Origin of the sequence: Streptococcus cristatus (genome assembly GCF_001578775.1) — a bacterium.
Classification (GTDB): Bacteria; Bacillota; Bacilli; order Lactobacillales; family Streptococcaceae; genus Streptococcus; species Streptococcus cristatus_A.
In genome coordinates this window covers 822,203-879,873 of record NZ_KQ969062.1, presented here as the reverse complement: position 1 = coordinate 879,873, position 57,671 = coordinate 822,203, and the positions used below count along the sequence as shown (strand labels likewise).

Sequence of the window (57,671 nt, the reverse complement as noted above, 5' to 3'; positions counted from 1 at the left end):
TTCGGCATTCTGCTGATAAGGTAGGGTCTCCATGGAAATACGGATCTGCTTGGGCGCATGAGGATCCTGAGCCTCAACGGCCACATCGGCTACATATTTGATTCCAATACCCTTTTGTCGGCTGAGGATAATTGCAGAGCTGCTATCCTGACGGTTGAAGGCCTTGTCCATATTGAGTAGAAAGACATACTTAAACTCCAGCCCCTTACTCTTATGGATGGTCATTAGCTGGACCGCATTTTTTGGAGCAGCCAGAGGTACACTGGCCAAATCGTGCTCATTTTTCAAAATCCGGTCAATCATGCTGATAAAGCGGGACAGACCCTTGAAACTCGACTTTTCATAGTCGTTGGCCCTCAAGGACAGGGCATAGAGATTGGCCTGACGCTGCTCACCGTTGGGCAGAGCCCCCACCATATCGTAGTAAAAACGATCCTGATAAATCTTCCAGATTAAATCATAGAGAGAATGGGTCTTGGAATAGCTGCGCCAGTCATTCAGCGTTATCTGAAAGTGCTGCAGTTTCTTACGCAATTCATCATGGATGAGCTGAGGTTCCAGACCTTGATCAGCCAGAGCATTCCTCAGCTTTTCGTAGAGATTTTCCATAGACTTGGTACTGGAGGCTTGCAAGGCTAGCCGAGCCAATTCGTCCTCATCAAAGTCAAACATTGGCGACTTTAGGAGAGCGGTTAGGGCATAGTCATTGAGAGGATTGTTAATGGTCCGCAGGGTATCCAGCATCACCATAACCTCTACCGACTGGAGGTAATTGGTCTCGCCATCATCAGGCACAATCGGGATATGATGCCGGTCAAACTCTGCCAAAATCAGATCATTGCGGGTCCTCGAAGCTGTCAGCAAGGTAATATCCTTGAAATCCACCCCTTCTTGATTATGGAGGCGGATGATTTCCTTGATTACCAAGGCGACTTCACCAGCTGAAATACTAGGTAGGCCTTGGTCAGAATCCTCTTCTTCGCTATCGGCGCTACCATCATAAATCAGGAACTCCGCCTGATTGGCTGGATTTGGCTCCCGTTTGGCTGGATTTCCCGCCACCAAGTAGTGGGTCTCATTGTAATCAATCTCGCCGATTTCCTCGTCCATGAGTCGTTTAAAGACATCATTGGTCGCTTCCAGCACCTCGATGTGACTGCGGAAATTTTCCTTGAGGATAATCAGCTTGCCCTGACTAGGATCGGCCTGATAGAGTTTAAATTTATCGTTAAAAATCTGCGGATCTGCCTGACGAAATCGATAGATGGACTGCTTAATATCGCCAACCATGAAGCGATTATTTCCTCGAGCAAGCAATTCCAACATCCGCTCCTGAGTATGGTTGGTGTCTTGATATTCATCGACCATGACCTCATGGTACTTATCCTGGTAAAAACGCCGCACTTCTGGATAATTTTCTAAAATCTCAATAGCAAAATGGCTGATATCACCAAATTCAAAGGCATTTTCTGCTACCTTGCGTTCCAAATAAGCTTGCGAGAAATCTCGGACAAAATCGCGTAACAAATCCAGTAGAGGAAGAGCTTCCGATTGATGCTGCTCCATAAAGTTCAGATGGTAGAGGCGGATATCCAGCTCTTTAATTCGCTCTATCAAGGGCTTACGGGCTTCATTATAGGCTTGGGCTATCTCTTTTTTGAGCTCGTCTGCATTTTTACCAACTCGGGCAGTAAAAGCCTGATGGTTAGAGGTCTTGGCCAATTCTAAAAAGCGCTGAATCAAGTCTAGCAACTGTTCCGATTCGGTCTGCTCTGTCAGCTCAGCCAAGATATCTAAGGCCGCCTGAACATTTTCCTGATATTTAGCCCCAGCAAAGGCCTGACCTTCATGAGCCAAATGGCTCTGGAAAAAATCTTCCAAATCCAGCAAAGACTGCCTAGCTCCAGACAGGATTCGCTCCCGCTCTGCTCCAAAATCACTGGTTTCATAGCCTAGAAGAAAGGTTTCCTCCAACCACTTCCGCGGATTGCTGGTAGACTGGAGAAAGCTATAAATACTATAAATCTGCTGGCGGAAACCAGCAATGTCCTTACGCTTGCCAGTGAAATTTTTAACCAAGCGACTGAATAATTCCTGCTGATCACTCTCATAGTAGGTATCGAAAAGCTGATCAAAGACTTCATTTTGCAGAATGAGCTGCTCACTGGCCGACTGTAAAATCCGAAAATGCGGTGCCAGCCCCAGCAAATAGCCGTACTTATTGACTACTTTCTGGGTAAAAGCGTCCATGGTGCCAATATCCGCATTGGCAATCTCAGCCAACTGCTGGGCCAGATGCTGGCGGAGTTCCTGATCTGAAGTCTCCTTGAGCACCAGACTCAGCTCCTTCTCCAGCCGTTCCTTGAGCTCACCTGCCGCCTTGACAGTAAAGGTGGAGATGAAGAGTTGGCCGACCTCCACACCCCTGAGAATCTGGTCAATAATCCGCTGAACCATAACATAGGTCTTACCAGAGCCAGCCGAAGCTGAGACGAGAATATTCTGACCAGAGGAGTAGATGGCCTGGATCTGCTCTGGTGTACGCTTTTGTGGCTTGTCAGAGGCAGCTTCCTCAGCCTGCTTGACTAGGATATCCTGCTCGTTTAAAAAGGGAATCCGTCTCATTTATCCAACTCCTCCTTGATTTTTTCTAGCCAGGCTTGACGCAACTTCTCGCCTGTCGGTCGTTTTTCGTACTGCTCTAGATTTAACTTGGTCAGCTGTCTAGCCTGCCCCAGATGGAGATTGGCTTCAAATCCTGTAATGGCCTTAAACTGGTCCACGTAAGGGGCGATACTACGGCCATTTTCTGTATAAGGATTGATGGCAAAACGACCAGCTAAAATGCCTTCTGCAGCTTGCTGATAGAGATAAGCATTATAAGCCAAAATCACTTCTAATTCTTCCTTTGTCAGCAGATTAACCTTGCTTTTCTCATAGTTAGCGCCCAAGTCCTTGGCCTGGTCAGCCAGAAAGAGGCCTTTATAGACCTGACTTTTCATGACTTGTTTCACAGCCTCGTCCAGTGCCTTGGTGTCCTTGAGGCTGGCTAGGGGCTCCGTCATCTGTAGGTACATAGCGCCGAAAATTCCCTTGTCTTCCTGGTATTCTGGCATTTCTCGGATAGCTGCTAGGTAGGTCGGCAGCTGAGAATTAAGCCCATTAAAGAACTTCTCAAAGCTGAATTTGGTATCGCCAGATTTGTAATCCACGACTCCCAGACTCCCCGTCTCTGTCAGACGATCAATACGGTCCACCTTGCCGCTCACCTGAAGAGCTCTGCCATTGTCCAAAAGCAAGAAAGGCCGATCATGACCAAAGTCAGTCTCCTCACCGATGACCTCCAGCCCATCCGACTGAGCCAAGATACGACCAGTGGCCTGAGCCGTGTCCAATAGCAAACGGCGGGCAAACTGGGTCTCCCCATTTTCACCATAGATAGACTCAAACTCAGCCTCCCAGCTAGTCTCCTCCATAGCCCGCTGCAAGCGAGTGTTGAAATCCTGCTCCAAGTGCTCCTGCATAACCTTTTCAAAGATTCGGTGGAGGAAAATCCCGTGACTGCGCGCATCCGGCTGAATGGTCCACTCCTCCTGCAACCTCAGGACATACTTAAGAAAATAGGCATACTGGTTTTTAAAGTATTCATTGAGAGCAGAGGCTGATAGTCTCAATGGCTGTTCTGAAGGATACAGAGCCTGAAGGGTTTCCGACTTGAGAGGCTCCGTTTTCAACTCCTTGCTGATCTGGGGAATAGAAATCCCTTTAGCTACCAATTTCTTACGCAAAACTCGGATGGCCACTGCCCAGAAGGTCTGCTCCTCCGGTGTCCATTCGCGGTCAATATCCTCCTGATAGAGGTCAATCACGCGCGCCAACAGAGCCCGATAAGTCCCAATATCGTCGCTACTAGCCTGTGGCCGCTTGCTGATAATGGGCAGGGAAATAGGCGCTATTTCCAACTCCGTCAAATAGGAAGACATGGCATCTTCTACTTCATTGGTCAAGACAGGAGCAGACAGGACCAAATCTTCTGTCGCTGAATTAAGCAAAGATAGCGCTGCAAAGCGATTTTTCTTGAGATTTTCACTGCTGGATATCTGCAACTCAGCCTCGTCCCCAGTCGCTTGATTTAATTTCTGACGTTCTTCGTCACTGAGCAGACTTTTATTTTGCGCTAACTTGGGCAAGCGCTCCTGCGTCAATCCGATAGCATAGACATAAGGCGCAGCCATGGGCTCAATCAAATCGTAAGACTGAACGGTCACCACATCCACTGTCGCTGGTACAACTCGGTACTTGGCCAGAAGCATGCCAGACAGAATCAGAGCCAGAAAATCATCGATCTTGAGCTTGCTACCATCAAACACCTGAGCAAGCTGCTCTAAGACATGACAAAAGGTCTTCCAGACTTCCTCCTGCCGCTCTACTTCTTGCTGGCTTGCATCTTCCAGCAGACCAGTCAGATTGGCATCCAAGCGAACTTCTTTGATAAAGTTGGTAAATTTAGCCAAGAGACCAGTCGCTGTCTGACTGCGTGATTTGAAAAAGTCTAACAGAGGCGTGATAAGGCTCCGACGCATAGCATTGATACGCTTCAGGTCAAATTTCTCCTGACGGTTAATAGTGAAATCTCTCCCCAGCTTGGCTGCTCCTTTAATTTCCGCAAAGCGAAGGTACTGCTCAAAACTATCCAGATCCTCCTGACCCAAGCCGCCATACAGGCCGGTTTTTAAAAGATTGAGTAAATCTTCTGTCTGAAAATTATAGCGTTTCAGCCGTTCCAATGACTCTAAAAACTGGACCAAAGGATGCTGAGCCATGGACTCAGACCGCCCCAAATAAAAGGGAATCTGATACTGGTCAAAAATGGTCTTCAGCTGGAGCTGGTAGGCCTCCACATCACCCAAAAGCAGCCGGATATCCTTGTAGCGGGCGCCATCATGGAGCCGCTGACGAATGGACTTGGCCACATACTCTAGTTCTTCTTTTTGATTACGAACCGACCAAATCTCTAAGTGAGAGCGGTCATCTTCGGTCAATTCCACATGGGTTTCAGAAAAATCATAGCGACTCTCTAAAATCTTGGAAATCTTGCCAAAGGCATCATCCGACTGAATCGAATCTCCCGCTAGATACTCTGGCTTGATCTCATAAGTTTGAGCCAGCTTGAGCAAAAATTCCACGCTAGCCTGGTAAAGATTGCCCTCACGAAAGGCTGCCCGGTAGGCTTTTTGACTGGCATAAACTCCAATAACAATCTCCACTCCCTTGCGATGCAGCAAATCTACTAGATATTCCTCTTCTGCTGAGAAGCGGGTAAAGCCGTCGATAACCAGTGCAAGATTAGCCAATTCCCCATCCAAATCTCCAGCCAGAATATGCTGGGCAAAAATCGTGAGTTTAGAGGTCGCATCATAATTTCCTGCCTGCAGGGCAGCTGAAAAGGCCGTGAAAATCTTGAGTAAATCCTCGCGCTTCTCTGCCTCTTCTAGATAGTTCAAATCCGCAAAAGTCATCTGAGCTGTCTGAAGCTCATGATAAAGGTCTAGCAGTTGCTGGATAAATTGTGCATCCTTCTTGATCCGCCCATAAACCTTTAGTTCTCGGTCATCCATTTCCGATAAAATCCGATAAAATAGCATACCTAGACCAATGTCGTCCAAGGGCTGTCCATCTTGAACATCATTAAGGACAAAATAGCGAGCCATCTGAGCAAAACGGGTCACCGTAATAGCAAAGGAAGCGTGATTTTCTAATGCTTCCAAAACTGCTCGCTCCTTTTCAAAAGAAAGGGAGTTGGGCGCTATATAAAAGACCCGCTTGCCGGCCGCTGCTAAGTCCTGAGCTTGCTTAGCCAAATGCGCCGTCAAAGGACTGCGGATATCCGTATAAAGTAATTTCATACCGTCTCTTTTCAACAACAAAATTATAGAATTATTATATCATGTTTGCGAGAAAAAGGCTTTGTCTAAAAGAAAAAGCCCCGCCGAAGCGAGACTTTTTGTGTCTGATTTTATAATTGTTATCTGGGAACGAAATCGAATTAAGCTTCGATTTCAGTAACCATACCTGAACCAACAGTACGTCCACCTTCACGGATAGAGAAAGTAGTACCTTGTTCAACGGCGATTGGGTGGATCAACTCAACGTCGATAGTTACGTTATCACCAGGCATTACCATTTCAGTACCTGCTGGAAGTTCGATTGAACCTGTAACGTCAGTTGTACGGAAGTAGAACTGTGGACGGTAGTTGTTGAAGAATGGAGTGTGACGTCCACCTTCTTCTTTAGTAAGGATGTAAACTTCACCCTTGAATTTAGTGTGTGGGTTGATTGAACCTGGTTTAGCGATAACTTGACCACGTTCGATTTCATCACGTTGGATACCACGAAGAAGTACACCTACGTTGTCCCCTGCAAGACCTTCGTCAAGTTGTTTACGGAACATTTCAACACCAGTAACAACTGCTTTTTGGATTTCTTCTTTGATACCAACGATTTCGATTTCATCGTTGACACGAACAGTACCACGGTCGATACGTCCTGAAGCAACTGTACCACGACCAGTGATTGAGAATACGTCTTCGACTGGAAGAAGAAGAGGTTTGTCAGTATCACGTTCTGGTTCTGGGATGTACTCATCAACAGTGTTCATCAATTCCATGATGATGTCTTCGTACTTAGTATCACCTTCAAGAGCTTTAAGAGCTGAACCTTGGATAACTGGAAGATCGTCACCTGGGAAGTCGTATTCTGACAAGAGGTCACGGATTTCCATTTCAACCAATTCAAGCAATTCTTCGTCATCAACCAAGTCGATCTTGTTCATGAAGACGATAAGGTGTTTAACACCAACCTGACGTGAAAGAAGGATGTGCTCACGAGTTTGTGGCATTGGTCCATCAGTTGAAGCTACTACAAGGATAGCTCCGTCCATTTGAGCGGCACCAGTGATCATGTTTTTAACGTAGTCCGCGTGTCCTGGAGCGTCGATGTGAGCGTAGTGACGTTTTTCAGTTTCGTACTCAACGTGCGCAGTGTTGATAGTGATACCGCGTTCGCGTTCTTCTGGAGCAGCATCGATAGACGCATAGTCTTTTGGTTGGTTAACTGATGAAGGCAAGCGACGTGCCAATACAGTTGTGATAGCTGCTGTCAAAGTAGTTTTACCGTGGTCAACGTGTCCGATAGTACCAATGTTAACGTGTGGTTTACTACGATCGTATTTTTCTTTTGCCATTTGAGTAAAAGCCTCCAATAAAATATATTTTATAGATAGACAGTAGGCAATACAGTCTAACTTTCCTTACTATTTTATCAAATTTTACTGAAAATGCAAGCCTTTTACACATTTTTTGTCAATTATTCCTTATCGAGCTTATAGTAAGGCTGATTGGGAACGGAAGCACCGATACTCGAAGCATAAATCCACTCTTTTCCTTCTAATTGAGTGAAATTTTCAGCTTTTCCTGTCAAGATAACACCGGAGAATTTGCAATCTTCTATATTTTTAAATGTATTATTAAGATATTCCAATTCTTTCTTTGTGTTATAAACTTCTCCTTTTGAATTCGTTATACTTGTTAAGCCGTGCTTATCCTTTAGTGAATTTTTCAAATGGGTCTTAAAAAGATCAAAACTATACTCTGCATCATCTTTAGTCAATTTAAAACCAAATATGTTACTGATATTTAAGTTTTCAGTATTATAATTTGAATATGTACCAAGCCAATACCAATTAACTTTCAAATTGGAAGGAAGCATACTTTGTAATTCAGAATAAGTATAAGGTCTATCAAAAGTTAAAGCCACTTCGACTAGTTGTCCTTTCATTTCAGAAACTAACGGTAATTCTTGGGAAGGGTTAGACGTTATGTCAGTTTCGTCCTCATTTTTTATGTTAAAAAATAAAGGAATCTTTACTCGTTGTCCAGCATTAAAAGCCATAATATTTTTATTAACACCACTAGTAGGGATTACAGAATCAGCCACATGATCAATTTTTTCAAGATTTGGTCCAACTGATGCTGTCACAGTATCATAGGGAACGGTAACTCCATCTACATCCTTAAAACGACCTAATTGATACAGATTTGAAAAGGCGGTTGTATTATGAATATTACTGTTGGAATAAATATTTGGATAGGCAATTTGCAATCTATTTTCATAGAAATTTGTGACTTCTGTCATATGATGCTCTGTCATTTTTTCCAATACGGTTCTTGTAGCTATGTAAACACCGATAAAAGACAACACAACTGCTATAGACAATATAAGAATTTTCTTTGTATTTCTTCTTCTACTTTTCTTCGCTAAAATTTCAAATGTTTCCATTTTTATATCCTTTCTTTTCCAATTTATGGCGGAGCTTAATTCGGCTACGCATGAGTTGCACTTTCACTTTACTTACAGAATACGACATGATGTGAGCGATTTCCTTTACTGTGAAATTTTGAAAATAATAAAGATCTAACAGCATTGCTTCCTTGGTAGGGAGCTCTTCTATCGTCGTCCTTAACAGCTCATAATGGTCATTTTCAAATGGTTGAATCACATCTTGTTTAAAAAATTCCTTTTGCAAAATTTCTAGATAATGCTGATCGCGCCTATAACGATCGATATAGCGGCGAATGGACACCCGATACATCCAAGCTCGCATCTTATCTGCAGGGATGACCAGATCAGTCTCTAACATTTTGACAAAAACATCCTGCACCACATCTTCTGCCTCGACCTTAGAAGCTCCTGACTTTTGCAAGTAGAAAACAATCTCTCGGGCAAAGCCAATCAAGATGTTTTCGTATTCATCCAGTTTGATAATCTCACCTCCCTACAACTTCTCTTAAAATCTCTCATTATTTGCACTTCTTTAAAAGGAATAACAAAAAAGCCTTTCTATCCCAAATCTCACAGCTGCTACTTCTCATTTGAAACTGCTTTTCTCTATGCAATACTTTTCTATTCTTCCCCCTTTCTACTAGTATAACGAATAGAAAGTCATTTTGGTTACAAAAGTTTAAAAGACGACAAAGAAACCCCAGATAGATTGAAACTATCTAGGGTCGATATCTTATAGATTTTATTGAGAGATTGACTCTGAGTTATTGATTTGTTCAGAAGCAGTTCCCAGAGCCTGTTCTGCAGTTTCAGCCTGAGACTGATGAGCTTCTACTGAATGAACTGATTCAGCTGGTTCTGAAACTGAGGCTGAGAATGCTGATTGAGTTGATTCTTGAGTTTGGGCTTGGCTAGCAGCAAACGGTTGAGTTGGCTGGTTTACTTGATTTTGCCCAAAAGGTTGCTGAGGCTGACCAAATCCTTGATTTTGAACTGGTGCTTGTTGCTGAGCAAATGGTTGCTCTTGGTTAACAGGCTGACTAAACTGTTGGTTTTGAGCTGGCTGTTGAACTTGACCAAATTGTGGGTTTTGTGTCGGCTGTTGTTGCCCTTGGAATCCAGGCTGAGCAAACTGTTGGTTTTGAACTGGTTGTTGAGCTTGACCAAATTGCTGACCTTGGAATCCTGGTTGACCATAAGGAGCCCCTTTAACTTGCTGAGCTGGTTTGCTAGCTTGGCAAAGCAAGACAATCAGAGCAATACCACATGGCAGAGAAACCAAAGCAGCTAGAATATTCAAAACTGGAATGAAAGAAGCTATTGTTGGCCCTACTCCCAGAAAAATAAATGACCAGTGGAAGCCAGCGTCGCGAAGACGACGAACTGTGATAGCAAGATAGGGAACGATCGTTGCAAGCCAATAGATGGTAAGCAAGAACATGATGAACACAGCTAAACCAGCGCCAGCCATAGCTCCAGATAGATCAGGTTCATAATCGTACAATCCCGCATAATAAATTTCACTAAAAAGTGGAATGAGGAAGCCGAAAAAGGCAATCAACGAAAATGGTAGAGTAATCAAAAAATTACATAGGACAACCCACCAGTAATCTGAACGGCTTGAACGACCACTAAAGTCTGCATAACGAGTCCAAAATTTTTTATAAGCAGAAAACATAGAAATCTCCTCTAAATTTTTATTAACAGAATTCATTGTATCATAATTTTAGCTCGAAATCAAGGTAAGTTAATTCTAGCTTGCTCTCAGAGCAAGGAAACAGAGGTCACTTTACCGTTTCGATTTCCCATGAATCCCAGCCACTGAAGCGAATAGCTCCTTGTTCATCTGTACGAAAAATCTGTGTCTGAATGTTCTCAAATCTGTCCAGAGTTTCCTGATGAGGATGCTTGTAGCGGTTATTCCTACCTGCAGAGATGAGGGCAATTTTGGGCTGAAGCTGATGTAAAAATTCTGGGCTGGAGGAGCCCTTAGAACCGTGGTGTCCTGCTTTTAAAACATCCACCTTGAGTTGCGGAAAACGCCGCATCAAGGTAGCTTCGCCTTTCTCCTCTAAGTCTCCCGTAAACAAAAAACTGGTTCCAAAAAATTGCCCATACAAGACGACAGAGTCGTCATTACTACCGTCGCCCGTCTCCTCAGGATAAAGAACTTGCAGGGCTCCATCAAAAATTGGAAGTCTATCTCCTACTTCTACCGCATGAACTCCCGTCTGCATCCGCTCCAATTTCTCCACAAAATCCGCCTGAGTCAAACTTCCCTTAGATACGTAAATTTCCTTTATAGAAAAATGCTTGGCCACCTCTAACATATCACCCATGTGATCGGTATCGGTGTGGGTCAAAACCAGCACATCCAAACGACTCACTCCCCGACTTTTTAGATAAGGAATCAAGGTCTTTTCTGCATTTGTCGAAGCAGTCCTCTTCTGCCATACTTCTTTTTTGCCAATCTCCACTCGACCACCCACATCAATCAGAACAGATTTCCCCCGCCAATCACGTAAGAAAATGCTATCTCCCTGCCCAATATCAATAACTGTAATTTCATTTTGTAGAGGATGTTTAGTAAGGAAAAATAGCAGAGCAAGAACCAAGCTAAGTAAGGTCACAACTTTCTTCTGTCTGCGAAAATCATAGAGCAAGCCAAGAGTGATAAGCAGGCCTAGCATCATCCAGATAGATGGCTGACCAAAAACCACTGGTCTAGAAGAAATGGAGGCCGTCCAACGGATTAGCCCTTCCAACAGTTCAAATAAGACATTGACCTGAGTGATTTTCAAAAGAGGTGATAGGGCAAAAATAAAGGTCAGGGCTGGAAGCATAAAAAGATCAAAAACAACTGAGAATAGAAAGGTCAGCAGAATAGACCATGGCTGAAATTCGGAAAAATAGAAAATCAGAATCGGTAGAATTCCCAGTGAAATGGTCAGACTTTCTGCCAGCACCTTTCGCACGGGAGGTAAATGCTCAAAATCCATGACAGATATGACAAAAGCATAGGCACAGGAAAGAACACCACCCGTCGTCAAGAGAAAATTGGGCATGAACATGGCTAAGAGCATGATTGTCAAAGCAAAGTTGTCCAGCTTAGTCACACCAAACTGCGAGAGCAGCTTTTGTACTAAACTCCTCACGACTGACACTGAAAAGCCCGTCAAACCCGCATAAATGAAGGAAAAGGGCAACTGTATCCAATCGACGGTTTCTCTTTTCAAACCAGATTTGAGGAGAATCCTGCGAAAACCATCCATGAAATAGCCGACCTGCATGCCAGATAGAGCAAAGAGGTGGATAATCCCCAGACTAGAATAAAGTTCATTCATCTCAGCAAAATCTGTGTCCAAATCACCAAACAAAAGTCCAGTCATATAATGGCTCATGGGGCTAGGAAAGTTTTCTTTGATATAAACCAAGGCTTTTCTCCGCCAAACCGACAGCCAGTCCCAAGGATTAAGACTGCTAAATTGCTGAGTAGACTTGATTTGATTGATTTTCAAAACCCTGTAAATCCCTTGCGTTTTTAGATAAGCCCGATAGTCAAAACCTGAAAAATTGCGTTGGTCTTCTGCTAAACTGAGTTCTCCATCAATCTTCACAAGGAGTTGATCGCTCAGCTTTTGAAAAGCTTGTTTTTCCTTTTCTGACTGGATTTTATAAAAAGCCTGATAGGTTCGACCATTGGAATGACCGCGAAAAGAAAGCGAGTCGCCATTGACTTTAATTGTATCTGGCTTGATCACAATGGTAGAAATGGTTTCCGGTTCATCTCGAAAGGCTTGATTAGCCATTTCTCTCCGAAATAAGAAAAATCCTGCAAAGAGACTCAAGAACACCAAAACAAGCAGACTATTTCTAGTCGAATAAAGCCAAAAGAGCCGAACAAGGAGAACTGCCAAACCTAGATAAGCTGGCAGACTGCCTGTGTAAATCGCAAAGTAGGTCAGCACCAGCAAAAAACAAAAATAGATGGGTTTGATAGGAAATTTATTTATCCACTGTGACATAGTCTTTTAACTTTTCTAAGGTTCTTGCACCGATTCCTGAAACATTTTTCAGCTCATCTACTGACTTAAACTTGCCATTGGCTTCCCGATAAGCGATGATGTCTTGCGCTTTCTTTTGACCGATGCCTGAAACTGTCTGAAGTTCAGCTTCGGTCGCCGTATTGAGATTGACCAAGCCAGACTTCCCTTTTTCTGTTCCCCCATTTCCAGCTGGCGTCTGACTAGTTTGCGTCACATCTGCTCCTTCCTCACCGACTTTAGCTACATAGACAACTGCCTCATCTGTTAATTTTTGAGCCTGGTTGATAGATTTGGACTCAGCATCCGGCAGTAAACCACCCGCTTTTTGTAGAGCATCATGCACACGCGCTCCTGCCTGCAACTGATAAACTCCTGGATTTTTGACAGCTCCTTTGACATCAACTGTTACTTCTTTCTCAGATTCTTCTGAATCCATATCTTTTTCTGAATCGATTTTTTCTTGATTCGCACTTCTTTTTTCTGCATTGGTTTCAGATGAAGCTGATGTAACCACTTCCTGAGCCAGTGTGCTGACCTGATTCTGTGGCTGAGCATTGCCCTTCATCAAGAAAAAGCCAGCCAAGACGACTCCTATCAAAGAAAGTCCAACAAAAATCTTGTATTCCTTTAATTTTTCAACTATTTCTTCAAACATAATTTTTCTCCTTTATCTTTTTATTCGTAAAAGAAAAGGGAAAATATAAAAATCTGAAACAAAGTTCCAAATATAAATAAGAAAAACTAAAACAGCCTTTAGATAAAAATCTAAAAGCTGTTAGCATTATTTTCTATGCTTATCTGGATCCCAGACAAAGCTTGCAAGGAAACTAAAAATGAAAGTTAGAATACCAATCAATGCTGCTGGAATAAAGGCAATTGCTCGTAAAATCCGCCAGAAGATATTTGGTTTTTTACCTGTCTGGTAGGGCGCTACTTCTGCATCCAAGCGGTCAAACTCTGCCTGAATCCGACGAGCCACTTCCTCAACTCCCTCATCATTCATCTTTTTGATATCAGAAATATCAATTGGATTGCCGAAGTTCATATCCACGCGCTCCCCAGCTGCCAAGCCTTTGAGGCTCATGGGACCAGCATAGACTACTGGCATGATACGGACCTTAGCCATCTTAGCAATCACTGCCACTCCTCCCTTGACATCCGTAGAATGGCGGCTGCCGCTTGGGAACATAATCAGAGAACGATTGCTCTTTTTCAGCATATTAACAGGGTACTTGATAGCTGACGGACCAGGATTTTCCCGGTCGATAGGAAAAGCACCACACATGCGAATCCACCAGCCGAACACCCGATTTTCAAAGAGCTGTTTCTTGGCCATGAAAATGAACTGCTTGGGCTTGGTCGCAAAAGCCATGTAAACTGGATCCCACCATGTTCGGTGAGGGGCAACCAAGATATAATTTTCATCTTTTGAAGGAATCTTCTCTTTATTATGGTAATGGGCATTGCCATTCAAAGCCCAGAGGATAAAAATTACCAATCCTCGCAAATAGGTATAAAACATAAACTCTCCTTATTTCAAACTGTGATTGTACTTGAAATTGATTACATCCTTTCCCATTATACCCTATACCCTTATAGTCTGCAATATTTTTCCAAACTTTGGCTGTAACAGCTGATTCCGATAGCTATTTCTATAAAAAAATGGTATCATTATTTTCATGAATAAGAAAGAATTAATTGGTTTAAACCAAACCCAAGTAGATGAAAAGATTTCGCAGGGCTTGACCAACGATTTTACAAGCGACACCAGTACTAGTAACTGGCAAATCGTTAAGCGGAATGTTTTCACCCTTTTTAATACCCTTAACTTTGTGATCGCTCTGGCCTTGGTCTCTGTCCAAGCCTGGAGCAATCTGATCTTCTTCGCCGTCATCAGCTTTAACGCCGTCACTGGTATTATCACGGAGCTGCGGGCCAAGCACATGATTGACAAGCTCAATCTGGTCAGTCGAGAGCTGGTCACAGTCATCCGCGATGGCCAGGAAGTCAAGATTCAGCCAGAAGAAATTGTACTGGGCGATCTGATCAAGCTGTCAGCCGGTGAGCAAATTCCCAGTGATGCCCGTGTGGTAGAGGGGGTTGCCGAGGCCAATGAAGCCATGCTGACAGGGGAGAGCGACTTGGTTCTCAAGGAAGAAGGCGCCGAGCTGCTGTCTGGTAGCTTTCTGGCCAGTGGGCAGATTTATGCTGAGGTGCACCATGTCGGCGCAGATAACTATGCCAACAAGCTCATGACTGAGGCTAAAACACTCAAGCCTATCAACTCGCGCATTCTATACAATCTTGGGAAAATTTCCCGCTTTACCGGAAAAATTATCATTCCTTTCGGAATGGCTCTCTTCTTTGAAGCCCTGATGATAAAGGGACTGCCTATCAAAAACTCTGTCATTACCAGCTCAACAGCCCTTTTGGGTATGCTGCCTAAGGGAATCGCCCTGCTGACAGTCACGTCACTTCTGACAGCTGTCATCAAGCTCGGCATGCGCAAGGTTCTTGTTCAGGAAATGTATTCTGTTGAAACCTTGGCTCGAGTAGACACTCTCTGCCTAGACAAGACCGGGACAATTACCCAAGGTAAGATGACTGTTGAAGCCTTACATAGCCTTTCAGATAAGTTTTCTGATGAGACCGTCAGTCAAATCTTAGCAGCCTACATCCAAACCAGCGAGGATAATAACCCAACAGCCCAGGCTATCCGCAAGGGCTACGGCCATTTAGAGCACACCTATACTAGTGACAATGTTATTCCATTTTCTAGTGACCGAAAATGGGGCGCTATGCATTTATCCAGTGTCGGAACTATCTTTCTAGGAGCGCCTGAAATGCTGCTGGACAGTAATCCTGCAGCTGTTGGAGAGGCCCAAAAACGTGGATCGCGGGTTTTGGTACTGGCTCACAGCGATAAAGTGCTAGACAAACACAGTATCCAACTGCCTGAAGATATGACCGCTTTAGCTATTCTGGAAATCACTGACCCTATTCGTGAGGGAGCGGCTGAGACACTGGACTACCTGCGCTCTCAAGATGTTGATTTGAAAATCATCTCTGGTGACAATCCTGTGACCGTTTCGCATATCGCGAGCCAGGCTGGATTTGCCAACTACGACAGCTACATCGACTGCTCTAAAATCAGCGATCAAGAACTGGTTGAGCAGGCAGAAGGAACAGCCATCTTCGGCCGAGTTTCTCCCCATCAGAAGAAGCTACTCATCCAGACTCTTAAGGCCGCCGGTCGGACAACAGCTATGACGGGAGATGGTGTTAATGATATCTTAGCCTTGCGTGAAGCAGACTGCTCCATCGTCATGGCAGAGGGAGACCCCGCAACTCGGCAGATTGCCAACTTGGTTCTTCTGAACTCCGACTTTAACGATGTCCCTGAGATTCTTTTTGAAGGCCGCCGGGTCGTTAACAATATCGGCCGGATTGCTCCGATTTTCTTCATCAAGACCATTTATTCCTTCATCCTGGCTATCATCTGTATCGCCAGTATCCTGCTAGGCAAGCCAGAATACCTCTTGATTTTCCCATTCATTCCGATTCAAATCACCCTGATTGACCAGTTTGTCGAAGGCTTCCCACCCTTTGTCCTCACCTTTGAGCGCAATATTAAGCCGGTTGAAAAGCACTTCCTCAAACGCTCCCTGCAGCTGGCTCTGCCAAGCTCCCTCATGATTATCTTCAGCGTGCTATTTGTCCGTATCTGGGGCAGCAGCCATGGCTGGAGCGACATAGAAATGTCCACCCTGACCTACTACTTGCTAGGCAGCATCAGCTTCTTGTCAGTCATCCGGGCCTGTCTGCCACTCAACCTCTGGCGCGCTCTTCTGATCATTTTTTCAGTCGCAGGCTTCTATCTATCCGCCTTTGTCCTGCAACACCTTTTGGAAATTGCGACGCTGACAGCCGCAACCTTGCCAGTCTATCTGATTCTCATGGTTTTCTTTATCGGAATTTTCATCGCTTGTACTATCAAGCAAAAATATGAATTCAACTAATATTCGCACCTGACTGTTTCTGTCAGGTGTTTTTTCCTATAAAATTTCTCTTTCTTCTTTGGAATAATACTTAATCATGCTATAATGTTGGTATGACAGAAACAAAATTAAAAGACGGAGAAAGAATCAACCAACTCTTTTCCACTGATATAAAAATCATTCAAAATAGCGAGGTTTTTAGCTATTCAGTCGATAGTGTCCTGCTTTCTCGCTTTCCAAAATTACCCAAACAAGGGCTCATCGTCGATCTCTGCGCTGGAAACGGGGCTGTTGGTCTCTTTGCTAGCACACGGACTCGGGCCCAGATTCTAGCGGTGGAAATTCAGGAACGTTTAGCCGATATGGCCCAGCGTTCCATTGAATTAAATCACCTTACTCAACAGATGCAGGTCATCCATGACGACTTGAAAAATCTAGGCGCCCATATATCTGGCAGTAAGGTTGACATCATTCTCTGCAATCCTCCCTATTTCAAGGTCGATGAACATTCCAATCTCAACGGCAGTGAGCATTATCTACTGGCGCGTCACGAAGTCGCTACGAATTTAGAAGAAATTTGCACGATTGCCCAGCGAGTCCTCAAGTCCAATGGCCGCTTAGCAATGGTTCACCGTCCTGACCGATTTTTGGATATTTTAGAAACTATGAAAAACCATAATCTAGCGCCCAAGCGCATCCAGTTTGTCTATCCCAAGCAGGGGAGAGAAGCAAATATGCTCTTAATCGAGGCTATCAAAGATGGTTCACCAGACGGCCTGAAAATCCTCCCGCCCCTCTTTATCCACGAGCAAGACGGCAGCTATACACCAGAAATTCAAGAGATTTACTATGGAAAATAAAGCCTATATGTACGTCCTTGAATGCGGGGATGGCACCCTCTACACAGGCTATACCACCGATGTAGAAGCTCGTCTAAAAACACATCAGGCTGGAAAAGGAGCCAAGTACACTCGTGCCCGATTACCTGTCACGCTTATCTATCAAGAAGAATACCCCGACAAATCTGCAGCCATGTCGGCTGAAGCCCTCTTCAAAAAGAAGAAACGAGCTGAAAAACTAGCTTATATAGAAGAAAAACGTAGTAAGTCCTGAAACTTACTACGTTTTTTGATTTCTACATTCAAGATTAAATTAGATGCGTTTTTTCCATGAAGTCGCTGTTGTTTGAAGAACCTTGTTGAGTTCGTCAATGTTCTCAAAACCTGTTGTACGTAGCCATTCACGAGCTGCTGCTTCACCGTCTTTGATGTAGGCTTCAACTGATCCTGCCCATGTTGCACGTCCGCAAAGAACACCGTTGAAGTTTGCGCCTGATTCGTGGGCAAAGACAAGGGTTTCTTGGAAGAGTTTCGCTGATACACCTGCACTCAAGTAGATGTAAGGAAGGTTAGTCGCTTCATCTTGTGCTTTGAAGAAGGCTGCTGCTTCTTCACGAGTATGCACGATTTCACCTTCGCCAAAGCCTTCAACGTATTTAACATTGACTGGAACTTCCACTTTCAAGACATCGATGTTGAAGCGTGGGTCTGAGAAGACTTTCATCGCACCGATAACTTTATGTGGTTTTACTTTGGCGTATTCTGCAGAGCCAGCATCAGCGATTTTTTCATCGTAAGCGAGGATTTCAAGGAAGAATGGAATATCTTCCGCCACACACTCAGAACCAATGCGTTCGATATAGGCTTGTTTTTGTTGGTTGAGTTCGTCAGAACTGTCTACATCGTAGTAAAGCAAGAATTTGACTGCATCTGCACCTTGTTCCTTAATGCGTTTTGCAGACCAAACATCCAAGCAGTCAGGCAAGCGTTTGGTGCTTGTTGTGTCGTAACCTGTTTTTTCATAAGCAAGGAGAAGCCCTGCATTTGGTGCAAGTGCTTTTGTAGCTGGAAGTCCGTACTCAGGGTCAAGAAGCATAGATGACGCGTATTTTGTCAATTCATCTGCTACCAAGACTTTGAGTTCCTCCATTTGAGCCACTGTTGGCTCTTCTGTTTGGTATTGAGCCATGAGGCGTTTCAAAGCACCACGTTGGTCAAAGGCAAGAGCTGAGATAATGCCATTCTCGTCAGAGAGTTTTTCTAAGCGTACACGTTTTTGTTCTGTTAAAGCCATTTTATACCTCTTTTACTATTAATTGATCATATAGAGCTTGATAGTTGTCTATATTGACATGACCTGTCATCTTTTCTTGAGCGTTGAGCATACCAAGGACATTGGCCTTGATGAGGAGTTCTGCATCCGATTCCTTATGAAGAAGTCCTGATGAAATGCCTGCAACAGTAGAATCTCCAGATCCAACTGGATTAACCACCTGAATTCTTGGAATATCTACCTTGTAGAAAGTGTCCCCATGTTTGGCAAAGGCACCATTGGCACCAAGTGAAACGATAATCCACTCAATCCCTGCAAATAAAGGCTCTTGAAGAACTTCTTTTAATTCATCCAAATCCTCAGAAACTTCTTTCCCAAGAAGCTGAGACAATTCTTCGTTATTTGGTTTAATAACTGTTGGTTTGTGTGGTGATTCAAGAACCGCCTGAAGAGCTGCACCTGAGCAGTCTAGAACAACTGGTTTGCCTGCGCGATTAGCAAGCTCTACCAAGTTTGCATAGTAATCAACCGGAAGACCTGCTGGAAGACTACCAGAGATAGTAACTACTTCCACAGTATCAAGGAGATTCTCGAAATGAGCCAAGAAATCTTGGCCTTCTTGTTCCAGAACTTCAGGTCCTTTTTCAAGAATTTCTGTTTGGTTGTCTCCGTGTAGAATAGCGATACAGTTACGAGTTTCTCCTTGAATTGTGAAGAAATGTTTACTGACCTTATCATCGATATGTTCTACCAAAAACTCACCAAGTTTGCCCCCAACTAAACCTGTAGCAACAACAGAATCATCAAATTCTGAAAGAACTCGTGTAACATTGAGACCTTTACCACCAGCTGTTTTTGTCACGTCTACCACACGGTTGACAGTGTCAATTTTCAATTCATCCAAAGGATAAGAAATATCAATGGATGGATTCATTGTGACTGTTAAAATCATGCGTCACCTCTTAGTCGTGGTACTCACCGCGATCCCATTTTTCAAGGAATTCTGTAAAGAAGTTTGCATCTGCTTGATGAGCATTGTGACTTTCAACGTGCTCGATTTTAGCAATTAATTTTTTGTTTTCTTCTGATGGTTTGTATTCAGCATTGATGAAAGCTTCGATGATATCGCACATGAGCAATTCACCAGTAATCTTACCACCAAAACCAATAACGTTGGCATTCAACTGTTCTTTAGCGTAAAGAGCTGTTGTCATGTCACGAACCAAGGCAGAACGAACACCCGGAACTTTATTGACAGCGTTGTTGATACCAACGCCGGTACCACAGATACAAACACCAAGATCAGCTTGTCCGCTAGTTACAGCTTCTCCCACTTTTTTACCAAAAATTGGGTAGTGTGTACGAGCATGGTCGTAAGTACCAAAATCAATGACTTCATGTCCTTTTGATTTCAAGAATTCTGAAACCGCCATTTTTTCATCTGTTACGATGTGGTCACATCCAATTGCAATTCTCATTAGTTATTCCCTCCGATTAATTATATAAATCTAATATCATTTATCCTTACTCAAGAAAAATCAAGATTAGCTTAGGAAGCGAGCTGCGAGCATAACTGAAGTTAGCTAAAGTGAGCTGACGACAGATTATCTTGATTTTTGAAGAGTATTAGCACATTTTGTTCAACATATCGACACGAATCTGGTGACGACCACCGTCGTATTTTCCGTTAACAAAACCTTTAGCAATATTTTTAGCCAATTCGTCACCAACTGTTTCTGCTCCCATAGTAATCATACGAGAATTGTTGTGGCCACGAGTCATATAAGCTGAACGTTCGTCAGATACTTCTGCGGCAACCATTCCTTTAATCTTAGTTGCAACCATGAACGGACCAGCACCATAGGCATCAATCACGATACCAAGGTTTTGTTCTTCTTTGTTTACTTCTGCAGCAACGGCAAGAGTCACATCAACAAAATCTTGACCTTCAGCTGTAACATCCACAACCTGGAAGTTTTCTTTTTCCAAGAAGTCTTTCACAACTTCTTTCAATCTCAAACCTGCAGCATCTGCACCAATAACAATAGACATATTAAGTCCTCCTTTAATTTTCTATATAATGAACTAAAATGTTTTAAAACATTAAACGTTATTTAATTTACAAGTTTATAATACAACATTTTATGTTCGTTGTCAACATTATATGTTTGTTTTTAAACATTTTTTAGAATTTTTCTTTAAAAAATAGTAATATCAAATCCAATTTCTTCTTTTTCTCCTGCTGGGAGTAGACGGACATTTTTCTTGCTTTCTAAATAATCTCCCTCTTCTAACGAGGTCGACAAGCCTGACCAAGGTTCTAGGGCTATAAATGGTCCTTTGTTAATAGTTGACCAGATAATTAGATTTGGAAATTCTTGAAAATCCAAACGCAATCCTTTGTCATGATTCCGAGAACGAAGAGCAACAGTCCGCGATTTTAGCTCATCAAGGGTCACTGCGTCTTTAGCAAAGACAGCATAGTCCAAATCTAGTTTTTTTTGACGATCTAGGAAGCTTGAACGTTCGAGAAAGTTCAACATACCAGTTTCAGGATAAGAGAGAGGAACACTGCAGGTTTCTTCCTGTTCAAACTCCAAATAGTAATCCTCATAATTTTCATCATCAAATAAAGGGCAGTTGAAGCCGGGATGGCCTCCGATAAAGTACGGCATAGCGCCACTATCTCCAAGATTTTCTACGATATACTGGGTGCGAAGCTTCTTACCAGTCAAGCTATAGCGAATTGATAAGCGGAAATGATAGGGATAGTTCTGAAACATTTCCTCTGTGTCCTCAATAGCAAAAGTCACACTCGTATCTGTTTGTTCAACCAATTCAAATTCTCTCTTGCGAACGAGACCATGCCGAGGAATGACTCCACTTGCTTCTTGACCATCTTTTAATGCATAGTGAGCAGTGTCATTACGCAAACTCCCACAAATGGGGAAAAGAACTGGAGCTTGACCACTCCAATAGGTCGCATCACCCTGCCAGAGGTATTCTACACTATCCTTATCCTTGATTGAAGAAAGCGCTCCTCCCAATTTCTCAAACTGCACTGCCAATTCATCATTTTCTAACTCGATCACCATTCAAATCTCCTCTCTACTTCAGAGAAAAAGGCAGACTTCTGACTTCTCTCTGCTTAGTATTATCACATATGAAAAGCTAGATTATCAACATTCCCATTTGGAAATGGACAATCTAGCTTCCCTAGTCTTACAATATTTAACAATAGTTAACGGATATTATTTTGCTTTTGCTGCATATTCTGCATTCCGTTTGATCATTTGCTTTCTGTACCAAGCAAAGATTCCAATATAAGCACCAAGGAAGACAATAGCACCAATGATAGCTTTAATATCACCTGTAGTAGTATTACCAATAGTCCAGCCCAAGAGTTTTTCGATTGGTCCCTCAAGTGTTGAATGAGTGATCAATTGAGACTGGCTAACTCCTTCAGGGAAGGCACCTACGCCTTTAGCAAGTTCTGTTGCAAACGGTGCAATCAGGGTACCTGAAAGAAGGAAGAGTGGTAACAAGAGTGTTCCAAAGACAATCATACGAAGCAATTTACCACGAGTAACAACCAGAAGGGCAGGTGTCACACCCATTGCGATGATACCAGCCAATGGCAAGATACCGTTCCCTACATTAGAAAGCAGAACTGCTTCAATCAACATGATTGGGGCAAGTACGTTAGCGCAGGCCCAGATTTCTGCACGACCAGCGATAAATGGCCAGTCAAGACCGATGTTGAATTTACGTCCTTGAAGACGTTTTGTTGCTACGTTAGTAATACCTTGTGAAAGTGGTTCCACGGCTGCGATAAACCATGATCCGATAAGTGAGAAGAGCTCCAAGCAGACACCGGCAGTCAAACCGAGAGACAACCATCCTTTAATAACCAATTGCCATGTGTTACCATCTTCTACACCTGCTACTGGGTGTGGAGTTCCCATGATACCGATAACTACACCGAGAAGGAAACCGATGAAGAATTTAGAACCCCAGAAACCGATTTTCTTATTCAAAGCGGCAGCATCGAAGTCATATTTATCCAACCCAGGGAAGAACTTGTCAAAAATCTTATCCAAAACCATGATAACAGGGTTCATCATATAGTTCATGTGAGTTGAAGTCATTGGTGATGAACTTGGCGCATTCAACAAATCATCAAAGGTTGGTTTCATCAAGTCAGAGTTGATAATCTTCAAGACACCAACCAAGACAACTGCTAAAGTTGCAATCAAAAGTGATACGGCAGGACTTACATGGTTCTTATCTGCATACCATTTGATGAGCAAGCCAGTAATTGACAAGTGCCAAATATCAAAGATATCTACATCCAATGTATCTGTTTTCTTTATAGCTAACATCACAACATTGACAATGAGCATGATGAGCAAGAAGTACAAAGTCCATGGAGAACCCCAAGTGATGGTTGCAAGTGGTGCCCAACCAACGTCAGTGATGTTCAACTGGATACCAGTGTTTTCAACGAATTTAGCAAGTGAAGCTGAGAAAGCTCCGTTAAGCATACCGATGATGGCACCGATACCAGTAAGAGCGATGGCAAGTTTGATACCACCTTCAAGCGCTTTGGAGAATTTTACTCCAAAAAGTAGAGCCAATACTGTCAAAATGATCAGCATGATGATTGGTCCGCCCATATCCAAGATGGGTTTAAAAAATCTTATTGGCTAGTTCGATAATGACATCCATAATAATTCCTCCCTTTTTTGTTATATGAATGTTAACAAGATAAAGAATAAATTAACTTAGTCCATGCTCTTTAATAGCTGCTTCAATATTGTCAAACACTGGAGCACTCATTGCAGGAATACGGAACAAGATTGGTCCAGCTTCGATAACTGGGATTCCTGGTTCAAAACCAAGATCTGTTGCAGCGATTGGTGTGAAGATATCGTAACCTTGCATTAGATCTTCATTGACATCCTTAACCATCACGGCATCACAATGTACATCATAACCGCGGTTTGACAATTCTTCCTCGAGAGCGCTCTTAATTTGGTGACTTGAGTTTACCCCTGCTCCGCAGGCTGCTAAAATTTTAATCATAATAAAATCCTCCGATTTATTTATTTAATAACTTTTGAAATATATTGGAACAACTCTTCTTTTGAGTCCAAAGAAGCTAAACCAGCTAGATTTCCTTCGCTAGTGAAGAAATCCATTAACTGCGCTAAGATATTGGTCTGGCTTGAGCTAGAGTTGTTGATAATAAAGAACAAGAGAGACACTTCAACGGTTTGCGTAGGAGAAATCATATTGTGGAAGGTTACAGGCTGATCTAGCTTAACAACTACCACATTTTCAGTCAAATTATGCGCAATATCCGTATGAGGTATGGCAACATTCGGCAAGTTCTTGCCTAAAAATTCCATATCCAATCCAGTTGGAAACGCCTTTTCTCTTTCAAGTAAAGCGTTTCGATAAGAAGAAGTTACAACTTCTCTTTCTTCTAACAAATCAGCTACTTTATGAAAAAGATCTTCTTGATTTTCTGCATGTAAACAAAACACTAGATTTTCATCAAATAATTGGGCAAGCGCCATTTTATCATCTCTCCTTTTGTTTCTTTTTGTTTGTTTAATTAATTATATCATTATGTGATAGCGCTGTCAATAGTTTGTTTTGTTATTTTTTGTTTATTTGTCTAATAGCTTAAAATTTTAATGTTCATATGAAGATGGGACATTTCGTCATTCTACATGCTGAAGAATAACACGAGTCATAAAAATATCCTTAGCAAGTCTAAGTTGATATACAAGAACTTTTCGCCCACTATTAATGCAAGTCATTTGAAACAAGAAATAAAAGCTACGAAATTCTCAGCTTTCAGAATCTCAAATTAATATTCATGACAACGCGATCAAATCAGAGAACCTTGGTGTAAGAACTATATTTTGCTCTCACTTTCGGAGAGATATGGTCATCCGTTACAATCGCGTCAATATTGTCCAAACGGTAAAAACTATAGAAAGAATAGCTATCAAATTTACTATTATCTGCAACGATGTATTTTTCAATTGCATTGTTGAGAATAATGGCATTTCCATTCCCCTCTTCTTCATTGGCAGTCGTCACATTGTGACCGTCGATTCCGTTCACTCCAATAAAGGCCTTTGATACCTTGATTTCTCGTAAAAGTTTATTGGCAAACTGCCCCACAAAAGTCTGGGTCTTGACCCGATAGCGTCCTCCGATCAAAATCAAATCAAAATTAGGATAATCCTTCAACTTTTCGAAAATAGGGAGAGAATTGGTTACAATGCTGATATTTTTCCCCTCTAAATAATCGCCGATAAAATCCGTTGTAGTACCTGATCCGATAAAAACCGTGTCTCCTTCAGCAATCAAATCAGCACATTTCTTAGCAATCAGCTTTTTTTCTTCGATATTTAACATCGTTTTTTCAGAGTGCGAAGCTTCATTCAAGCTATCTTTCACCTTTTTATGTGCCCCACCATGCACCCGAATCAAAAGTCCTTGCTTCTCAAGATCAATCAAATCCCGCCGAATGGTCATATCTGTTACATTCAGCAATTCCTTCAGGTTCTTTACAGACACAACTCCCGTCTGATCCAGCTCTTGTAAGATCACTTTATGACGACTTTCCTTCATGTACAATCCTCCTTGTTGTTGATGTCTAGAGACGTCTCATCAAAGTTTCCCCTTTGATTCTTAGGTTCCTTGGACACCTCAAATCACTTTAATGTCCATGCACCATCGCTTATATCATTATACTACAATTTTTTCATATAAACAAAAAAATGTATACTTTTTTTCAAAAAAATAGATTATTGTTTGTTTATGCGTTTTCATTGTGCTGTTTTCAAACAAATCTTGAAAGATATTCAAATTATTTTCAATAGAAAAATCCAATGTCAGCTGACATCGGATTTTTTGTTTATTTATCGCCTTTATTACGGATAACAAAGCCGGTTTTCTTTTCGCTGGAAGTGCGTTGTGGGCGTTTATTTCCTCTGCTTTCGAAGTCGCGACTGTTCTTGTTTGACTTCCGTTTAAAGTCACGGCGGCCACCCTCTCGATCTTCGCGTCCACCACGGCGATCGCGATCTTGGTCACCTCGACGACCGTTGCCACGACCACTCTTACCTTTTCCACCAAAACCGCCACCAGACGGTTTAAATGGCAATGGTTTTTCACGGGCAATTTCTACTTCAGGAAGGGTATCTGGATCCTGCACCGTCAAGCTGAGGATATACATAGCCAGCTCTTCTGGGCTGAATTCTGCTGCTAGCTTGCGGGCATCCTTGCTAAATTTCTCAAAGTTAGAACGGATGCTTTCGTCAGCAAAATCGCGTTCAATCTTCTTAAGGGCAACTCTTTTCTTAGCTTGGAAAGCTTCTTCTGCAGTCGCTGGCTTAAGGCCTTTCATACGCTTCTTGGTCAGATTTTCGATAATCTGCAGATAGCCCATTTCATTTGGCGCTACGAACGTGATAGACTGACCTGACTTACCAGCACGACCAGTCCGACCAATCCGGTGAACATAGCTTTCTGGATCCTGCGGAATGTCGTAGTTGTAGACATGGGTCACACCAGAAATATCCAATCCACGCGCTGCCACATCTGTCGCCACCAAGACATCCAAATTTCCGTTTTTAAAGTCGCGCAGAACGCGAAGGCGCTTGCCTTGGTCCAAATCACCATGGATGCCCTCTGCTCGGAAACCGCGGATTTTCAGACCGCGAGTCAGCTCATCCACTCGGCGCTTGGTCCGGCCAAAGACGATTGACAGCTCAGGCTGCTCCACATCCATCAAGCGAGTCATGGTATCAAATTTTTCGTTTTCCTTGACACGGATATAATACTGATCCACCAGCTCCGTTGTCAGCTCTTTTGCCGCAATCTTGACATGCTCAGGCTCCTTCATGAACTTGACACCGATACGCTTGATAGCATCCGGCATAGTCGCTGAAAAGAGCAAGGTTTGACGCTCTTCTGGCACACGGGAAATGATAGACTCAATATCTTCCAAAAAGCCCATGTTAAGCATTTCATCCGCTTCGTCCAAGATTAAGGTTTCAATCTGATTCAGCTTAAGCGCCTTGCGTTTGATCAAATCCAAGAGACGACCAGGTGTTCCTACGACGATATGAGCACCAGATTTGAGGGCCTTGATTTGCTTTTCGATGCTGGAGCCACCGTAGACAGAACGCACCTTGACGCCCTTACTGCGGCCAAAACGGAAAAGCTCTTCCTGACTCTGCACGGCCAATTCACGGGTTGGAGCGATAACCAACGCCTGCACAGCAGGATTATCTGTATCAATCTTCTCCAGAGTTGGGAAGCCAAAGGCTGCTGTCTTTCCTGTCCCAGTCTGGGCCTGACCAATGACATCCTTACCTGCCATAGCAAGTGGAATCGTCTGCTCTTGAATAGGGCTTGCTTCTACAAAACCAGCTTTTTCAATCTCTGCTAGCAATTCAGCAGATAAATGTAATTCATTAAATTTCAATGTTCTTCTTCTTTCTAAAGGCGGTGCGAAGCCACCTTATAAGGCTTTTGATACTCAATTATCGAAACATAGCAAGTGCTTTTCTCTTGCTAAATCTCGATTTTCTGAGAGTATTCGCTCTTCTCTTCATAAATATGGTCTCTCAAGTCTAGGCACTAAAAAAGCGCCGACTCGGTCGCTAGTTCCCACTGAATAGAAAAACTGTATTTCTGCAACTAATCTAGTATACCACAAAAGTACCTAAAAAGATAGGACTTGCTTGTAAAATATTTTATTAGAGATTTCTTTTGTAAAAAATGAAAACTTGAAAATCATTTTCAAAAATAATATAATCTATAAATAAGAAAGGAGACAGGTATGAATAAATTTTTACGAGTGACTTTCATTTTACTGATCTTAGCTATGCTGGGCGCGGCTATGATCCAGATTTTCCAGCCCCAGCTCTTGGGCAATGAGTCCATCTACGGCCTAGCTCCCTACTAGCAGCGGGAAATTGGTTTCTGGAATCTGGCTATTCTGCCTTTAGTCATTGCCGCCAACATAAAGTATGATTGGTTCTATCTGCGTATGACCTTGCTAGCACTGATTCTGGGTGGACTGGGCTTTGGCACCAACCATCTGCTAGGCTATCTGGAAAAAGCAAATCAAGCAAACCTACTGGCCTGGATTGAAAATTATCTGCTCGTCTGCTGCTGGATAATCGGTTGGGGTTTAGAATCTAGAAAAGAAAAAAATTGATATATAGAGTATCTACTAACTAATAGTGTAACGATAATCCATAATTATCATCTTTACACTATTGGTTCTTTGACTCCTTATTAACTGTGGTCGATTGAAAAGTCAAAAATCTGGAGAAGATCATAAGGTTCTTCTCCTTTTTGATATGCAAAATGTTAATATTCTTATTTTGAAGTTTTCACAATTACGAAATCAATTAAAAACTCTAGAACAAAAAATAAACCGATAGAATGGATCTATCGGTTTTTGCATACTATGAAACAAATTAACGTACTGTACGGATACGCATTGTGTTTGTACGAACCGCTTCGCCAAGTGGTACACCTGCAACGATAACGATATCGTCACCAGACTCAACAAGACCTGCTTCAACTGCTTTACGTTCAGCAATTTCAAACATGTCATCAGTTGATGAAGGTGCTTCTGTCAACATTGGGATAACACCCCAGTTCAACATCAAGCCACGTTCTGTCAATTCATCGAATGTCAATGCCAAGATATCAGCATTTGGACGGTATTTAGAAATCAAACGAGCAGTGTGACCAGTCTTAGTCAAAGTAACAACCAATTTGATATTCATTGAATTAGTAGCATCTTTAACGGCTGAAGCCATAACTTCTGTCTTAGAGTTACGTTCGAAAGTATCTGAGTTCAAACGTCCGTATTCGTTAAGAAGAGTTTGAGCGTTCTTATCGATTGTAGCCATTGTAGTTACTGACTCAAGTGGGTATTTACCATTTGCAGACTCACCTGAAAGCATTGTAGCGTCAGTTCCATCGATAACAGCGTTAAATACGTCTGATACTTCTGAACGAGTTGCACGTGGTTTTTCAGTCATTGTTTCAAGCATGTTTGTTGCTGTGATAACAACTTTACCAGCTGCATTGACTTTAGTAATAATCATTTTTTGGTAAACTGGAACCATTTCGAATGGTACTTCGATACCCATGTCACCACGAGCGATCATGATACCGTCAGCAGCTTCAATGATTTCATCCAAGTTGTCGATACCTTGTTGGTTTTCGATTTTAGCGAACAATTGAACATGTCCGTTACCAGTTTCTTCACAGATTGCACGAACTTCGTTGACGTCTTTTGCAGTACGTACGAACGAAATCGCAATGAAGTTGATACCTTGTTCAAGACCGAAGCGGATATCGTCGTTATCGCGCTCAGCAAGAGCTGGGAAAGGAATTTTAGTGTTAGGGATGTTTACACCTTTTTGTTTAGCGATAACACCGTCATTTTCAACTTCAACTACAAATTCACGGTTTGCATCGTCTTTTTCTACAACGCGAAGACCAAGTTTACCATCGTCAACCAATACTTGGCGACCTACTTCAACATCGTCGTAGATATCAAGTCCACCAGCAACGTTCAAAGCAATCACATCGCGAGTTGATTTGATTCCTTGTTTTGTCGCAACGCGGATTTTTTCACCAGTTTTGTATGAGTACTCTTTTGCGTCACCTTCGAACAGTTCTGTACGGATTTCTGGACCTTTAGTGTCAAGAAGGAAACCAACTTTTTTACCTGCAAGTTTTTCAGCAAGCTTAACAGTTGCCATACGCTCACCTTGTTCTTGATGGTCACCATGTGAGAAGTTGAAACGGAAAGTATTTGCTCCTGCTTCAATTAGTTTTGCAATGTTTTTAGCTGAAGCTTCAACGTCCAGTTTTTCACCCCAGTATCCGTCTTCACCGAATTTTTTACCTCCACGGATTTCTACCGCAGGACCTAAAGTTGCAACGATTTTTACGCGTTTGTTCATGATATTAAGAAACTCCTTCTACTATTTGGGGATTTTCCCCTGATTGACCAATTAAATATTAATACTGCGATTGAGCTCTGCTAAGCCGATATCAGCTTTGTGTGGATTATTGACAATGATTTTGCCGTCTGCAGTCAGGCTAAAGAGTGCGCCTTCTTCAGCAGTTCCCAAGATTGGGCTTTCCACCATATTTTCATTACGGATACCTACGGCGACTCCACCGATACCTTCTTTAAGTAGTTTAACGGCATGCGCTCCCATACGAGAAGCCAATACACGGTCGCGAGCAGTTGGTGAACCACCACGTTGAATGTGACCAAGTTCGGTCACGCGGAGGTCGCTAGTATCACCAGCTTCTTTCAGCTTTTTACCAAACTCATCTGCTGACATAACACCTTCAGCAAGAACAATGATATTATGCTTCTTACCTTTTTCATAGCCACGTTTGATGCTGGCAACGATATCTTCAATCTTGAAGCCTTCTTCAGGAATGATAATTTCATCTGCACCAGATGCAATACCTGCCCAAAGTGCGATATCTCCAGCGTTACGTCCCATTACTTCAACAACGAAAGTACGACGGTGACTAGATGATGTATCACGGATCTTGTCAATCGCGTCCATTGCAGTTGTTACAGCAGTATCAAAACCGATAGTGAAATCTGTTCCGACAATGTCATTGTCAATAGTTCCAGGTACACCAACCGCTGGGAAGCCATGCTCTGTTAAGCGCATCGCACCATGGTAAGAACCGTCTCCACCGATAACAACTACACCTTCAATACCGTGTTTCTTCAGCTGTTCGATTCCCTTTAATTGCCCTTCAAGTTTTGCAAACTCAGGGTAGCGCGCTGAATGAAGGAAAGTTCCTCCACGAGAAATAATGTCTCCAACTGAAGTCGCATCAAGTGGATAAATATCACCAGCAACCATTCCAGCGTAGCCGCCATAAATCCCATAAACTTCCATTCCTTCGGAAATTGCTTTACGAACGACTGCACGAATAGCAGCATTCATACCAGGGGCATCTCCACCACTGGTCAAAACAGCAATACGTTTCATTTCGTAATGTGCTCCTTTATCCTTTTTAACATTCTTATAGATTATACCACAATCAGAATAAAAATTCTCTTATTTTCCTGATTTTTTTACCGAAAAACCGTTTTCATGCTGTAATTTTCTAATTCAGCTTGAAGTTGGTCTGATTTTTGAACTTGAAAGCCTGATGCAGGAACCGTTTTCTTGTCATTCTCATAGCGTAGCACCACGGGAATATCCCCTGGGTATCGCTGTAGGATCTCCGCAATCTGCCTGTCGTGACTAGTATCAGCTAATTGGATCCAAAAGCGTTCTGAGCTTGCTTTCTCCACCTCTGTTAGAACCATTTGTAACCGGCCATCTCTCTCCTGAATTTTTCCAGTCAGATAGTAATAGCCTTTTTCTTGGATTAGTTGAGCAAAGCGGCGGTAAACCTCCGGAAATAAAGTGACATCCAACTTTTTCTTCGTATCTGTCACTTGCATAAAGGCCATGTTTTCACCATTTTTTGTGCGAATAACCTTGATAGACTGGACTTCAACTAGAATGGTCGCCTTACTATTATCGGCCAACTCTTCAATCCAGACAAAAGGATGATGGGCTTTCTTAGCTAGGCTAATGAGCGGATGATCACTAAGGCCAATCCCAATCAGGGCTTGCTCCTGCTCAAACTTTTCTGCAGCAGTAAAATCCTCGGCATCCGTCCATGAATAGCTAGTATCAGCAAATAAACTCCCCAACTCATATGCAAAGACAAAAAGATTCGGCAGATTGAGTAAAATCTTCTGCCGATTGGGCTCAAAAACATCAAAGAGTCCCAATTGCACCAATGGGCTTAAAAGTGGCAATTTATGATAACTCTGCGGCAGGCGTAAAATGAAATCTTCCACACTGCTGAAGGGATTTTTTTGACGCTCTTCTATGATCCAAAAAGCAAAATCTCTTGGCAAGCCCTTGATATTTTTCAGGCCAAGATAGATTTTTCGCTCCTGAAACCTATCTTTATAGGGAATGTTATGGATGGTCAAGGGAGCTAGCTCAAAGCCAAATCCAAGTGCATCCGTGATATAGTCCGAGCTCGAGTAATTGAGCATAACATCAAAGAAGATGTCTGGATAATGAGCCTTGAAATAGGCCAGCTGAAAAGCTAGGGCTGAGTAAGCATAGGCATGACTGCGGTTGAAGCCATAACCGGCAAATTTCTCCATAACCGCAAAGACTTCCTTGGCTTTAGTCTCTGAGTGCCCCAGTTTGACAGCTCCCTTAACAAATTCTTCCTCCATTTTATGCATTTCAGCAGCATTTTTCTTGCCCATTGCTCGCCGTAAAATATCGGCCTTCCCCAGACTAAAGCCACCAAAGCGCTGGGCTACCTGCATGACCTGCTCCTGGTAAAGCATGATGCCATAGGTTGGAGCTAAGATATCCTCCAAGCTTGGATCAATCATCTCCACGCGCTCGCGACCATGCTTGCGCTTGACAAAGTTATCAATATAGTCACTAGCTCCAGGACGATTGAGAGAGGTGGTAGCTACTACTTCTTCAAACTTTACAGGTTGGACTCTTTTCAAAAGACTGATAGCACCTGCTTGTTCAAACTGGAAAATACCCTTGGTATTACCCGCTGCAAAGAGGCGAAGAGTTGACACGTCCTCCAGGTCAATACCAGCAATATCAATATTAACTCCGTATTTGTCTAGAGCTGCTTCCTTCATCCGCTGGACAAAGGTTAAATTGCGCAAGCCCAAAAAGTCCATCTTAAGCAGTCCATTGCTTTCGACACCGTGGGCATCGTACTGGGTGAGATACATATCCTCCCCATATTTTAAGGGAATTTGATTGGTCAAATCATCGTCACTCATGACGACACCAGCCGCATGGATTGAGGTCTGACGAGGATTCCCTTCGATTTTCTTAGCAATTTCAAAAGCCTTCTGGTATTCTAGCTTGCTATTGATAATCTGACGAAAGGCTATATTTCGCTCATAAGCAGTGGTTAAATTATCTCGAAAACCGATTTTTTTGGTCATATTGGTCAGCTCGTACTCTAGCAAACCAAAGCGCTTAAAAACATCTCGGATGGCCTGCTTGGCTCCAAAGGTTGAGTAGGTCACAATCTGAGCCGCATGCATGCTACCATAACGATCTCGGACATAGCGAATAAACTCTGGTCGGTACACATCGGGAATATCAATATCAATATCGGGCATGGTATAGCGTTCTAGGTTTAGGAAACGTTCAAACAGCAGATTCTTTTCTACTGGGTCAATGCCTGTAATTTCCAGAGCATAGGCCACCAGACTGCCAACTGCAGAGCCACGGCCCATCCCCATGTAATAACCTTGACTACGGCCAAAGCGCAGCAAATCCCAGACGATGAGGAAATAATCATCAAAACCCATCTGATGAATAACATCCAGCTCCTGATCCAGCCTTACTTGATAGACTTCCCCTGCAAGTCCCCGCTTGGCCAATCCCATCTCAGCCAATTCCCTCAGCTCTTCTACAGCAGGTCGCTCTGGATTGAAGCGCGGAAGCTTCAGCTCGGTATTGATTTCATAGTGGACATCAGCTATCAATTTCTCCAAGTTAGGCAAACTCTCTGGAAAGTTTTCAGCGAAAGCTTCTTCTAAAGAGGATGGCGCTAATAAAAATTCATGGCTTAACAGGTGACCGACCTCTCGCAAGCTAATGTTATCCCGAATCGCCCTCAACATTTGCAAGGTTTCCAAGTCTCCCTGCTCAAAATAACGAACCGTATGTAAGGGAAGGACTGACCTAGTCAATTCCTGCCTTGGCGTATCTGGAAAGACCCCAATATAAAAGTCTAAGCCAAGATCTAGTTGATCCACGCCCTCAAAGATTGGCACAATCAGAGCCAAACCTTTAAAAAGATGTTGAAAATCTTCCCAATTTTGACGATTCATCATTTTTAGAGTCGAAATCTTCATCAAATTGCGATAACCCTGACTATCCAAGGCCAAGAGTCTCAGATTGAGAGGATTTCCATCTTTATAAATTTCCATTTCCAGACCCAGCAAGGGCTGAAGTCCTGCCGCTTTTGCCTCCTCTAGGAAATGATAAGCCCCATAAAGATTGTCCACATCCATCATGCCCAAACTTTTGTAGCCCAAGTCCTTGGCCCGTTGAACATATTTTTTGATAGAGACTAAACTATCCATAAAGCTATAAACAGTCTTGGTATCTAGTTGCGTAATCACAAAATTCTCCTTGATACAGCTACGATAAATGATTCGGCAAGCTATAAACCGCCGCAAATGATCCCTATTAATCAAAAGAAGACAAAAAATTTTCATTTTCACTTCTTTATTTCTACGTTTTACTGAAAATCTATCCCAAGCTCTAACTAGCCTATTTCTTCTTAACCTTCGTCAGTCAAGTAAGTAGAACAAGAACTAATTTCAGCATTCCTACTTCTATTATACCTAAATTTCTGTAAAGAAGAAACTCAGAGTCTCTTATATTCGGCGACTGTGTTTAACTAAAACAAAAAACGAAACAGAACTAAATTCTTTCAAAATTTAATTCTGTCCCATTCCGTATCAATTTTATTATTTACGAGTCGATTTACGTTCATTGATCGTATGAGCTAAGAGAACTTCGCGCTCTTCCAACTCTTCTTTATGCATAATCTTCGTCAGCATCCGCATACTAATTGCACCGATGTCATACAGAGGTTGTCCGATAGTAGACAGATTAGGGCGAGTAAAGCGAGCAATTTGCGAATCATCGCTAGTAATGATTTCAAAGTCTTCAGGAATACGAACACCTCGATCAGCCAAACCATTAAGCAAACCTGCTGCCAACTCATCTCCGGTTACAAAGGCCGCCGTAGCCTTTGAAGCAATCAGACGTTCAGCTAGGTGATAACCATCATCGTAGCTATACTTAGACTCGAAGACCAAGCCTTCGCTATATGAAATTTTCTTGCCCTTCAGAGCTTCTTTGTAGCCAGACAAGCGAATTTTACCATTTATATCATCTACCAAAGGACCGCTGACAAAAGCAATTTTCTTGTTGCGTTTAGCCAATAGTTCCACAGCATCAACGGTTGCCTGCTTATAATCAATATTGACACTTGGTAACTGATGCTCTACATCCACCGTGCCCGCTAGAACCACTGGTGTCCGTGAACGTGAAAACTCTGAACGAATTTTCTCTGTCAGATGGTAGCCCATAAAAATAATACCATCTACTTGCTTAGAGAAAAGGGTATTAACAACCGAAACTTCCTTGTCATCATCTTCATCGCTGTTTGCCAGGACGATATTGTACTTATACATTTCGGCAATATCATCAATCCCTTTGGCTAAAGTAGAGAAGTAACTATTCGTGATATTGGGAATTACAACACCAACAGTGGTCGTCTTTTTGCTGGCCAAACCACGGGCAACTGCATTAGGACGATAGTCAAGACGTTCAATTACTTCTAGTACTTTTTTTCGTGTATTTTCTTTTACATTCTTGTTACCATTTACAACTCGGCTGACTGTCGCCATTGAAACTCCCGCTTCACGGGCGACATCATAAATGGTTACTGTGTCGTCTGTGTTCATATAGTTTCCTTTCTTTTGTTGAAAATATCGTTTTCATTTTTCTACACTTATCATTGTATCACTAATTGTAAACACTTTCAAGTATTTTAGCGCACAGATATGAAAACTTTTTCATTTTTTATTTACACGAATCGCAGGAAATGAGTTATGGACTCAAAATAGTTTAAACTCAAAAAAATCGGCTCAAAAGCCGATTTTTATTGATATCATTTAAAGCTGCCTGTGCATCAACCAGAATTTCGTAGTCCTGTCGCAATTCCATTGATGGTAATGTGGATCAAACGTTCTTGTTCTGGTGAAAGTTCTCCTCGACGCTGACGCTTGATCAGCTCAAGCTGGATATAGTTCAAAACATTGAAATAAGGCATCCGATAGTTCAAGCTATCCTTGAGATAGGCATTTTCTGCTAAAAGCTCGTTATGGCCTTCAATCGCTAAGATAACATCCTTGGTCAGCTGCCATTCATCTAGAATTGTATTGAAAATATCGCGTACATTTTGGTCCTCACAAAGTTGCGCATATTCAAAAGCGATATTCATATTGGACTTGGATAGCACCATATCGACATTTGATAGGAGGGACTGGAAGAATGGCCATCTCTGATACATAAATTGAAGGAAGGCCAGATTCTTTTCCGGATCTTCATCGATAAATTCTTTGAAGCTAGATCCAACACCATACCAACCAGGGAACATCACTCGACTTTGAGACCATGAGAAGACCCAAGGAATGGCTCTCAGACCGCCAATTTCAGTGATCGTTTTACGGGCCGCTGGACGAGAACCGATATTAAAGCTAGAAATAGCCTTAATAGGACTAGACTCAAAGAAATAATCGTAGAAACGTTCGTCGCCAAAGACTAGATCGCGATAGATTTGGTAGCTTCGATCAACCACTCGATCCATCACTCTCTCGTATTCATTGGTCGTATTACTATCACTCTTCTTATAGCTTATCATGCGGTTAATAGCTGCCGATACGAGCATTTCCAGATTGTAGTAAGCAGCGTCCTTATTACCGTATTTATTGCCGATGACCTCACCCTGCTCTGTCAGGCGGATACGATCATTGATACTCCTCAATGGTTGTGAAGTGATAGCCTCATAAGTTGGGCCACCGCCACGACCGACAGTTCCTCCACGACCATGGAAGAAGGTAATCTTGACGCCAAACTTATCACCAATAGCTGTCAGCTGTTGCTGAGCCTTGTAAAGTGTCCAGCATGATGATAAATAGCCACCATCCTTGTTACTATCTGAGTAGCCCAGCATGATTTCTTGGTAGTTATTTTTAGAAGCAATCCATTTTTGAGCAATTGGCAGAGACAGATATTTCTCCATAGTATCGCAGGAATTATCCAAGTCCTCAATCGTTTCAAAAAGTGGGACAATCTGCACACGTGCACCTTCTTCATCGATCAAGCCAACTTCCTTGAGCATAATCGCCAACTCTAGCAGATCTGATACGCTAGTCGAATGAGAAATAATATTTTGCTTGATAACATCTTCGCCAATCGCATCCTTAAGCTGACGAGCCGTCTTGAAAATCTCTAATTCCTTTTGTAGAAGTTCAGATTTAGGTGCATGAGTGGCTGACAGGATCCGTGGATCCTCCAGAAGCTGCTTGAGGAGAACTTGGCATTTTTCTTCCTCTGACAAGCTGCTGTAATCCTCCACAATATTAGCAGAAGCCAAGAGCTCAGCCACACAAGCCTCATGGACACTAGAATCCTGACGCATATCAATGCTGGCCAAGAAGAAACCAAAAATGTCAACTGCTTGTAGCAATTCAGTAAGTTCTCCAGTCACCAGAGCTTGTCCATTGTGCTCCAGCAAAGAATCACGAATAACAAGAAGATCTTCCTTAAACTCTTGCGCATCTTTGTAAGATGGAAGTTGCTCTTTTCGTAATTCATCTAAACTACCACTAAGTTTAGACTGGATATAATTTGGAATAATTTCCCTACCATTATGGCTAACTGAAGTGGCTGCATTTGCATGCAGGACTGCTTCAGCTTTATCAGCCAAACGATGCCCTTCACCGGAGAAATTACCTTCTTTCAGATAAAGCAAGGTCTGAATCAACTTGGACTGAATATAATGAAAAGCACGGCGATAAGGCTCATTTTCCCGATAAACAGACTTGTCGCTTGACAGAGCTGCCATCTTGGCTACAGCTTCACTGGTTTTTGAAAGATTAGTAGACAGGGAGAAATTACGATAGAGCGTATAAACCTTGTCAATGTAGTAATTCAGAATAACTTCGCTCTGTACCGTTGCAGACAATTTCAGAGTTTCAGCGGTTACAAATGGATTTCCATCACGGTCACCACCAATCCACATTCCCATGGTGATCGGCTTAGGATTTTCCAAATGTATTCCTTTTTCTTCTGCTAAGCGTTTATACTCTAGCATCAGGTTCGTGATTGCTTGAAGAAAAGAACTGTTATAGTATTCCATAACGTTAGTAATTTCATTGGTAACCTTAAGTTTCTTTTCCCGAATCATATCGGTCTGCATCATCAGCTCGATATAGCGACGGAGATTGGCTAACCATTTCTTTTCGTTCACCAGACCAGCTTTAACATCACGATGCTGACGCAAAAGTGTATGGATATGATTGGTCAAATCCAACATGGTCTTGCGCTGAACCTGAGTCGGATGAGCAGTTAAAACGGGAACAACATTTAGATTTTCCAAAATTTCCTGCGCATTTTCTCGTGTTGAAACCAAATCAATCGTCGTCGAAAGCTTACCAAGGTAGTCTTGGTCGATATTATTTTGATGATTGATCTCATAAGCCAAGTCAACATCTTCAGAAATATTGATGAGCAAAGGTAAAATAGCAAAATAGCGTGAGATATAGACCATATCATCCGTAGATAATTCTTCTACCACTGCTTTCAGCTCTTGGTATTTAGATTGAACTGCCAGTTCTTCAATCATGGAGATTTTAGCAAAAGTGTCAGGACTGAGAATATCCCGGGTAATATCTACCAACAAGTCCGTTAAAATAGAAACTTCTTCTCCAATCATTTCTTTATTGCTATAATTTTCTAATTTTGTAAATGACATTATTTACACCTTTCTGTTGTTGAAGAGCTAACACACAAGAAGATCTTTTAGGATTGACTCACTTCTAGTTCCTGATACATGGCGTTTCGTCGCTCATTGGCGTCAATATTTAAGACAAAGGCAATGGCAACTGATAGAACCAATAAACTGTTTCCCCCCTGAGATAAGAATGGGAAGGTTACACCGGTTGAAGGGATCAAGCCCGAAATACCACCAATATTGACAAAGGCTTGCATCAGAATCATACCGCCAATTCCCAAAGCCATCATAGAATTAAATGGATCCTTGGCCCTTGTACCTACGAGAATAATTCGTAAAATCAAGAAAAAGAGCAGGGCTAAAATTAAAGTAGCTCCAAAGAATCCGACTTCCTCAATAACAATCGAGAAAACAAAGTCTGTATGGGCCTCTGGTAGGTAACCTTGTTTTTCAATAGAATTTCCCAAACCTAAACCAAACCAACCGCCATTGCTCATCGCATAGTAAGAATTGGCCAGCTGGTGACCTGAGCCAGACAAATCGTCGAAAGGGTTGAAAAAAGCACTAAAACGCTTTGCGACATATCCAAAAAAAGGAACTTGCTCAACACGCTTGACACCTATCAGCCAAATACTTGTTAAAACTGCTGCCGAACCTCCTATAACAAGTCCAAGCATGGTCGAGAACCATCTGTAAGCAATTCCGCTGGTGGAAATTACAATCAAAACTGTCAAGAACAAGATGGTTGCATTGCCTAAGTCGGGCATGATAACCACAAGACCAATCAAGAAAGCAACAATAACCCGCCAATCAGTAACGGCACGCGGAATCAACTGATTAAAGGTGATTGCTTGATAATCATATACTTCTATTTGTTCTTGTTTCTTAGAAAACTGTAGGGCCAAATACCAGACCAAAATAATCTTCAGGTATTCTGCAGGCTGAGCAGTAACTGGGCCAATTTTGAGCCAACCATGTGCCCCATTGATCGTTCCTGTGATAAAGCGTGAGAGTAAAAGCAGAATAATTCCAGCTATGATAACAAACGTAATCACTCCTGGCCTCTTCAGAAAATCCAGCTTCATTCGGTAAATAATCCCAATCATCACCAAGCTGAAAAGCCAAAAACCTGCTTGAGTGGCGACCATTCGAAAACTATTGAGCCCACTTTGAATGAGGATGGGACTCGTCGTGGAATAAACGACAATCAAGCCAATGCCAGATAACAGCATGTACGGAATCAAAATTGAGTAATTCAATAAATGCTTTTTGTCAATTTTCATATTTCACCAATTTATTCTAAAAATTCAAACTTCATTATACCACTTTTTGATTCGAAAAAAAAGCATTAGGATGGCCTCAATAGATATTTACTTATTTATCGCCTCAAAAATCCAATTATTTCAAATTGTTTTATCTTCTATTGCAATCAGATTACATTTTCGTATTTCGCTGGAAATATAGATAAATACTTTGCTTTTCTATTTATTTTACGTTACAATGAAACAGTATGAGAAAAAGGATTAAACCGCTTGCACTCTTGCTATTTTTTGTTTGCTTTATTCTATACATTATCATAAGCAAACACCATCTTGATGTGCAAATTAAACAAGCCCAAACAAAAAAAACTCAAGTCAGTCAGGTGACAACCAAGAAAAAAAAGGAGGAAGCTCCTTCAGACGAACCTGAGGAAGAATTGCTTAATAAGCCTATCGTTGACCTTTCCGGTTGGCAATTACCCAGCGAAATAGACTATGATACCTTGTCAACAAATATTTCTGGTGCTATCATTCGCGTGCATAGTGGAGCTCAAGCAAAAAAAGAAAATGTTGCTACTCATTTAAATGGACTTGACAAATCATTTGCTACCCATATTCAAGAGTTTCAAAAACGGGGGATTCCTGTGGCTGTGTATGCTTATATAGCAGCGGGCAATATCAAAGAAATGGAAAAAGAAGCTGAAAGCTTCTACAAGGTATCTTCGAAATATAAACCTACCTTTTACTGGCTTGACGTTGAAGAAAAGACCATGGGCGACATGAACGCAGGAATCGAGGCTTTTCGTGCCAAGCTTGAAAGTCTTGGAGCACAAAATATTGGTATCTACATTGGTACCTATTTCATGGAAGAGCATAGTATCTCAACTGAGAAATTTACTGCCGTTTGGATTCCAACTTATGGCTATAATGACGGCTACTATAATGCTGCTCCAAATACTGAACAGCCCTATGATCTACATCAATACACCTCAGAAGGTAAATTGGAAGGTTTCCCACATAACTTAGACCTCAACCAACTCTCTCCTGTACAGGATAAAAAAGAGACTTATAAAAAATTATTTTCAACACCAAAATAAAAAAGATGCAAGATAACTGTTAGGAAATCTTGTATCTTTTTTCTCTGTACAAGATATTTTTCTTGCTTTTTTCAGAAAAGTGTGTAGCTTTATGGTACAATAGTCTAATGAAAAAACTTGTAGGGAGATATTATGATTTCATGGATTGCTAGAGTTTTAAAAGGAATGATTATCGCGCTTGGCTTCATTCTGCCTGGTGTGTCTGGCGGTGTATTAGCCGCGATTTTAGGGATTTATGAGCGAATGATTCGCTTTTTAGCCCACATCAAAGAAAATTTTGTCGAGAATGTTCTCTACTTCACTCCTGTAGCTATTGGGATGGTTTTAGGGATCGCAGCCTTCTCCTATCCAGTCAATCTCTTGCTGGATAATTACAAGGTTATCGTTCTCTGGGGCTTTGCTGGAGCCATCATCGGCACCATTCCCAGCCTGATCAAAGAATCCGTCAAAGAATCCGACAGAGATCGAGCTGATACTGTTACCTTCTGGCTTAGTTTTATTTTGTCAGGGATCTTTCTTTACTCGCTAAATGGAATGGTAGGAACACTGCCAGCTAACTTCCTGTCCTTTGTTTTAGCGGGTGCTCTTATCGCTTTAGGAATCTTGATTCCGGGACTCAGTCCTTCAAATCTGCTATTGATTTTAGGGCTCTATACTCCCATGCTGACAGGATTTAAACGCCTGGATTTATTTGGCACCTTCCTGCCAATAGGTATCGGTGGCGCTCTGGCTCTGATTCTCTTTTCAAAAGCCATGGATTACATTTTGAAGCATTATCATTCCCACGTTTACCATTTTATCATTGGCATTGTATTGTCCAGTACCTTACTCATTGTTCTCCCTCAAAGTGGCAACAGTGAGAGCATTAGTTATGCAGGTGCATCCATTTTCACACTTGTTCTTGCTGCCTTTTTCTTTGGACTAGGTATCTGGCTAGGTATTTGGATGTCCCAATTAGAAGAGAAATATAAATAATGGCTAAAAAGACAAAACTCAAAAAAACACTGGTCGAGCAAATTTTAAACAAGGCAAAAATCGAGCACCAAGGCTTGCAGATTAATGCTTTAGATGATTGCCTGACAGAGGAATTTGACCGCTCGCAAATTTATAAAACACTGGCTTTAAACGGAGATAAAACAGGAACAGTCATTGGCATCCTGCCTATCACCGAACATCTGTCGGAAAAGAAATTAGCAAAAATTTCAGGCAATAAAAAAGTCAGCATGATTCCTCAGAAAGATTTAGAAAAAACGACTGGTTACATCCATGGCGCCAATAATCCTATAGGCATTCGCCAAAAACACTCCTTCCCCATTTTCATTGACCAAACAGCTCTGAGTCGCGAAAGCATCATTGTTTCTGCTGGTGAAGTTGGCCGTAGCATCCAGATCAAGGCTCAGGACTTGGCTGACTTTGTTAAAGCACAGTTCGCGGACTTGAAAGAGGACTAAGGTTTTAGCTTCAAAAGGAAAAAGGATCTTGATATGAAATTATATTTTATCCGACATGGAAAAACCGAATGGAATCTAGAAATGCGTTTCCAAGGAGCCAGCGGAGATTCTCCACTTCTTGAAACATCCATTGACGAGCTCAAGCGTTTGGGCAAGCATTTATCAAACATTCAATTCGATAAAATCTACTCTAGCGATTTGCCTCGCGCTTACCATTCTGCAGAAATTATCCAAAGTGAAAATCAGTATCAAACCGACATTGTTTTGACTCCTGAACTAAGAGAGTGGGCCCTTGGAAAACTAGAAGGAGCTGAAATTGCTACTGTAGAAGCCACCTATCCTCAGCAGATGTGGGCCTTTCGCCACGATCTATCCCAGTTTGATCACCAACTATTTGATGCAGAATCCGTCGCTCAAACCACCAATCGGACAATTGCCTTCGTGAAGTCTCTCAAAGGGAAAGGTTATCAAAATGTCTTGATTGTCGGACATGGAGCTAACCTAACTGCCAGCATTCGACGCCTGCTCGGTTACGAAACATCTTTGCTCCGTAAGGATGGAGGCTTAGCCAATGCTAGCGTCACTATTTTGGAAACAGACGATTTTGACTCTTTCAAGTTACTTGCTTGGAACAACCTAGATTACATGCTAACAGATGAAACTGCGAATCTTTAAACATCGCAGTTTTTCTATTTTTATCAATAATTATTGCTGAATTTCCTTTTATTTTGTGATAAAATAGAAGGGAAAGCCTTAGGAGGAAGAAAATGACTACTGAACATATTGAAGAACTAAATGACCAGCAGATTATTCGCCGTGAAAAAATGGCCGCGCTGGCTGAGCAAGGAATTGATCCTTTCGGAAAACGTTTTGAACGTACTGCAAATTCTGCTCAACTTAAAGAAAAATACAGCGACAAATCCAAAGAAGAATTACATGAATTGAACGAAAAAGCAACTATTGCTGGTCGTTTGATGACTAAACGTGGAAAAGGGAAAGTCGGCTTCGCCCACATCCAAGACCGTGAAGGCCAAATCCAGATTTACGTTCGTAAGGACGAAGTTGGTGAAGAAAACTATGAGATTTTCAAAAAAGCTGACTTGGGTGACTTCTTGGGAATTGAAGGCGATGTGATGCGCACAGATATGGGAGAACTCTCTATCAAAGCAACGCATATTACTCACCTTTCAAAAGCTCTGCGTCCCCTTCCAGAGAAATTCCACGGTTTGACAGATGTGGAGACTATCTACCGTAAACGTTATTTGGACTTGATTTCCAACCGTGAAAGCTTTGAGCGCTTTGTTACTCGCTCAAAAATCATCTCAGAAATTCGTCGCTATCTTGATAGACAGGGCTTCCTTGAGGTTGAAACACCTGTTCTCCACAACGAAGCAGGCGGTGCTGCTGCTCGTCCATTCATTACTCACCACAATGCTCAAAACATTGACATGGTGCTACGGATTGCAACTGAGCTTCACTTGAAACGCCTTATCGTCGGTGGTATGGAACGCGTCTATGAAATTGGCCGTATCTTCCGTAACGAAGGGATGGACGCCACTCATAACCCTGAGTTCACATCTATCGAGGTTTACCAAGCCTATGCGGACTTCCAAGATATCATGGACTTGACAGAAGGCATTATCCAACACGCTGCTAAGGCAGTTAAGGGCGATGGTCCAGTCAACTACCAAGGCAATGAGATCAAGATCAACGAGCCCTTCAAACGTGTTCACATGGTGGATGCTATTAAAGAAATCACTGGCGTAGACTTCTGGCAGGATATGACCTTCGAAGAAGCTGCTGCCTTGGCTAAAGAAAAGAAAGTACCAGTTGAAAAACATTATACTGAAGTTGGACACATCATCAATGCTTTCTTTGAAGAATTTGTTGAAGAGACCTTGATTCAGCCGACATTTGTCTATGGCCATCCTGTCGCTGTGTCACCTCTGGCTAAGAAAAACCCAGAAGACCCACGCTTCACGGACCGCTTTGAGCTCTTTATCATGACCAAAGAATATGCTAATGCCTTCACTGAGCTGAACGATCCAATCGATCAATTATCACGTTTTGAAGCACAAGCCAAAGCCAAAGAACTGGGCGATGACGAAGCAACTGGTATCGACTATGACTATGTTGAAGCCTTGGAATACGGTATGCCACCAACTGGAGGCCTCGGAATCGGTATCGACCGTCTTGTAATGTTGCTTACAGATGTGACTACGATTCGCGATGTATTGCTTTTCCCAACAATGAAGTAATCTCAAACTTACACAATTTTAAAAAACAAATCCCGCTGGAATTCCATCGGGATTTTTTACATGACAAAAAGTCTGGTTTCCCAGACTTTTGCTAACATTATTCATATCTCAGCGCTTCAATCGGATCTAATTTAGATGCTTTATTAGCCGGCAGGATACCAAAGACAATCCCAACCATGGCTGAGAAGACAAGGCTTCCCACTGCTGCAGTAACGGAGACAACTGGTGGGCCTCCAAATACGTTTTCAGGCACGACTGCAGCTAGCAGAGCATTGATTCCATAGGCAAGGCTAAGACCAAGCAGGCCACCGATAAGAGTCAATACCATAGATTCAATCAAGAACTGTGTGAGAATATTTCCACGCGTTGCTCCAAGAGCTTTTCGCAAACCAATTTCCCGTGTCCGCTCTGTAACGGATACTAGCATGATATTCATCACACCGATACCACCAACAAAGAGGGAAATCCCTGCAATAGCTCCGATAACACCGGTCATAGTTCCTGTGATTTGATTGTACTGCTCCAGCAAGGTATCCATATTCAGGATTTGATATTCTCCTTGACGAGCTCCTGAAAGAGCCGTCAATTCTTTGGCCGCTTCTACACCAACTTCGTTGATACGATCCACTTCTGGCACATAGATATAGACACTTGCAATTTCATCTGTATGAAATTCAGATGCCACCTGTGTATTCGCCATCAGGGCGCTACCTGAGCTCATACTCATGCTCTGACCAGCATTGGGATCCTTATAGATACCAACAACCCGATAGTTACTGTCACCGACTGAAACTATTTTATTCAGGGCTTCCGCACTACTTCCAAACAGGCTGGTTGCCACTGTTTCATCAATCATCATCACATTAGAAAAACTTTGATAGTCACTAGGCAAGAGAGTCCGCCCAGCTAAAAGCTCATATTTTCTAATTTTAAAGAATGTAGCATTCACACCCGTAATGTTGACCTTATCAGACTTCTTGTTCTGATAAGAAAAGTCAGCTGTCGAACCATTGGTCACATAATAGCCCTTGACGCCGTCAATTTTTAATAGTTCCTTGACCCAAGACTCTTGGACAACAGGTGGTTCCTCTAGTATCTCACTATCTGCATCTTGACCACCATTGACCTCCATCAAATTAACTCCCATCGTATAATTATTTTTAGTGGGAGAATAAAGCAAGCTCACATACTTCTGTTCTTTTGTGATGCTCTTGGTAACTCCCTGTTGCATTCCATTTCCCAGTGCCAAGATGACGACAACAGACGCAACCCCGATGATAATCCCAATCATGGTCAGAAAAGCCCGCATCTTATGCCCAAGAATGGAACTAATGGCAAATTTAAAATTTTGCATTAATCACGTTCCTCCTTCTCAGCGCTATCTGAAGAGATAAGTCCATCACGAATGACAATCTGGCGCTTAGCATAGGCAGCAATTTCAGGTTCGTGAGTAACCATGATAATTGTTTTTCCTTCAGCGTTCAACTCCGTCAAGAGTTCCATAATTTGCTCGCCAGTTTTGGTATCGAGGGCCCCTGTCGGCTCGTCGGCAAGAATAATCGAAGGATTGTTTACCAAGGCACGCGCAATGGCAACACGTTGCTTCTGTCCCCCAGACAACTCTGACGGCAAGTGAGTCATACGAGTGCCCAAATCTACTTTTTCTAAATACTGCTTAGCTAGATTTTTTCGACTTCCTTGTGACACCCCCGCATAAATCAACGGAAGTTCCACATTTTGAAGTGCGTTTAATTTAGACAAGAGGAAAAATTGCTGAAAAACGAAGCCGATTTGATTATTTCGGACCTTGGCTAACTTCTTATCACCTAAGTTTGCAACATCTTCGTTTTCTAAAAAATACTCGCCAGTAGACGGACGATCCAGCATCCCGATAATATTCATCAGGGTGGACTTCCCGGAACCAGACGGCCCCATGATAGCCACAAACTCGCCCTCTTCAACTGTCAAATTGATATTTTTTAAGACTTTAAGTTCTTGATCACCATTCCGATAGGTTTTGTGAATATTTCGTAGATCAATGAGTTTTTTCATCGGCTTTCACCTCTTGACCATCTTTCAAGCTATCTGTTGGATTGGTGATAACTTTACTATCTTTTGTCAAACCAGATGAGATTTCTTGATTTTCAGCATCAGCATTCCCTAAGGTTATTTCCACTTTCTTCGCTTTACCTTTTTCGACAGTCCAAACGTAGTTCTTGTCTCCGTCTGAGATGATACTGCTTGCTGGTACAAGAATCCCTTTTGTATTGTTTTTCACTTCAACGCTGACAGAGAAACCTTGCTTCAAATCACCAATTTCACTTGTGATATCAACTGTAAATGGATATTTTGCAGAGGAAGCCGCGCCACCTGTATTGGTTGATGAAGCTTGCTGTCCGTCCTTAGGATAGTTGGAAATATAACTAATTTTACCTGTCCATTTTTTATCAGGATATACTTTAGAGGTAATGGCTACTTCTTGTCCAACTGACAAATTAGCCAGATTGTATTCAGAGAGTTCTCCCTTGATTTGAAGACTACCATTGCTGACAATATGCACCAAGGTTTGGTTGGTTCCTGTTGTTGATTTGGATACATCGCGATTTACTTCTACTACTGTTCCCTCAACAGTGCTTGTAACAGTCGCTGCATTCAACAAAGCTTGCGCCTTGTTCATATTATCCACAGCGTCTGAACGTGCATCACGCAAATCAGCCAGTTGAGAATCGACGGTACGTTGAGCAGAAGCAAGGGACTTACTATCCGTCTCTTCATCGCCAGTTTTTTCTACTGTTGCTCCATTAGTCTGTAAGTCATTAATCTGACGGTCAGCCTTATTGACAGCACGAACTGCTGCATCATAATTTGCTTGAGCTTCTGTGCTCTTATATTGAACAAGTGCTTGTCCTACAGCTACTTGGTCGCCAACATTGACTAGGACCGACTCCAAGTCGCCCTTGGTAGCATCATAATAAACATATTGCTCTGAGTTAGCCGTTACGGTCCCCGTCAACAGGACAGGGGAGGCTATGCTACCTTCTTTTGCCTGCTGCACAATTGGTGCAACTTCCTTAGGTTCTGTTGTAGAACTAAGATTGCTCAGGACTATTGCAGAAATTGCTCCTACTACAACTACAACAGCAACTCCGATAATACTAAATAGCTGCCATTTTTTCAGCTCTTTCATCTTTTTTCCTCCTCTTGATGAAAACCATTTTTCTTTTATACTACATTATATCATATGCCTAACATATTGTGATAGGAAAAGTGACAAAATCCCTAAAAGGCTTCCCTTCCTCTACAAACACTGTAGAATCTCTAAATCATAGCAGATTTTTGCATTCATTTTCTAAAAAAGGTACAATTACTTCATATTGATTAAAGGAGATTCTATCTAACTATGAAAGAATTCGATATTATTGCAATTGGCGGGGGTAGCGGGGGTATTGCTACCATGAATCGGGCTGGTGAGCATGGCGCTAAAGCAGCTGTCATTGAAGAAAAGAAATTAGGGGGAACCTGTGTCAATGTCGGTTGTGTCCCTAAAAAAATCATGTGGTACGGTGCTCAGATTGCCGAGGCCATCCAACACTACGGACCAGACTACGGCTTTACTTCAGAAAATCAGCACTTTGACTTTGCTACCTTACGGAAAAATCGAGAAGCCTACATTGACCGCGCTCGCTCATCCTATGATGGCAGCTTCAAACGCAACGGCGTTGAACTGATCGAAGGTCGCGCTCATTTCGTTGACAAGCATACAGTCGAAGTCAATGGAGAATTGATTCGCGCCAAACACATCGTTATCGCAACAGGTGCTCATGCAGCCATTCCTCAGATTCCCGGTGCCGAATACGGCGAGACTTCTGATGATGTTTTTGCTTGGGAAGAGCTACCTAAGTCTGTTGCCGTCGTCGGAGCAGGCTATATCGCTGTGGAGCTTGCTGGTGTCCTCCATACTCTAGGTGTCAAGACGGATCTCTTTGTCCGTCGCGACCGTCCTCTCCGCAATTTCGATAGCTATCTGATTGATGGATTGGTGGCTGAGATGGAAAAATCTGGTCCTAGTCTTCATGCTCACAAGATACCCGAACGAGTGGAGAAACTTCCTGATGGTCAGCTACAACTCTACTTCCAAGACGGCAGTAGCCATATTGCCGAGCGAATTATTTGGGCTATTGGCCGCAAGCCAAATGTCCAAGGGCTCAATCTTGATGCTGCAGGGGTTACCCTAAATGACCGTGGCTTTATCGCTGTGGATGAGTACCAAAACACTGTCGTACCTGGCATCTATGCCTTGGGCGATGTGACGGGCGAAAAAGAGCTGACGCCAGTAGCAATCAAGGCTGGACGTACCCTGTCTGAGCGCCTCTTTAACGGCAAAACAGATGCCAAGATGGATTACTCCACTATTCCGACTGTCGTCTTCTCCCACCCCGCTATTGGCACAGTAGGGCTGACGGAGGAAGAAGCTATTCGAGATTATGGTGCTGAGCAAGTCCATATCTACACCTCTAGCTTTACCTCTATGTACTCAGCTGTCACCCAGCACCGCCAGCAAGCCAAGTTTAAGCTTATCACTGCGGGTCACGATGAAAAGGTTGTCGGCCTCCATGGCATTGGCTATGGCGTAGATGAGATGATTCAAGGCTTCGCTGTTGCTATTAAGATGGGAGCTACCAAAGCCGACTTTGACGCCACCGTTGCTATCCACCCAACTGGCTCCGAAGAATTTGTCACCATGCGCTAAAAGTTTCTTCTTTGGCCTTTCTAAAGCTCATTATTATCATAAAATAAAGAAGAGAAGGCAACCATAACTTATCCTTTCATTTTTGATTTTTATCTTACATTTTTGTAAGAAAGAAGTCTTAGGCCATTTAGATAGAGCTAGACACACTATCTGGCTTTATTCTTTGACTTCTTACTTTATTTTAAAGCACAAAATTCAATTATCATTCAAGAAATTCTAAATTATTTCTAAAATTGGGGAAGATCTATGTAAAGAATCTTCTTCTTTTTTATTTAGTTGGTTCACTTCTTCTGGACAAGCTTATAAATTGTAATTTTTGAAGATAGTCTTATTTTCTTAAAATATTCATGACTCCCTAGCCATCTTTTATCCTTTCTGCTATTCAAGAAACAGTATTTTTGATATGATAGTAAGAAATACTAAGAAAAAGGGGATTGGAAATGAGTAAAACGAAAAAATTATTAGCAGCTCTAGGAATTATTTTTTTTAATATTTTTGGCCTAATCGCCTTTATCTTCCTCCTCATTCGGAGTCGCAAAAAGCGGAAATGACAAACAACTGTCTAGTCTGATGTAAAAAGACTTGACTTTTTTTTATTTTAATTTAGAATAGTTACCATGATATTAAAAAGAGGTTTACTATTATGAATAAGAACAAAGCTTTTCTTCTTGCCCTCCCAGCTATTGGCGCTGCATTCTTAGCGGTACTATCCCAGCTTAGTTTCTCTATTGGTACCATTCCCATTACGCTACAGACCTTTGCCGTGGGTTTAATTGCAACCATTTTTAAAACCCGCGAAGCTGTCTTGTCTGTTCTGCTTTATCTACTGCTCGGAGCTATTGGCCTACCAGTATTTGCCGGAGGAAGCGGTGGATTTCAGGCTATCTTTGGTCCAAGCGCGGGCTATCTTTGGTCCTATCTGCTCTTTGCATCGGTCACTTCTAGTTTGACAAATAAGGATAGCAAGTTTTACACGATCTTTTTGGCTAATCTGATCGGAGATACACTGGTTTTTGTCGGTGGCGTAATCGGACTTCATTTTCTGGCTAATATGGATTTTTCTAAAGCCATTGCTGTTGGTGTCATACCTTTCATTCTTCCTGATCTTTTAAAAATTGTAGCAATTACTCTCATCAGCATTCCTTTATTTAGAAGCCTAGCTTTTCATCCCTATTTTTCAGACAATAAAAACGGATAGACTTTCAGTCTACCCGTTTTTAAATGCATCTAAAAGCACTTGAAATTCTTCATTGGAAAGGGTGATTCCCTTGCCCATCTTGCTGTGGTCAGGACTCCAAGTGCGAATATCGTACTTGGCAGGCGCCCCGTTAAAACTTACGCGGTTGAGCTCCTTGGTCCAACCTTTTTCATTTTCTGATAAAACGAGCAATTTTTCCTCGATTTCAAATTTAAAATCTGCCATACTTTACCTCTTTTCTACTTTCTATCTCATTATTCGTAAAAGATTTTACTTTTTTACTTATTTTATTATATAATATATTGTAACAAGTTATGGAGATTTTAGCTATGAAAAAATATCTCGAAATGATTTTACAAAAGACGAATGAGTTCATTAACTATAAAAAAACAGATAAGGAAGAGGACGACAAAAGTCATATCCTACATACGATTGACTTGGCTCTGCGGAAAAATTCTGGTGTCCATGTTATTTTTCTGGATAAGAATTTTACTGGAGATATTGTCAAATATGACCGTGACCGCCAACAGTTGATTGTCAAAAATTTCAAAAAAAGTATGACGACCATCATCCGAGTACATGATATCCATCGCATCAGTCTAGTTCCCAATAACATCCGTGAAGCTCAGAGAAAAGATATTCGGCTCGAAAGCCGCAAATTCAAAAAATAACTCTTCAAATCAAAAGCGATTTGAAGAGTTTTATTTTTTAAAAGCAATAGCAGAATTTTTAGAACAAGGACTTCCGCTATCAATTCGTATCCACCATGTAGGCAATATCTACTTAATGAGCGCATTGCTCCAATTTTCGCGCCTGATTAAGCCCGAACAGTCACACTAGTGCCATCTTCTTTATACAAATTGATTAAACCTTCCTTGCGGGCACGGACCATATCACCAGGTTGGACTGGCTGCGGAACTGTAATCGTCAGTAATTCCATTGGGTTTGGCGCACGGTCGATCTTATTCCCTTTTTCATCATGGAGGTCAGTAATGTAGGTTTCAAAATGGCGGAAACCAGGTCCATAGAATTCCACCTGATCGCCTTCATGGATGACATTCCGCTGGCGAATAGTCGCAGTTTGTGTAGCCTCATCATAAGCAACTACTTCTGCTACAAATTTGTATTCTGGAATCTTACGACGGGCTCCAAAAAGCTGCTCATTCTCAGTTGGCGTATGGTAGTAGAAACCAGTTGCCAGCTCACGTTGAGCTACTTTCCACATTTCATCTACTAGATCTTGCTTAATAGCTTCAAACTTTTCTGGGCTTTCCAAATAGGCGTCCACAGCTGCTTTGTAGCAGTTGGTCACCGTTGAAACGTAGTGAATAGACTTCATCCGACCTTCGATTTTCAAACTATCGACACCATTTTCAATCATATCAGGAATACGGTCAATCATTGACATATCAACAGCTGACATAGAAAATTCTTCTGGAATTTCCCCCTTCAAACTCTTGCGTTCTTGACCGAAAGGCATGTCGTACAAATCATATTTCCAACGACAAGATTGCGAACAACCGCCACGGTTGGCATCACGCATACTCATGTGATTGGAAAGGGTACAACGGCCAGAGTAAGAAATACACATCGCTCCATGAACGAAGGCTTCGATTTCTACATCGGTACGCTTGCGAATCTCAGCTAGCTCAGCCATGGAAACCTCACGTGCCAAAACGACCCGTGTCAAACCAAGATTTTTCCAAAACTCAAGCGTCTCATAGTTGGTTGCACTAGCCTGAGTTGACAAATGAATCTCCAGACCAGGTGCTTCAGAAGCTGCAATCGCAATCAAGGCTGGGTCAGAAACAATAACAGCCGCAATCCCGATATCCCGCAAACGACGGAACCATTCTCCAGCACCTGCTTCGTTTCCTTCGTGCATGACCATATTGGCCGCTACATAGACCTTGGCACCATGCTCAGCCGCAAATTGGACACCTTCTTCCATTTGCTCAAAAGTGAAGTTCCCCGCACGGCTGCGCAAACCATAGGCTTGACCACCAATAAAAACAGCATCTGCCCCATAGCGAACAGCTACTTTTAACTTTTCTAACGTACCAGCTGGTGAAAGCACCTCTGGACGTTTTAATTTTTTTGTCATCTTTTCTCCTATTTGCAATATAAAAGTATTGATGTTTAACCCTATCTATTTTATAGCAATTTACCGCTAAAAGCAAGATGAAGCCTAGTTTTTTGACAATTCTAATCTTCTATCCTCATCCCCTTACTAAGTATTTTAGGATATAGGTTTATTGTCTTAGAAAGAGAAAAAAAGCCAGAAGTCTTAAACTTCTAGCTTTTCTTTCAAAATTTATTCTTCCTCCTTCTTCTTATTAAATTGTTTGTATCCGAAGAATCCAGCAACTAGAACAACCAATACGCCGATGACAATCCAAGTAGTTTGACTTGAGCTATCTTTCTTCGTATCGCTAGCTTTGTTCTCTGATTTTCCTTTTTCTGCTTCAGCCAGGAGGTTTGCTTTGTTATAGCCTGTATAGACAAGATCTGCATCTTTACCTTTTTCCTTCTTAATCTTTTCTTCCATCTCTGCTTCAACTGCTTTGATTTCCTTAAAGATTTTTTCTGAGCGTTCCAAGGCTTCCTTAGTCACTTCTGGTCCAGCGGCTTTGGCTTGTTCATCTGTGTAGTTTGCATATTTGGCATCGCGTTCGGTTTGTTCTTTATCCCATTCAGCTTCTTTTGCTTTCCATTTTTCTTGGATGCTGTTACCAAAGATTTCTGGATATTTCATAACCATTTGGTCAATATGCCAAACAGTCCAATACCAAGATTTTCCGTCATATTTAGTAGAACGGTTCTTGAAAGCTTCGTAAGTATCTTCTACATTACCATAGAATGGTACATATGGTGTGTTGCGACTTTGTGCCAGACCCAGCCACATAACACCGCCAAAGGCAGTTGGTAGGTTTGGTTTGATTTGATAAACGTGGGCGTCGATTACGTTTTCGTTACCTAGCGCATATTTGTAGACATTGCCATCGATCTTCTTACCGACTTCAACTAAGTCATCTGCTTTATATTCTGGCAAGTGTTCAAAACGATTTCTTTGTTCCGCGATCACATCATGAACCGTGTATTTCTTATTTGGATCAGTTGGTTCGCGCAAGAGATCAAAAGCTTCATCGTCATAATTCACTTTTGCTTGTGGATCCATCCACTTGATACCTGCGTAGGTCCGAGAACGGTTACGTTCCATATATTTATCAGGTCCATAAGACTTAGCAATCATAAAGTTGCCATCTTTGTCGGTCTTATAGTTGTCTGCTTTTTTAGCTACTTCTTCCACATTTTTAGAAGCAATGACATTTTCCTTATCGTTCAAGTCAACATGACCAAGATAGTAAGTGTTCGCAAAGACAGCATACTTATTCGTTGGGAATTTGATGGCTACGTATTGGTGACCAGACAGGATTTCCATGTACCACAGCTCATTCTTATCTGCTGCAACGATGATATTTCCTTCTGCTGATCCTTTTTCGTCCAGAACTTTCGCAACTGTCTCAATAACTTCACGTGCTGTTTTTGCACGAGGCAAAGCAAGGTCAACTAATGATGCTTCTGGAAGACCATCTTTTACAAGTGGATCTTCTTTTAACACTTTATCGTTTGGTGTTGCTGAAACGGTCGCTGTCATAGCTACACCAAGTTCATTAAAGCCATGCGCAGCGAAGTTTCCGTTACTTCCGTTGTCACGATCAGAGTCGTAGACAGCTGTGTATTTCATTTCATTCGCCAAATGCGGATAGGTAAAGCCATTTGACTCATCTTCTATCTTATCGCCATCTTTATAGGTCTTAGCTGGCACAACTACATAGTTTTGATTGTGCCGACCACCGTCAGGGGCGTAGGGATAGTCCTCTGTCCGACCAAATAGAGTAGAGCCATCTGCTGTCAGGTCTTTACCGACAATAAAAGCAGAACACGCTTGTGCCACATGAACAGGCAAAAGAGCAACTAACATTGCAAGGAACATTAGTCTGAGCAGTATTTTCTTCATAGTCTATCTCCTTTTGACTATCTGCGGGGCTGGAATCAACTCCCAGTCTAAACAACATAAACCGTAATACCTTAACATTCCTACTTTAGTATACTCTCTTTCCAAACTTTTTGCAAGCGTTTACACAAAATTGTGTATATTTTTTATCTAATCTATATTTCCTCTACTTTTTCTTAAATCAGAGCAGATAAACAAAAAAATAGCCCCATCTTATTTGAGGAAAGGCTATTATTTTTTATCTTATCGGAAAACAGCCTGCTATAAAATCTTTATAAGCAATTCACTAGAGATTTTAGCAGAGCCGACTTGAGCTCAAAGAATTTATCTCACTTTTTTAGCTAACATCGTCGCAAAGCGGAGCTGAATTCGATTGCCGTTTTCATCACGGCGATGGAGGTGGCCAGGATTTTCATTGTACTTGACCAGCTCCCAGCCCTTGTAATACTCGGCAAGCTCCCCTTCCTTAAAAGTAAATGGGAAGGGAACAGAGCAAGGGAAGTCCTCTGTATCCATAGCACAGACGATGAGATTGTAGCCACCAAGCGCTGTATGCTCTTGCATATTGCGGATAATATCTGGAATCCGCTCTGCCTGCAGGAACATCAGAACAACGGTAGAGACGATCAAGTCATAAGTCTGAGTCAGACTAGCTGAGTTGATATCGTAGCTACCCACTGGCAGATCTAAATCCTCCTGCTCGACAATGCTACGTAAAATCTCCAGTGCCAGCTCATTCTGATCTACGGCCGTTACTTCAAAGCCCTGCTTAGCTAGAAAGAGAGCATTGCGGCCTTGACCACAGCCTAGATCTAATGCCCGTCCTGGTCGGACTGTTTGCATGGCTTCCAAAACCTCTGAGTGCACTGGATTGCTGCCGTATTTCTTAGGGAAGTAATCCTCAGGCCGACAGTAAAACTCCAAATACCACTCCAAATCATCTGTCAAGGCTTCGACCCGATGCCAAGCTTGGGGCTGGGCAAAAGGATTGTCCTGACCAGCTTCAAAGATGTGCTCAGCCAGCTCCTCACCTTCCTCTGATATCTCAACAAACTTAAGGCGTCCCTTGAGAACAGTGATTTTGCCCCAAGTTCCCTCTTTGGTATTGTGCTTGTTCTTGACCAATTCGGGCATGGTCTCAGCTGTCCACACTGGCATGCGTTTATAAGCTAGCAATTTTTCTGTCATAAAAAATCCTTTCTCTGAAAGCCAAATTTCAAAATTTTAACTGTCTTTATCATACTCGAAAAAGCCAGACTTGACAAGTGCTAAGGTATTCAAGGTATCACTATCAAAAAAGCAAGAAATGATTCAGTAGTCAATTCTTGCTCATATCATACATTAAGTTTTATTTCCTAAACTATATCCCTGCATCTTATACGACGGCTTGTTCTGAAGAGCTTTCATCTTGTATTAAAGTTCTTCATCTGTCTTGCGATGTCGCGATTTTGCTCGCGGCGTTTGATGGACTCGCGCTTGTCGCAAGAGTTATTTGTCAGTAGTTTTATCGTTTTCCTGTAGACTCTAGTTTTCTTTTTGTGGATGGTTTTCGATCCATTGCTTGAAATCACTAAAAGATCGAATCTGTGTTTTCTCTCCAGTTGTTTCATCTGTGGCATAAAGTTCCATTACATCCTGACCTTCGGGAGCAAACCAATGAATTAAATCATTAAACCATTCTTCTTCATTATACTGATTAGGACGGAAATAAATTTTATTGCCTTCTTTTATATTTGTCCCAATTTCTGGATAAAGTTTTGCAAAATTAGTACCTGAAAGTTCTAAATTACCTTTATCATAAGAAGCTACTAAGTAACCTGGTCCATATCCTAAGTGATAATTTGATGTTGAAGAACTAATCTGACTCTCTATACCTCCTTTTTTCCAATTGGTAGCCATAGGCGAAGAAGCCTCCACAGGAAAAATTGTGATATCCTCTTTACTTAAAAATTCATTGAACTCATTTTCTGACATCTTCTTTTCGATTTTTCCCGTATCCAACGACAGAATTACGTATATAGTTTTTTCTATCTTACCGCCTTCGTTCGAATACATGCTAAAAGATAAATACTCTTTTCCATCCTTTGAGAACTGCTCCTGAATCTGCTTGAGCCTATATGTATTCTCTCGTCCTAACAAACTATAGATATCGACTTCTTTGCTAGTTATTTTGGTGGAATCGTGTAAATCATAAATCTTGATTTTGAAATATTCCTCTTTATTTACTTTAGATGAACTTACACTGTCATATTCATCCAAACTGTTGTATTTAAAATCCGTTATATAATTTTGACTATAGCGAAAAGAATCATTTTCTTTACTGCCAACCAAAACATATTTATCTTTATTAAATAGCTGTATTCCTTCAACACAATATTCACTCTTAGCATATTCTTTCTTCTTCCCACCTAGAAAAAAAGTAAAGAAAACTACTAAAGCTAGAAGAAGTCCTCCAAGAAATATGAAAAATTTTTTATTGAGTTTCATTTGCTTACCACCACTTTTTAATTCATCTAGCCATTTATTTTGATAGTCCTTGGAGTCATTCCGCTTTTTTCATCAATCATTCACCAAAAGTGGTCATCCTCAAACCCGTTCCTTCTCATTATAACATAAATCCATGGTCACAGTTGAATACTAAAAAAGACCGGTCACCCAGTCTTTCATCTTGTATTAAAGTTCTTCATTTGTCTTGCGATGTCGCGGTTTTGCTCGCGGCGTTTGATGGACTCGCGCTTGTCATAGTCGTGCTTCCCTTTGGCTAGGCCCAGAAGCAGCTTGGCATAGCCGTCCTTGAGATAGACCTTGAGCGGCACCAGCGTCATTCCGGTTCCCTTGGTCTCCTGCTCCAGCTTTTGGATCTGCTTCTTATGCAGCAGCAGCTTTCTACGACGCTCAGGCTCTTGGTTCCAAATATTGCCCTCTTCATAAGGCGCGATATGGACATTGCTGAGCCAGGCCTCACCGTTCTTGATCTGGGCAAAGCCGTCTTTTAGATTGATGCGGGCGGCACGGACACTCTTGATTTCTGTCCCAGTCAGTACCATGCCGGCCTCGATGGTATCTACGATGGTGTAGTCGTGTCTGGCCTTTTTATTTTGCGCGACGACCTTTCCTTCTCCCTTTGCCATGCTTGGCTCCTTTCTTGACTAGTTCCTTGTAAAATGCCTTCTGGCTCTTGCCTTTCTTGGACTTCTTATCTTTCTTATCTCCGTAGCCTTTTTCTTTGGAAGAATGGCTGCGCTTGTCATCCTCACGGCGTCTCTTTCTGCCTGACCTGCCTCTGCCACTCTTGCCAGTCTTTTCTACCAGGTCAAATTCACTAGGCAGGTATTCAAAGTCAATCTCGCCCGTAGCCTTATCCGCTCGGACCAGCTTGATACGAATCTGCTGACCGACTTTAAAGACCACACCAGACTTTTCTCCTTGCAGGGTCATCTCCCGCTCATTGTAGC

The 57,671-nt window shown here is 42.1% G+C and carries 44 protein-coding genes and 4 pseudogenes (1 of these 48 cut by a window edge); 12 read left to right on the top strand and 36 right to left on the bottom strand.

Annotated elements, in window-relative coordinates:
* The 9 genes from addA to SCRDD08_RS04280 form a co-directional block, all read right to left on the bottom strand.
* Positions 1 to 2,625, bottom strand: the 5' portion of a protein-coding gene (addA, locus tag SCRDD08_RS04320) for a helicase-exonuclease AddAB subunit AddA (RefSeq protein WP_061422586.1). 1,047 nt of this gene lie to the left of the window's left edge; the window shows 2,625 of its 3,672 coding nt (coding positions 1-2,625); the start codon lies at positions 2,623 to 2,625; its stop codon lies off the left edge, out of view.
* Positions 2,622 to 5,906: an ATP-dependent nuclease subunit B gene (gene rexB / locus SCRDD08_RS04315; protein WP_061422585.1), complete on the bottom strand. Its 3,285-nt coding sequence runs from the start codon at positions 5,904 to 5,906 to the stop codon at positions 2,622 to 2,624. The genes addA and rexB overlap by 4 nt, the downstream gene beginning before the upstream one ends.
* 140 nt (positions 5,907 to 6,046) lie before the next feature.
* Positions 6,047 to 7,243, bottom strand: coding sequence for an elongation factor Tu (tuf, locus tag SCRDD08_RS04310; protein WP_005590656.1), 1,197 nt, complete (start codon positions 7,241 to 7,243; stop codon positions 6,047 to 6,049).
* Positions 7,244 to 7,365: 122 nt separating this feature from the next.
* Positions 7,366 to 8,337, bottom strand: coding sequence for an anti sigma factor C-terminal domain-containing protein (locus SCRDD08_RS04305; protein ID WP_061422584.1), 972 nt, complete (start codon positions 8,335 to 8,337; stop codon positions 7,366 to 7,368).
* Entirely contained in the window at positions 8,324 to 8,794 is a 471-nt protein-coding gene (locus SCRDD08_RS04300) for an RNA polymerase sigma factor (protein ID WP_061422583.1), read from the bottom strand. Before SCRDD08_RS04300 ends, SCRDD08_RS04305 begins: the two co-directional genes overlap by 14 nt.
* 288 nt (positions 8,795 to 9,082) lie before the next feature.
* Positions 9,083 to 10,018: a DUF805 domain-containing protein gene (locus SCRDD08_RS04295; protein WP_061422582.1), complete on the bottom strand. Its 936-nt coding sequence runs from the start codon at positions 10,016 to 10,018 to the stop codon at positions 9,083 to 9,085.
* A gap of 106 nt (positions 10,019 to 10,124) precedes the next feature.
* The gene (locus SCRDD08_RS04290; protein ID WP_061422581.1) at positions 10,125 to 12,365 is read right to left on the bottom strand and encodes a DNA internalization-related competence protein ComEC/Rec2; all 2,241 of its coding nucleotides are present in this window, start codon (positions 12,363 to 12,365) and stop codon (positions 10,125 to 10,127) included.
* Positions 12,346 to 13,041, bottom strand: a complete 696-nt coding sequence (locus tag SCRDD08_RS04285; protein WP_061422580.1) for a helix-hairpin-helix domain-containing protein — start codon at positions 13,039 to 13,041, stop codon at positions 12,346 to 12,348. The genes SCRDD08_RS04290 and SCRDD08_RS04285 overlap by 20 nt, the downstream gene beginning before the upstream one ends.
* A 126-nt stretch (positions 13,042 to 13,167) precedes the next feature.
* Positions 13,168 to 13,908, bottom strand: coding sequence for a lysophospholipid acyltransferase family protein (locus SCRDD08_RS04280; RefSeq protein ID WP_061422579.1), 741 nt, complete (start codon positions 13,906 to 13,908; stop codon positions 13,168 to 13,170).
* 157 nt (positions 13,909 to 14,065) lie between these two features.
* Between SCRDD08_RS04280 and SCRDD08_RS04275 the strand changes: the two genes are divergently transcribed.
* The 3 genes from SCRDD08_RS04275 to SCRDD08_RS04265 all read left to right on the top strand — a co-directional run bounded on the left by SCRDD08_RS04275 (position 14,066) and on the right by SCRDD08_RS04265 (position 17,497).
* On the top strand, positions 14,066 to 16,405 hold the full coding sequence (locus SCRDD08_RS04275; protein WP_061422578.1) for a cation-translocating P-type ATPase: 2,340 nt from the start codon (positions 14,066 to 14,068) through the stop codon (positions 16,403 to 16,405).
* A 92-nt stretch (positions 16,406 to 16,497) separates the two neighbouring features.
* A complete protein-coding gene (locus tag SCRDD08_RS04270) occupies positions 16,498 to 17,244 on the top strand; it encodes a tRNA1(Val) (adenine(37)-N6)-methyltransferase (RefSeq protein ID WP_061422577.1) in 747 nt (248 codons plus the stop codon).
* The gene (locus tag SCRDD08_RS04265) at positions 17,234 to 17,497 is read left to right on the top strand and encodes a GIY-YIG nuclease family protein (RefSeq protein WP_045499331.1); all 264 of its coding nucleotides are present in this window, start codon (positions 17,234 to 17,236) and stop codon (positions 17,495 to 17,497) included. Before SCRDD08_RS04270 ends, SCRDD08_RS04265 begins: the two co-directional genes overlap by 11 nt.
* A 39-nt stretch (positions 17,498 to 17,536) precedes the next feature.
* Here the strand turns inward: SCRDD08_RS04265 and lacD are convergent, their stop codons facing one another.
* The 10 genes and pseudogenes from lacD to SCRDD08_RS04215 form a co-directional block, all read right to left on the bottom strand.
* A complete protein-coding gene (lacD, locus tag SCRDD08_RS04260; protein WP_061422576.1) occupies positions 17,537 to 18,517 on the bottom strand; it encodes a tagatose-bisphosphate aldolase in 981 nt (326 codons plus the stop codon).
* A 1-nt stretch (position 18,518) separates the two neighbouring features.
* A complete protein-coding gene (locus SCRDD08_RS04255; RefSeq protein ID WP_061422575.1) occupies positions 18,519 to 19,448 on the bottom strand; it encodes a tagatose-6-phosphate kinase in 930 nt (309 codons plus the stop codon).
* Between the two features lie 10 nt (positions 19,449 to 19,458).
* Positions 19,459 to 19,974 (bottom strand): galactose-6-phosphate isomerase subunit LacB, encoded by a 516-nt coding sequence (gene lacB / locus SCRDD08_RS04250; protein WP_005590668.1) that lies wholly within the window; start codon positions 19,972 to 19,974, stop codon positions 19,459 to 19,461.
* A gap of 148 nt (positions 19,975 to 20,122) precedes the next feature.
* Positions 20,123 to 20,548, bottom strand: coding sequence for a galactose-6-phosphate isomerase subunit LacA (gene lacA, locus SCRDD08_RS04245; RefSeq protein WP_061422574.1), 426 nt, complete (start codon positions 20,546 to 20,548; stop codon positions 20,123 to 20,125).
* A 146-nt stretch (positions 20,549 to 20,694) separates the two neighbouring features.
* A complete protein-coding gene (locus tag SCRDD08_RS04240) occupies positions 20,695 to 21,591 on the bottom strand; it encodes an aldose 1-epimerase family protein (RefSeq protein ID WP_061422573.1) in 897 nt (298 codons plus the stop codon).
* Positions 21,592 to 21,747: 156 nt separating this feature from the next.
* Positions 21,748 to 23,224: pseudogene (locus SCRDD08_RS04235) on the bottom strand (PTS galactitol transporter subunit IIC).
* Positions 23,225 to 23,275: 51 nt separating this feature from the next.
* Positions 23,276 to 23,581 (bottom strand): PTS sugar transporter subunit IIB, encoded by a 306-nt coding sequence (locus SCRDD08_RS04230; protein ID WP_005590672.1) that lies wholly within the window; start codon positions 23,579 to 23,581, stop codon positions 23,276 to 23,278.
* A gap of 20 nt (positions 23,582 to 23,601) precedes the next feature.
* The gene (locus tag SCRDD08_RS04225) at positions 23,602 to 24,078 is read right to left on the bottom strand and encodes a PTS sugar transporter subunit IIA (RefSeq protein ID WP_061422571.1); all 477 of its coding nucleotides are present in this window, start codon (positions 24,076 to 24,078) and stop codon (positions 23,602 to 23,604) included.
* 322 nt (positions 24,079 to 24,400) lie between these two features.
* A complete protein-coding gene (locus tag SCRDD08_RS04220) occupies positions 24,401 to 25,147 on the bottom strand; it encodes a DeoR/GlpR family DNA-binding transcription regulator (RefSeq protein ID WP_005590674.1) in 747 nt (248 codons plus the stop codon).
* Positions 25,148 to 25,433: 286 nt separating this feature from the next.
* Positions 25,434 to 27,008, bottom strand: coding sequence for a degradosome RNA helicase CshA (locus SCRDD08_RS04215; RefSeq protein ID WP_061422570.1), 1,575 nt, complete (start codon positions 27,006 to 27,008; stop codon positions 25,434 to 25,436).
* Positions 27,009 to 27,365: 357 nt separating this feature from the next.
* Between SCRDD08_RS04215 and SCRDD08_RS04210 the strand changes: the two are divergent.
* Positions 27,366 to 27,746, top strand: a pseudogene (locus SCRDD08_RS04210) (hypothetical protein).
* 265 nt (positions 27,747 to 28,011) lie between these two features.
* On the opposite strand, the gene pyk reads toward SCRDD08_RS04210, so the two are convergent.
* From pyk to ftsW, 6 genes are all read right to left on the bottom strand, one after another.
* Positions 28,012 to 29,517, bottom strand: a complete 1,506-nt coding sequence (pyk, locus tag SCRDD08_RS04205) for a pyruvate kinase (RefSeq protein ID WP_061422569.1) — start codon at positions 29,515 to 29,517, stop codon at positions 28,012 to 28,014.
* A 51-nt stretch (positions 29,518 to 29,568) separates the two neighbouring features.
* On the bottom strand, positions 29,569 to 30,579 hold the full coding sequence (gene pfkA, locus SCRDD08_RS04200; protein ID WP_061422568.1) for a 6-phosphofructokinase: 1,011 nt from the start codon (positions 30,577 to 30,579) through the stop codon (positions 29,569 to 29,571).
* Between the two features lie 86 nt (positions 30,580 to 30,665).
* Positions 30,666 to 33,776 (bottom strand): DNA polymerase III subunit alpha, encoded by a 3,111-nt coding sequence (locus SCRDD08_RS04195; protein ID WP_061422567.1) that lies wholly within the window; start codon positions 33,774 to 33,776, stop codon positions 30,666 to 30,668.
* 351 nt (positions 33,777 to 34,127) lie between these two features.
* Positions 34,128 to 35,132, bottom strand: a complete 1,005-nt coding sequence (gene ccpA, locus SCRDD08_RS04190) for a catabolite control protein A (protein WP_005590686.1) — start codon at positions 35,130 to 35,132, stop codon at positions 34,128 to 34,130.
* Positions 35,133 to 35,359: 227 nt separating this feature from the next.
* Entirely contained in the window at positions 35,360 to 38,206 is a 2,847-nt protein-coding gene (ppc, locus tag SCRDD08_RS04185) for a phosphoenolpyruvate carboxylase (protein WP_061422566.1), read from the bottom strand.
* 47 nt (positions 38,207 to 38,253) lie between these two features.
* On the bottom strand, positions 38,254 to 39,468 hold the full coding sequence (ftsW, locus tag SCRDD08_RS04180; RefSeq protein WP_061422565.1) for a cell division peptidoglycan polymerase FtsW: 1,215 nt from the start codon (positions 39,466 to 39,468) through the stop codon (positions 38,254 to 38,256).
* A 227-nt stretch (positions 39,469 to 39,695) separates the two neighbouring features.
* Here ftsW and SCRDD08_RS04175 point away from each other — a divergent pair, with 227 nt between their 5' ends.
* The 5 genes from SCRDD08_RS04175 (at position 39,696) to lysS (ending at position 44,250) form a co-directional block, all read left to right on the top strand.
* A complete protein-coding gene (locus tag SCRDD08_RS04175; RefSeq protein ID WP_061422564.1) occupies positions 39,696 to 40,541 on the top strand; it encodes a glycoside hydrolase family 25 protein in 846 nt (281 codons plus the stop codon).
* A gap of 132 nt (positions 40,542 to 40,673) precedes the next feature.
* Positions 40,674 to 41,516, top strand: a complete 843-nt coding sequence (locus SCRDD08_RS04170; protein WP_061422563.1) for a DUF368 domain-containing protein — start codon at positions 40,674 to 40,676, stop codon at positions 41,514 to 41,516.
* The gene (locus SCRDD08_RS04165; RefSeq protein ID WP_061422562.1) at positions 41,516 to 41,992 is read left to right on the top strand and encodes an aminoacyl-tRNA deacylase; all 477 of its coding nucleotides are present in this window, start codon (positions 41,516 to 41,518) and stop codon (positions 41,990 to 41,992) included. The genes SCRDD08_RS04170 and SCRDD08_RS04165 overlap by 1 nt, the downstream gene beginning before the upstream one ends.
* A gap of 33 nt (positions 41,993 to 42,025) precedes the next feature.
* A complete protein-coding gene (locus SCRDD08_RS04160; RefSeq protein ID WP_061422561.1) occupies positions 42,026 to 42,667 on the top strand; it encodes a histidine phosphatase family protein in 642 nt (213 codons plus the stop codon).
* 92 nt (positions 42,668 to 42,759) lie between these two features.
* Positions 42,760 to 44,250: a lysine--tRNA ligase gene (lysS, locus tag SCRDD08_RS04155; RefSeq protein WP_061422560.1), complete on the top strand. Its 1,491-nt coding sequence runs from the start codon at positions 42,760 to 42,762 to the stop codon at positions 44,248 to 44,250.
* A gap of 97 nt (positions 44,251 to 44,347) precedes the next feature.
* Here lysS and SCRDD08_RS04150 read toward each other — a convergent pair whose 3' ends face one another.
* The 3 genes from SCRDD08_RS04150 to SCRDD08_RS04140 are packed head-to-tail and all read right to left on the bottom strand — an operon-like array spanning position 44,348 to position 47,437.
* Complete coding sequence (locus tag SCRDD08_RS04150; RefSeq protein WP_061422559.1) at positions 44,348 to 45,604, bottom strand: ABC transporter permease; 1,257 nt, start codon at positions 45,602 to 45,604, stop codon at positions 44,348 to 44,350.
* Complete coding sequence (locus tag SCRDD08_RS04145; RefSeq protein WP_061422558.1) at positions 45,604 to 46,302, bottom strand: ABC transporter ATP-binding protein; 699 nt, start codon at positions 46,300 to 46,302, stop codon at positions 45,604 to 45,606. The genes SCRDD08_RS04150 and SCRDD08_RS04145 overlap by 1 nt, the downstream gene beginning before the upstream one ends.
* Positions 46,286 to 47,437, bottom strand: a complete 1,152-nt coding sequence (locus SCRDD08_RS04140) for an efflux RND transporter periplasmic adaptor subunit (protein ID WP_061422557.1) — start codon at positions 47,435 to 47,437, stop codon at positions 46,286 to 46,288. The genes SCRDD08_RS04145 and SCRDD08_RS04140 overlap by 17 nt, the downstream gene beginning before the upstream one ends.
* 213 nt (positions 47,438 to 47,650) lie before the next feature.
* On the opposite strand from SCRDD08_RS04140, the gene gorA reads away from it, so the two are divergent.
* Together gorA and SCRDD08_RS04130 are read left to right on the top strand one after the other, a co-directional pair.
* Positions 47,651 to 49,000 carry a glutathione-disulfide reductase gene (gene gorA, locus SCRDD08_RS04135; protein WP_061422556.1) on the top strand — a complete coding sequence of 450 codons (1,350 nt, stop codon included), beginning with the start codon at positions 47,651 to 47,653 and terminating at the stop codon, positions 48,998 to 49,000.
* Between the two features lie 643 nt (positions 49,001 to 49,643).
* Complete coding sequence (locus tag SCRDD08_RS04130) at positions 49,644 to 50,198, top strand: biotin transporter BioY (RefSeq protein ID WP_061422555.1); 555 nt, start codon at positions 49,644 to 49,646, stop codon at positions 50,196 to 50,198.
* 9 nt (positions 50,199 to 50,207) lie between these two features.
* On the opposite strand, the gene SCRDD08_RS04125 is transcribed toward SCRDD08_RS04130, so the two are convergent.
* Complete coding sequence (locus SCRDD08_RS04125) at positions 50,208 to 50,423, bottom strand: YdbC family protein (protein ID WP_005590703.1); 216 nt, start codon at positions 50,421 to 50,423, stop codon at positions 50,208 to 50,210.
* 89 nt (positions 50,424 to 50,512) lie between these two features.
* On the opposite strand from SCRDD08_RS04125, the gene SCRDD08_RS04120 reads away from it, so the two are divergent.
* Positions 50,513 to 50,869: a hypothetical protein gene (locus SCRDD08_RS04120; RefSeq protein ID WP_061422554.1), complete on the top strand. Its 357-nt coding sequence runs from the start codon at positions 50,513 to 50,515 to the stop codon at positions 50,867 to 50,869.
* 146 nt (positions 50,870 to 51,015) lie between these two features.
* Here the strand turns inward: SCRDD08_RS04120 and SCRDD08_RS04115 are convergent, their stop codons facing one another.
* The 7 genes and pseudogenes from SCRDD08_RS04115 to SCRDD08_RS11840 form a co-directional block, all read right to left on the bottom strand.
* The gene (locus SCRDD08_RS04115; RefSeq protein ID WP_061422553.1) at positions 51,016 to 52,302 is read right to left on the bottom strand and encodes a peptidase U32 family protein; all 1,287 of its coding nucleotides are present in this window, start codon (positions 52,300 to 52,302) and stop codon (positions 51,016 to 51,018) included.
* 210 nt (positions 52,303 to 52,512) lie between these two features.
* Positions 52,513 to 54,219 (bottom strand): C69 family dipeptidase, encoded by a 1,707-nt coding sequence (locus SCRDD08_RS04110; RefSeq protein ID WP_061422552.1) that lies wholly within the window; start codon positions 54,217 to 54,219, stop codon positions 52,513 to 52,515.
* A gap of 321 nt (positions 54,220 to 54,540) precedes the next feature.
* Entirely contained in the window at positions 54,541 to 55,404 is an 864-nt protein-coding gene (tehB, locus tag SCRDD08_RS04105; RefSeq protein WP_061422551.1) for an SAM-dependent methyltransferase TehB, read from the bottom strand.
* Positions 55,405 to 55,619: 215 nt separating this feature from the next.
* Positions 55,620 to 55,697 (bottom strand): annotated as a pseudogene (locus SCRDD08_RS11360) (SsrA-binding protein); the annotation flags it as partial.
* 43 nt (positions 55,698 to 55,740) lie between these two features.
* Entirely contained in the window at positions 55,741 to 56,703 is a 963-nt protein-coding gene (locus SCRDD08_RS04100) for a hypothetical protein (RefSeq protein ID WP_061422550.1), read from the bottom strand.
* A 176-nt stretch (positions 56,704 to 56,879) separates the two neighbouring features.
* The gene (gene smpB, locus SCRDD08_RS04095; protein WP_002894882.1) at positions 56,880 to 57,347 is read right to left on the bottom strand and encodes an SsrA-binding protein SmpB; all 468 of its coding nucleotides are present in this window, start codon (positions 57,345 to 57,347) and stop codon (positions 56,880 to 56,882) included.
* Positions 57,310 to 57,671 (bottom strand): annotated as a pseudogene (locus SCRDD08_RS11840) (ribonuclease R); the annotation flags it as partial. The gene smpB and the pseudogene SCRDD08_RS11840, both read right to left, overlap by 38 nt.

Excerpts from the sequence above, each read along its gene's own strand:
- pyk (WP_061422569.1), bottom strand. The coding sequence starts at position 29,517 with ATGAACAAACGCGTAAAAATCGTTGCAACTTTAGGTCCTGCGGTAGAA.
- SCRDD08_RS04275 (WP_061422578.1), top strand. The coding sequence starts at position 14,066 with ATGAATAAGAAAGAATTAATTGGTTTAAACCAAACCCAAGTAGATGAA.
- ppc (WP_061422566.1), bottom strand. The coding sequence starts at position 38,206 with ATGTCATTTACAAAATTAGAAAATTATAGCAATAAAGAAATGATTGGA.
- SCRDD08_RS04305 (WP_061422584.1), bottom strand. The coding sequence starts at position 8,337 with ATGGAAACATTTGAAATTTTAGCGAAGAAAAGTAGAAGAAGAAATACA.
- SCRDD08_RS04120 (WP_061422554.1), top strand. The coding sequence starts at position 50,513 with ATGGAGATTTTAGCTATGAAAAAATATCTCGAAATGATTTTACAAAAG.
- lysS (WP_061422560.1), top strand. The coding sequence starts at position 42,760 with ATGACTACTGAACATATTGAAGAACTAAATGACCAGCAGATTATTCGC.
- SCRDD08_RS04160 (WP_061422561.1), top strand. The coding sequence starts at position 42,026 with ATGAAATTATATTTTATCCGACATGGAAAAACCGAATGGAATCTAGAA.
- SCRDD08_RS04140 (WP_061422557.1), bottom strand. The coding sequence starts at position 47,437 with ATGAAAGAGCTGAAAAAATGGCAGCTATTTAGTATTATCGGAGTTGCT.
- SCRDD08_RS04255 (WP_061422575.1), bottom strand. The coding sequence starts at position 19,448 with ATGATTTTAACAGTCACAATGAATCCATCCATTGATATTTCTTATCCT.
- SCRDD08_RS04100 (WP_061422550.1), bottom strand. The coding sequence starts at position 56,703 with ATGAAACTCAATAAAAAATTTTTCATATTTCTTGGAGGACTTCTTCTA.
- SCRDD08_RS04130 (WP_061422555.1), top strand. The coding sequence starts at position 49,644 with ATGAATAAGAACAAAGCTTTTCTTCTTGCCCTCCCAGCTATTGGCGCT.
- SCRDD08_RS04270 (WP_061422577.1), top strand. The coding sequence starts at position 16,498 with ATGACAGAAACAAAATTAAAAGACGGAGAAAGAATCAACCAACTCTTT.
- gorA (WP_061422556.1), top strand. The coding sequence starts at position 47,651 with ATGAAAGAATTCGATATTATTGCAATTGGCGGGGGTAGCGGGGGTATT.
- SCRDD08_RS04280 (WP_061422579.1), bottom strand. The coding sequence starts at position 13,908 with ATGTTTTATACCTATTTGCGAGGATTGGTAATTTTTATCCTCTGGGCT.
- lacA (WP_061422574.1), bottom strand. The coding sequence starts at position 20,548 with ATGTCTATTGTTATTGGTGCAGATGCTGCAGGTTTGAGATTGAAAGAA.
- SCRDD08_RS04165 (WP_061422562.1), top strand. The coding sequence starts at position 41,516 with ATGGCTAAAAAGACAAAACTCAAAAAAACACTGGTCGAGCAAATTTTA.
- SCRDD08_RS04290 (WP_061422581.1), bottom strand. The coding sequence starts at position 12,365 with ATGTCACAGTGGATAAATAAATTTCCTATCAAACCCATCTATTTTTGT.
- SCRDD08_RS04265 (WP_045499331.1), top strand. The coding sequence starts at position 17,234 with ATGGAAAATAAAGCCTATATGTACGTCCTTGAATGCGGGGATGGCACC.
- SCRDD08_RS04115 (WP_061422553.1), bottom strand. The coding sequence starts at position 52,302 with ATGACAAAAAAATTAAAACGTCCAGAGGTGCTTTCACCAGCTGGTACG.
- rexB (WP_061422585.1), bottom strand. The coding sequence starts at position 5,906 with ATGAAATTACTTTATACGGATATCCGCAGTCCTTTGACGGCGCATTTG.
- SCRDD08_RS04230 (WP_005590672.1), bottom strand. The coding sequence starts at position 23,581 with ATGATTAAAATTTTAGCAGCCTGCGGAGCAGGGGTAAACTCAAGTCAC.
- tuf (WP_005590656.1), bottom strand. The coding sequence starts at position 7,243 with ATGGCAAAAGAAAAATACGATCGTAGTAAACCACACGTTAACATTGGT.
- tehB (WP_061422551.1), bottom strand. The coding sequence starts at position 55,404 with ATGACAGAAAAATTGCTAGCTTATAAACGCATGCCAGTGTGGACAGCT.
- SCRDD08_RS04240 (WP_061422573.1), bottom strand. The coding sequence starts at position 21,591 with ATGGTGATCGAGTTAGAAAATGATGAATTGGCAGTGCAGTTTGAGAAA.
- pfkA (WP_061422568.1), bottom strand. The coding sequence starts at position 30,579 with ATGAAACGTATTGCTGTTTTGACCAGTGGTGGAGATGCCCCTGGTATG.
- SCRDD08_RS04175 (WP_061422564.1), top strand. The coding sequence starts at position 39,696 with ATGAGAAAAAGGATTAAACCGCTTGCACTCTTGCTATTTTTTGTTTGC.
- ftsW (WP_061422565.1), bottom strand. The coding sequence starts at position 39,468 with ATGAAAATTGACAAAAAGCATTTATTGAATTACTCAATTTTGATTCCG.
- lacB (WP_005590668.1), bottom strand. The coding sequence starts at position 19,974 with ATGAGAATTGCAATTGGATGTGACCACATCGTAACAGATGAAAAAATG.
- ccpA (WP_005590686.1), bottom strand. The coding sequence starts at position 35,132 with ATGAACACAGACGACACAGTAACCATTTATGATGTCGCCCGTGAAGCG.
- SCRDD08_RS04285 (WP_061422580.1), bottom strand. The coding sequence starts at position 13,041 with ATGTTTGAAGAAATAGTTGAAAAATTAAAGGAATACAAGATTTTTGTT.
- SCRDD08_RS04150 (WP_061422559.1), bottom strand. The coding sequence starts at position 45,604 with ATGCAAAATTTTAAATTTGCCATTAGTTCCATTCTTGGGCATAAGATG.
- SCRDD08_RS04220 (WP_005590674.1), bottom strand. The coding sequence starts at position 25,147 with ATGAAGGAAAGTCGTCATAAAGTGATCTTACAAGAGCTGGATCAGACG.
- SCRDD08_RS04170 (WP_061422563.1), top strand. The coding sequence starts at position 40,674 with ATGATTTCATGGATTGCTAGAGTTTTAAAAGGAATGATTATCGCGCTT.
- SCRDD08_RS04145 (WP_061422558.1), bottom strand. The coding sequence starts at position 46,302 with ATGAAAAAACTCATTGATCTACGAAATATTCACAAAACCTATCGGAAT.
- SCRDD08_RS04110 (WP_061422552.1), bottom strand. The coding sequence starts at position 54,219 with ATGAAGAAAATACTGCTCAGACTAATGTTCCTTGCAATGTTAGTTGCT.
- SCRDD08_RS04225 (WP_061422571.1), bottom strand. The coding sequence starts at position 24,078 with ATGGCGCTTGCCCAATTATTTGATGAAAATCTAGTGTTTTGTTTACAT.
- smpB (WP_002894882.1), bottom strand. The coding sequence starts at position 57,347 with ATGGCAAAGGGAGAAGGAAAGGTCGTCGCGCAAAATAAAAAGGCCAGA.
- SCRDD08_RS04295 (WP_061422582.1), bottom strand. The coding sequence starts at position 10,018 with ATGTTTTCTGCTTATAAAAAATTTTGGACTCGTTATGCAGACTTTAGT.
- SCRDD08_RS04125 (WP_005590703.1), bottom strand. The coding sequence starts at position 50,423 with ATGGCAGATTTTAAATTTGAAATCGAGGAAAAATTGCTCGTTTTATCA.
- lacD (WP_061422576.1), bottom strand. The coding sequence starts at position 18,517 with ATGGCTTTAACAGAACAAAAACGTGTACGCTTAGAAAAACTCTCTGAC.